General features: G+C 31.9%; 58 protein-coding genes and 13 tRNA genes (1 of these 71 running past the window's edge). 21 read left to right on the top strand and 50 right to left on the bottom strand.

What is annotated here, in order from left to right; translation table 11 throughout:
* Window positions 1–345: 345 nt before the first annotated feature.
* The 6 genes from ACH5TX_RS02775 to ACH5TX_RS02800 all read right to left on the bottom strand — a co-directional run bounded on the left by ACH5TX_RS02775 (window position 346) and on the right by ACH5TX_RS02800 (window position 3,764).
* Window positions 346–1,551: a primase-helicase family protein gene (locus tag ACH5TX_RS02775; RefSeq protein WP_439338032.1), complete on the bottom strand. Its 1,206-nt coding sequence runs from the start codon at window positions 1,549–1,551 to the stop codon at window positions 346–348.
* A 76-nt stretch (window positions 1,552–1,627) separates the two neighbouring features.
* Window positions 1,628–1,894 (bottom strand): helix-turn-helix transcriptional regulator, encoded by a 267-nt coding sequence (locus tag ACH5TX_RS02780; RefSeq protein WP_439338033.1) that lies wholly within the window; start codon window positions 1,892–1,894, stop codon window positions 1,628–1,630.
* A 321-nt stretch (window positions 1,895–2,215) separates the two neighbouring features.
* Window positions 2,216–2,533, bottom strand: a complete 318-nt coding sequence (locus ACH5TX_RS02785; RefSeq protein ID WP_101449508.1) for a hypothetical protein — start codon at window positions 2,531–2,533, stop codon at window positions 2,216–2,218.
* A 16-nt stretch (window positions 2,534–2,549) separates the two neighbouring features.
* Complete coding sequence (locus tag ACH5TX_RS02790) at window positions 2,550–2,870, bottom strand: hypothetical protein (RefSeq protein WP_439338034.1); 321 nt, start codon at window positions 2,868–2,870, stop codon at window positions 2,550–2,552.
* 19 nt (window positions 2,871–2,889) lie between these two features.
* The gene (locus tag ACH5TX_RS02795) at window positions 2,890–3,543 is read right to left on the bottom strand and encodes a hypothetical protein (protein WP_439338035.1); all 654 of its coding nucleotides are present in this window, start codon (window positions 3,541–3,543) and stop codon (window positions 2,890–2,892) included.
* A gap of 8 nt (window positions 3,544–3,551) precedes the next feature.
* Window positions 3,552–3,764, bottom strand: coding sequence for a hypothetical protein (locus tag ACH5TX_RS02800; RefSeq protein ID WP_439338036.1), 213 nt, complete (start codon window positions 3,762–3,764; stop codon window positions 3,552–3,554).
* A gap of 118 nt (window positions 3,765–3,882) precedes the next feature.
* On the opposite strand from ACH5TX_RS02800, the gene ACH5TX_RS02805 reads away from it, so the two are divergent.
* Window positions 3,883–4,101 (top strand): helix-turn-helix domain-containing protein, encoded by a 219-nt coding sequence (locus ACH5TX_RS02805; RefSeq protein WP_439338037.1) that lies wholly within the window; start codon window positions 3,883–3,885, stop codon window positions 4,099–4,101.
* A gap of 65 nt (window positions 4,102–4,166) precedes the next feature.
* Here the strand turns inward: ACH5TX_RS02805 and ACH5TX_RS02810 are convergent.
* The 22 genes from ACH5TX_RS02810 to ACH5TX_RS02915 all read right to left on the bottom strand — a co-directional run bounded on the left by ACH5TX_RS02810 (window position 4,167) and on the right by ACH5TX_RS02915 (window position 16,430).
* Window positions 4,167–4,238: transfer RNA gene (locus ACH5TX_RS02810), tRNA-Arg, on the bottom strand.
* Window positions 4,239–4,244: 6 nt separating this feature from the next.
* Window positions 4,245–4,317: transfer RNA gene (locus ACH5TX_RS02815), tRNA-Phe, on the bottom strand.
* 86 nt (window positions 4,318–4,403) lie between these two features.
* Window positions 4,404–4,476: transfer RNA gene (locus ACH5TX_RS02820), tRNA-Gln, on the bottom strand.
* Window positions 4,477–4,479: 3 nt separating this feature from the next.
* A tRNA-Leu gene (locus tag ACH5TX_RS02825) sits at window positions 4,480–4,553 on the bottom strand.
* 4 nt (window positions 4,554–4,557) lie between these two features.
* A tRNA-Leu gene (locus tag ACH5TX_RS02830) sits at window positions 4,558–4,631 on the bottom strand.
* Window positions 4,632–4,643: 12 nt separating this feature from the next.
* Window positions 4,644–4,715: transfer RNA gene (locus tag ACH5TX_RS02835), tRNA-Glu, on the bottom strand.
* Window positions 4,716–4,721: 6 nt separating this feature from the next.
* Window positions 4,722–4,794 (bottom strand) — tRNA-Pro (locus ACH5TX_RS02840).
* Between the two features lie 5 nt (window positions 4,795–4,799).
* Window positions 4,800–4,872: transfer RNA gene (locus tag ACH5TX_RS02845), tRNA-Asp, on the bottom strand.
* 5 nt (window positions 4,873–4,877) lie between these two features.
* A tRNA-Tyr gene (locus ACH5TX_RS02850) sits at window positions 4,878–4,960 on the bottom strand.
* 8 nt (window positions 4,961–4,968) lie between these two features.
* Window positions 4,969–5,041, bottom strand: a tRNA-Cys gene (locus tag ACH5TX_RS02855).
* Window positions 5,042–5,050: 9 nt separating this feature from the next.
* Window positions 5,051–5,137, bottom strand: a tRNA-Ser gene (locus tag ACH5TX_RS02860).
* A gap of 790 nt (window positions 5,138–5,927) precedes the next feature.
* Window positions 5,928–6,479 (bottom strand): tetratricopeptide repeat protein, encoded by a 552-nt coding sequence (locus tag ACH5TX_RS02865; RefSeq protein ID WP_439338038.1) that lies wholly within the window; start codon window positions 6,477–6,479, stop codon window positions 5,928–5,930.
* A gap of 41 nt (window positions 6,480–6,520) precedes the next feature.
* Window positions 6,521–7,165, bottom strand: a complete 645-nt coding sequence (prfH, locus tag ACH5TX_RS02870; RefSeq protein ID WP_439338039.1) for a peptide chain release factor H — start codon at window positions 7,163–7,165, stop codon at window positions 6,521–6,523.
* Window positions 7,166–7,169: 4 nt separating this feature from the next.
* Window positions 7,170–8,111 carry a C45 family autoproteolytic acyltransferase/hydrolase gene (locus tag ACH5TX_RS02875; protein ID WP_439338040.1) on the bottom strand — a complete coding sequence of 314 codons (942 nt, stop codon included), beginning with the start codon at window positions 8,109–8,111 and terminating at the stop codon, window positions 7,170–7,172.
* 11 nt (window positions 8,112–8,122) lie between these two features.
* Window positions 8,123–8,671, bottom strand: a complete 549-nt coding sequence (locus ACH5TX_RS02880; protein WP_439338041.1) for a hypothetical protein — start codon at window positions 8,669–8,671, stop codon at window positions 8,123–8,125.
* Window positions 8,672–8,678: 7 nt separating this feature from the next.
* Complete coding sequence (locus ACH5TX_RS02885; RefSeq protein ID WP_439338042.1) at window positions 8,679–10,070, bottom strand: RtcB family protein; 1,392 nt, start codon at window positions 10,068–10,070, stop codon at window positions 8,679–8,681.
* Window positions 10,055–10,744: a hypothetical protein gene (locus ACH5TX_RS02890; protein WP_439338043.1), complete on the bottom strand. Its 690-nt coding sequence runs from the start codon at window positions 10,742–10,744 to the stop codon at window positions 10,055–10,057. Before ACH5TX_RS02890 ends, ACH5TX_RS02885 begins: the two co-directional genes overlap by 16 nt.
* 637 nt (window positions 10,745–11,381) lie before the next feature.
* Window positions 11,382–11,678 (bottom strand): S24 family peptidase, encoded by a 297-nt coding sequence (locus ACH5TX_RS02895; RefSeq protein WP_439338044.1) that lies wholly within the window; start codon window positions 11,676–11,678, stop codon window positions 11,382–11,384.
* A gap of 97 nt (window positions 11,679–11,775) precedes the next feature.
* A complete protein-coding gene (locus ACH5TX_RS02900; protein WP_439338045.1) occupies window positions 11,776–12,849 on the bottom strand; it encodes a nucleotidyltransferase domain-containing protein in 1,074 nt (357 codons plus the stop codon).
* Window positions 12,846–13,592: a nucleotidyltransferase domain-containing protein gene (locus ACH5TX_RS02905; RefSeq protein WP_439338046.1), complete on the bottom strand. Its 747-nt coding sequence runs from the start codon at window positions 13,590–13,592 to the stop codon at window positions 12,846–12,848. Before ACH5TX_RS02905 ends, ACH5TX_RS02900 begins: the two co-directional genes overlap by 4 nt.
* A gap of 4 nt (window positions 13,593–13,596) precedes the next feature.
* Complete coding sequence (locus tag ACH5TX_RS02910; RefSeq protein WP_439338047.1) at window positions 13,597–14,976, bottom strand: CCA tRNA nucleotidyltransferase; 1,380 nt, start codon at window positions 14,974–14,976, stop codon at window positions 13,597–13,599.
* Between the two features lie 56 nt (window positions 14,977–15,032).
* Entirely contained in the window at window positions 15,033–16,430 is a 1,398-nt protein-coding gene (locus tag ACH5TX_RS02915; protein ID WP_439338048.1) for an RtcB family protein, read from the bottom strand.
* A gap of 163 nt (window positions 16,431–16,593) precedes the next feature.
* On the opposite strand from ACH5TX_RS02915, the gene ACH5TX_RS02920 reads away from it, so the two are divergent.
* Window positions 16,594–17,211, top strand: coding sequence for an HD domain-containing protein (locus ACH5TX_RS02920; RefSeq protein ID WP_439338049.1), 618 nt, complete (start codon window positions 16,594–16,596; stop codon window positions 17,209–17,211).
* Window positions 17,211–18,233 carry a helix-turn-helix transcriptional regulator gene (locus ACH5TX_RS02925; protein WP_439338050.1) on the top strand — a complete coding sequence of 341 codons (1,023 nt, stop codon included), beginning with the start codon at window positions 17,211–17,213 and terminating at the stop codon, window positions 18,231–18,233. Before ACH5TX_RS02920 ends, ACH5TX_RS02925 begins: the two co-directional genes overlap by 1 nt.
* A 22-nt stretch (window positions 18,234–18,255) precedes the next feature.
* On the opposite strand, the gene ACH5TX_RS02930 is transcribed toward ACH5TX_RS02925, so the two are convergent.
* The 12 genes from ACH5TX_RS02930 to ACH5TX_RS02985 all read right to left on the bottom strand — a co-directional run bounded on the left by ACH5TX_RS02930 (window position 18,256) and on the right by ACH5TX_RS02985 (window position 29,473).
* Window positions 18,256–18,897, bottom strand: a complete 642-nt coding sequence (locus tag ACH5TX_RS02930; protein WP_439338051.1) for a DUF4291 domain-containing protein — start codon at window positions 18,895–18,897, stop codon at window positions 18,256–18,258.
* On the bottom strand, window positions 18,872–19,840 hold the full coding sequence (locus tag ACH5TX_RS02935) for an ADP-ribosylglycohydrolase family protein (RefSeq protein ID WP_439338052.1): 969 nt from the start codon (window positions 19,838–19,840) through the stop codon (window positions 18,872–18,874). Before ACH5TX_RS02935 ends, ACH5TX_RS02930 begins: the two co-directional genes overlap by 26 nt.
* Complete coding sequence (locus ACH5TX_RS02940; protein WP_439338053.1) at window positions 19,837–20,259, bottom strand: ADP-ribosylation/crystallin J1; 423 nt, start codon at window positions 20,257–20,259, stop codon at window positions 19,837–19,839. The genes ACH5TX_RS02935 and ACH5TX_RS02940 overlap by 4 nt, the downstream gene beginning before the upstream one ends.
* A complete protein-coding gene (locus ACH5TX_RS02945) occupies window positions 20,256–20,768 on the bottom strand; it encodes an O-acetyl-ADP-ribose deacetylase (RefSeq protein WP_439338054.1) in 513 nt (170 codons plus the stop codon). Before ACH5TX_RS02945 ends, ACH5TX_RS02940 begins: the two co-directional genes overlap by 4 nt.
* Before the next feature lie 3 nt (window positions 20,769–20,771).
* Window positions 20,772–21,248 carry a macro domain-containing protein gene (locus tag ACH5TX_RS02950; protein ID WP_439338055.1) on the bottom strand — a complete coding sequence of 159 codons (477 nt, stop codon included), beginning with the start codon at window positions 21,246–21,248 and terminating at the stop codon, window positions 20,772–20,774.
* A gap of 1 nt (window position 21,249) precedes the next feature.
* A complete protein-coding gene (locus ACH5TX_RS02955) occupies window positions 21,250–22,173 on the bottom strand; it encodes a diacylglycerol kinase catalytic domain-containing protein (protein WP_439338056.1) in 924 nt (307 codons plus the stop codon).
* Window positions 22,174–22,178: 5 nt separating this feature from the next.
* Complete coding sequence (locus tag ACH5TX_RS02960) at window positions 22,179–23,159, bottom strand: SPFH domain-containing protein (protein WP_439338057.1); 981 nt, start codon at window positions 23,157–23,159, stop codon at window positions 22,179–22,181.
* 157 nt (window positions 23,160–23,316) lie between these two features.
* Window positions 23,317–23,994, bottom strand: a complete 678-nt coding sequence (locus ACH5TX_RS02965) for an NUDIX hydrolase (RefSeq protein WP_439338058.1) — start codon at window positions 23,992–23,994, stop codon at window positions 23,317–23,319.
* A gap of 35 nt (window positions 23,995–24,029) precedes the next feature.
* The gene (locus ACH5TX_RS02970; protein ID WP_439338059.1) at window positions 24,030–26,972 is read right to left on the bottom strand and encodes a DUF6493 family protein; all 2,943 of its coding nucleotides are present in this window, start codon (window positions 26,970–26,972) and stop codon (window positions 24,030–24,032) included.
* A 1-nt stretch (window position 26,973) separates the two neighbouring features.
* Entirely contained in the window at window positions 26,974–28,320 is a 1,347-nt protein-coding gene (locus ACH5TX_RS02975) for an SWIM zinc finger family protein (RefSeq protein WP_439338060.1), read from the bottom strand.
* Between the two features lie 279 nt (window positions 28,321–28,599).
* Window positions 28,600–28,673 (bottom strand) — tRNA-Ala (locus ACH5TX_RS02980).
* Window positions 28,674–28,678: 5 nt separating this feature from the next.
* Window positions 28,679–29,473, bottom strand: a complete 795-nt coding sequence (locus tag ACH5TX_RS02985; RefSeq protein WP_439338061.1) for a universal stress protein — start codon at window positions 29,471–29,473, stop codon at window positions 28,679–28,681.
* 59 nt (window positions 29,474–29,532) lie between these two features.
* Between ACH5TX_RS02985 and ACH5TX_RS02990 the strand changes: the two genes are divergently transcribed.
* Genes ACH5TX_RS02990 through ACH5TX_RS03000 form a run of 3 tightly spaced genes read left to right on the top strand, consistent with a single transcriptional unit; the run spans window position 29,533 to window position 31,578 of the window.
* On the top strand, window positions 29,533–30,033 hold the full coding sequence (locus ACH5TX_RS02990) for a GNAT family N-acetyltransferase (protein WP_439338062.1): 501 nt from the start codon (window positions 29,533–29,535) through the stop codon (window positions 30,031–30,033).
* Window positions 30,030–31,364 (top strand): MATE family efflux transporter, encoded by a 1,335-nt coding sequence (locus ACH5TX_RS02995; RefSeq protein WP_439338063.1) that lies wholly within the window; start codon window positions 30,030–30,032, stop codon window positions 31,362–31,364. The genes ACH5TX_RS02990 and ACH5TX_RS02995 overlap by 4 nt, the downstream gene beginning before the upstream one ends.
* Window positions 31,365–31,401: 37 nt before the next feature.
* Window positions 31,402–31,578 carry a hypothetical protein gene (locus ACH5TX_RS03000; RefSeq protein ID WP_439338064.1) on the top strand — a complete coding sequence of 59 codons (177 nt, stop codon included), beginning with the start codon at window positions 31,402–31,404 and terminating at the stop codon, window positions 31,576–31,578.
* 101 nt (window positions 31,579–31,679) lie between these two features.
* Here the strand turns inward: ACH5TX_RS03000 and ACH5TX_RS03005 are convergent, their stop codons facing one another.
* Window positions 31,680–32,321 carry a 2OG-Fe(II) oxygenase gene (locus ACH5TX_RS03005; RefSeq protein ID WP_439338104.1) on the bottom strand — a complete coding sequence of 214 codons (642 nt, stop codon included), beginning with the start codon at window positions 32,319–32,321 and terminating at the stop codon, window positions 31,680–31,682.
* Between the two features lie 115 nt (window positions 32,322–32,436).
* Here ACH5TX_RS03005 and ACH5TX_RS03010 point away from each other — a divergent pair, with 115 nt between their 5' ends.
* Window positions 32,437–32,889 (top strand): 6-pyruvoyl trahydropterin synthase family protein, encoded by a 453-nt coding sequence (locus ACH5TX_RS03010; RefSeq protein WP_439338065.1) that lies wholly within the window; start codon window positions 32,437–32,439, stop codon window positions 32,887–32,889.
* A 148-nt stretch (window positions 32,890–33,037) separates the two neighbouring features.
* A complete protein-coding gene (locus ACH5TX_RS03015; protein ID WP_439338066.1) occupies window positions 33,038–33,790 on the top strand; it encodes a UDP-2,3-diacylglucosamine diphosphatase in 753 nt (250 codons plus the stop codon).
* On the opposite strand, the gene ACH5TX_RS03020 is transcribed toward ACH5TX_RS03015, so the two are convergent.
* Genes ACH5TX_RS03020 through ACH5TX_RS03030 form a run of 3 tightly spaced genes read right to left on the bottom strand, consistent with a single transcriptional unit; the run spans window position 33,787 to window position 37,227 of the window.
* Window positions 33,787–35,058, bottom strand: a complete 1,272-nt coding sequence (locus ACH5TX_RS03020) for an MFS transporter (protein WP_439338067.1) — start codon at window positions 35,056–35,058, stop codon at window positions 33,787–33,789. The two genes, ACH5TX_RS03015 and ACH5TX_RS03020, sit on opposite strands and share 4 nt — an antisense overlap.
* Window positions 35,059–35,061: 3 nt before the next feature.
* Complete coding sequence (gene recJ / locus ACH5TX_RS03025; protein WP_439338068.1) at window positions 35,062–36,756, bottom strand: single-stranded-DNA-specific exonuclease RecJ; 1,695 nt, start codon at window positions 36,754–36,756, stop codon at window positions 35,062–35,064.
* A gap of 48 nt (window positions 36,757–36,804) precedes the next feature.
* Entirely contained in the window at window positions 36,805–37,227 is a 423-nt protein-coding gene (locus ACH5TX_RS03030) for an OsmC family protein (RefSeq protein WP_439338069.1), read from the bottom strand.
* A gap of 55 nt (window positions 37,228–37,282) precedes the next feature.
* On the opposite strand from ACH5TX_RS03030, the gene ACH5TX_RS03035 reads away from it, so the two are divergent.
* A complete protein-coding gene (locus ACH5TX_RS03035) occupies window positions 37,283–37,873 on the top strand; it encodes a carboxymuconolactone decarboxylase family protein (RefSeq protein ID WP_439338070.1) in 591 nt (196 codons plus the stop codon).
* 50 nt (window positions 37,874–37,923) lie between these two features.
* On the opposite strand, the gene ACH5TX_RS03040 is transcribed toward ACH5TX_RS03035, so the two are convergent.
* The 4 genes from ACH5TX_RS03040 to ACH5TX_RS03055 all read right to left on the bottom strand — a co-directional run bounded on the left by ACH5TX_RS03040 (window position 37,924) and on the right by ACH5TX_RS03055 (window position 41,734).
* Window positions 37,924–39,813, bottom strand: a complete 1,890-nt coding sequence (locus tag ACH5TX_RS03040; protein ID WP_439338071.1) for an AAA family ATPase — start codon at window positions 39,811–39,813, stop codon at window positions 37,924–37,926.
* Window positions 39,814–39,951: 138 nt separating this feature from the next.
* Window positions 39,952–40,296: a HopJ type III effector protein gene (locus ACH5TX_RS03045; RefSeq protein WP_439338072.1), complete on the bottom strand. Its 345-nt coding sequence runs from the start codon at window positions 40,294–40,296 to the stop codon at window positions 39,952–39,954.
* Entirely contained in the window at window positions 40,293–40,991 is a 699-nt protein-coding gene (gene rsmI, locus ACH5TX_RS03050) for a 16S rRNA (cytidine(1402)-2'-O)-methyltransferase (RefSeq protein WP_439338073.1), read from the bottom strand. The genes ACH5TX_RS03045 and rsmI overlap by 4 nt, the downstream gene beginning before the upstream one ends.
* The gene (locus ACH5TX_RS03055; protein WP_439338074.1) at window positions 40,991–41,734 is read right to left on the bottom strand and encodes a DUF8457 domain-containing protein; all 744 of its coding nucleotides are present in this window, start codon (window positions 41,732–41,734) and stop codon (window positions 40,991–40,993) included. The genes rsmI and ACH5TX_RS03055 overlap by 1 nt, the downstream gene beginning before the upstream one ends.
* Before the next feature lie 108 nt (window positions 41,735–41,842).
* Here ACH5TX_RS03055 and ACH5TX_RS03060 point away from each other — a divergent pair, with 108 nt between their 5' ends.
* From ACH5TX_RS03060 to ACH5TX_RS03075, 4 genes are all read left to right on the top strand, one after another.
* Complete coding sequence (locus ACH5TX_RS03060) at window positions 41,843–42,490, top strand: thymidine kinase (protein ID WP_439338075.1); 648 nt, start codon at window positions 41,843–41,845, stop codon at window positions 42,488–42,490.
* Window positions 42,483–43,589 carry an alanine racemase gene (gene alr / locus ACH5TX_RS03065; RefSeq protein ID WP_439338076.1) on the top strand — a complete coding sequence of 369 codons (1,107 nt, stop codon included), beginning with the start codon at window positions 42,483–42,485 and terminating at the stop codon, window positions 43,587–43,589. The genes ACH5TX_RS03060 and alr overlap by 8 nt, the downstream gene beginning before the upstream one ends.
* A 73-nt stretch (window positions 43,590–43,662) precedes the next feature.
* Window positions 43,663–44,064: a large conductance mechanosensitive channel protein MscL gene (gene mscL / locus ACH5TX_RS03070; protein WP_439338077.1), complete on the top strand. Its 402-nt coding sequence runs from the start codon at window positions 43,663–43,665 to the stop codon at window positions 44,062–44,064.
* A 132-nt stretch (window positions 44,065–44,196) separates the two neighbouring features.
* Window positions 44,197–45,186 (top strand): aspartate-semialdehyde dehydrogenase, encoded by a 990-nt coding sequence (locus tag ACH5TX_RS03075; RefSeq protein ID WP_439338078.1) that lies wholly within the window; start codon window positions 44,197–44,199, stop codon window positions 45,184–45,186.
* A gap of 65 nt (window positions 45,187–45,251) precedes the next feature.
* Here ACH5TX_RS03075 and ACH5TX_RS03080 read toward each other — a convergent pair whose 3' ends face one another.
* Window positions 45,252–46,208, bottom strand: coding sequence for a M28 family metallopeptidase (locus tag ACH5TX_RS03080; RefSeq protein ID WP_439338079.1), 957 nt, complete (start codon window positions 46,206–46,208; stop codon window positions 45,252–45,254).
* 139 nt (window positions 46,209–46,347) lie between these two features.
* Between ACH5TX_RS03080 and ACH5TX_RS03085 the strand changes: the two genes are divergently transcribed.
* Window positions 46,348–48,399, top strand: a complete 2,052-nt coding sequence (locus ACH5TX_RS03085) for a prolyl oligopeptidase family serine peptidase (RefSeq protein ID WP_439338080.1) — start codon at window positions 46,348–46,350, stop codon at window positions 48,397–48,399.
* A gap of 39 nt (window positions 48,400–48,438) precedes the next feature.
* Entirely contained in the window at window positions 48,439–49,350 is a 912-nt protein-coding gene (locus ACH5TX_RS03090) for an ABC transporter ATP-binding protein (RefSeq protein ID WP_439338081.1), read from the top strand.
* Here the strand turns inward: ACH5TX_RS03090 and ACH5TX_RS03095 are convergent.
* On the bottom strand, window positions 49,345–51,066 hold the full coding sequence (locus ACH5TX_RS03095; RefSeq protein ID WP_439338082.1) for a WYL domain-containing protein: 1,722 nt from the start codon (window positions 51,064–51,066) through the stop codon (window positions 49,345–49,347). The two genes, ACH5TX_RS03090 and ACH5TX_RS03095, sit on opposite strands and share 6 nt — an antisense overlap.
* A gap of 93 nt (window positions 51,067–51,159) precedes the next feature.
* Between ACH5TX_RS03095 and ACH5TX_RS03100 the strand changes: the two genes are divergently transcribed.
* From ACH5TX_RS03100 to ACH5TX_RS03125, 6 genes are all read left to right on the top strand, one after another.
* A complete protein-coding gene (locus ACH5TX_RS03100; protein ID WP_439338083.1) occupies window positions 51,160–51,738 on the top strand; it encodes a hypothetical protein in 579 nt (192 codons plus the stop codon).
* 379 nt (window positions 51,739–52,117) lie between these two features.
* The gene (prfH, locus tag ACH5TX_RS03105) at window positions 52,118–52,813 is read left to right on the top strand and encodes a peptide chain release factor H (RefSeq protein ID WP_439338084.1); all 696 of its coding nucleotides are present in this window, start codon (window positions 52,118–52,120) and stop codon (window positions 52,811–52,813) included.
* Window positions 52,814–52,817: 4 nt separating this feature from the next.
* Window positions 52,818–53,351 (top strand): tetratricopeptide repeat protein, encoded by a 534-nt coding sequence (locus ACH5TX_RS03110; RefSeq protein ID WP_439338085.1) that lies wholly within the window; start codon window positions 52,818–52,820, stop codon window positions 53,349–53,351.
* 156 nt (window positions 53,352–53,507) lie between these two features.
* Window positions 53,508–53,590: transfer RNA gene (locus ACH5TX_RS03115), tRNA-Tyr, on the top strand.
* Window positions 53,591–54,294: 704 nt separating this feature from the next.
* Window positions 54,295–55,395 (top strand): slipin family protein, encoded by a 1,101-nt coding sequence (locus ACH5TX_RS03120; protein WP_439338086.1) that lies wholly within the window; start codon window positions 54,295–54,297, stop codon window positions 55,393–55,395.
* Window positions 55,396–55,634: 239 nt separating this feature from the next.
* Window positions 55,635–56,429, top strand: the 5' portion of a protein-coding gene (locus ACH5TX_RS03125) for an RtcB family protein (RefSeq protein ID WP_439338087.1). The gene runs 615 nt beyond the window's last position; only the first 795 of its 1,410 coding nucleotides appear in the window; the start codon lies at window positions 55,635–55,637; its stop codon lies beyond the right edge, outside the window.

Genomic DNA, 56,429 nt, shown 5'->3' on the forward strand with positions numbered 1-56,429 from the left:
GGCTTGGGTTTCTGACCTGAAAGGACTCAGAAACCAAGCTTCTTTTTCCGTTGTCTTTTTGGGAAAGTGTCCTAATTTTTCCAGTGCTTTTTCCACTGGAAAATTACGGGCTGTTTCACAATTTATTTTTCTTTTCATAAGGCAATGTGTTTTTAGGTGTTTTTTTAATGATTTGATGATTTCACTTGTTAAGCCTTGTAAACACTATGATTTAAGAGTCATCAAAATGTCATCATTTCATCATTATCGGTTTTTTATGACACCATCCTGTCATCATTATTTTTTTTGATGACAAAATGATGATACTATGATGACGGCTTTAGCCCAATAAATACAACAGGTTTTCTATGCTGTCATCAAATCATCAAAATTTTCGATTAAAAATGATCTCTCTACGGTAAAATAGCGTCCTTTGGCATCTATCAACGTCATGTCTCCATCTGTCCAAATCACAAATTTTTGATAGCTATTAGAGTTGTCCTTGTTGCTTAATTTCCAATCTTTTTTCAGCAATCTTCTTAGTTGAGTCAAATCCGTTTTTATTCGCGTTTTATTAAGTGCTAAAAGGGCATCCATTGGACAAAGGTCAACGGCTTCCAAATCAAATTTTTCAATGACCCCCATTAGAATACTTGCCAGTTCTTTCTCAACCCGATTACGATTGTTCTGTACTAACTTTATTAAGGCCTTTGTCTTGATTTGTTGGGCAGTAAACCACATGCGAGTTAAGTGTTTTGAATGTAGTTTACGATTAGCTAGGTAATGAAGGAAAGCAGGAATCTCCTTAGTGAGATTTTCTAAAAAGGTAGTATCCTCTTTTTCTAATGTTGGGATTTTTATCACCCAGAAGCGAGTTTCATTAGCATCTATCTTAATAAAACTCTCTTCGTTATTACTACATAGAATAAACTTCCCAAAAAATTCAACTTCTCGCTTATCCTTGCCTTTGGCTTCTAACTTATTAATGTTGGTAGTGCTCAAATACTTGATGCGCTCCGTAAGTTCTTCTTTATTAAATAGTACTTCATCAATGCATATCAAAAGCTTGTTAGCCCAATCGGCATTAAACTGACTGCTAAAACTATCATTAGTTAAATAAGTTAGATTGTTTTCAAAGATTTCCTTGAGCCATTTTAAAAAAGTGCTTTTTCCCGTGGAGCGTTCTTTAGAGACTAAGCAGAGGATGGGGAGTACCTGGATGGGTTTTAAATATAATAGTTGTAGATAGTCCAAACCCAGTTCAAAATGTTTTCCAAAAATATGCTTTACGAATTTTAATGATAATGTAATAGCACCCTTTTTTGGTGTTTTACCCAAAGGGGAGTAGATATTATAAAACCCTAGATATTCTTGTTTAAAGTTTAGATGATTTGGAATACAGGTGAAGCCATCATATTTTGAAATTTTGCTTAAATGATCTTTACCATGGTCTTGTTTAATGGTTTCCATGTTCCAATGCACCAAGATTTCATTAAAATGGCCAGCAATGGTTGGAGCTTTGACGCGTTTATAATAGGATGTACCTACACGTATATAAGGTATCTGTTTCATAAGAAGTGTTTTTACAGCATAGCAAATAATTAAACTGTTTGCTATCGAATAATGAATATTTGAAATTCTTATGTCCCTAAAGACCTTTATGAGTGTTGCTATTGGTCAGTTTTGATTCTCGCTTATTTTGAAGTAACCAATCCACAAGTTTCTTTTTATCGAAAAAAACCATTTTTCCATTAGGTTTGGAGTGTGGAATTTTTCTAGAAGCGGTGAGTTTGTATAAATAACTTCTTGAGATTCCAGTATAGTCACAGGCTTCGTCAAAGGTTAAAACTTCTTTGCTTCCTATGAGTAGTTTTTCTAAACGATCTAATCGCTCCAGTATTAAAATAGTGTCCATTTTTTATTGTTTTAGATTTATAAAATGAACAAAAGCGCTTTTGTTATCCCTTATAGGATTATGGTAATAAAAGTATAAAACAAGGTTGTTGAAAGAAGATGTAATACGAAATAGTTATTCACAAATATTTGTAAAACAACGATTTAAATAAAATCACATCAAATTTTATGAAGTATTTCAGATTGCATATTATCTGTATTTATATGGTATCAAATAACGCTATTTAAAATTTTGGTCAAATAGGTCTTTTGGGCCATATTGTAGGTTATTAACAATAAAAAGGAGGGTGGACGGCCAAAAAGGAATTTAAAAACGTCAGTTTTAAGATTTCTGTATAAAAAGTTTATGTGCTTCATCTAAAAATTCACCTTCTTCAAAAGGTAAAAGCTGATTTGCTAATTCTAAAGTTTTGCGAATATCAGATCCATGGTCTTTAACGCGGGGAGGACAATAGCTGTCTCCTTGGCTGGCCAATATGCACACGTTTATTAAGGATTCAATGGTAGTAAACAAATCCAAATAGCCGTCAAATTGCAAGAATGATGGTTTGAATTTTCCTTTTCGTGCATTAGAGTGATGTAACACCACTAATTTGCTCTTTGCCAAAGCTTCTAATGCTTTAATTTTATTCTTTTTCATAACTACTTTTTTGTCTTTAGTTTTCTGTTTTCTTCATTATTTCCTTCACTTCATCCAAAAATATCATTTCTTCATAAGGCATGAGTTGGGTGATGAATTCCAGTACTGCCTGTATATTTATATTGGGGTCTCCAATGTATGTGTTGGATATATAGTCTGCTTGCAATGCCATTATACAGGTTTTTTGAAGATTCAAAATAAGTTCTATAACCTCTTTATAACTCCCTATAAGCAGTATAATATTACTTTTATCTGTATTGTGAGGATTAGGTTCTAAAAGTGTAAGATGTCGTTTAATAAGTTCTTGGATATCTTGTTTTGTGTCTTCTTGCTTCATGACATTCCGATTTTAAAGATTAGTACTGATTAGATGGATTGCAATGTAGTTCCTTGAGGTGTTCTAATTGTGTATCACCCAATTTCTTGGCTTCGTCATAAAACCATTCACAGCGGTTATAGGCCTTGTCTGTATCCTCATTTGAAAATTCATTTTGGACTTTGAATCGGATGATGTGGTGTGCATTACAGAGCATATAATATATACGATGTAAACCATAAGTCACCTTGGGAAAAATAGTCTGTGGTAATTGTGAAAATTGACTGCATAAATGCAACAGATAAGATAGTGAATAATGTTGTGGTTTAAATTCCCAAAACACAAATAAGAGTGCCATGCATACCTGTTCCAAAGCATGGTGCATAATAGACAATTTGGAAATGGAATCCTCCTTGGGTTCAATGTTGTCTATAACGGACAGTAGATATTCTGCACGATCCATACGGTTCTTCCAGGTTTCTTGAATGCGGTCATAAACATTTTGATGAAAAAGTAAAGCGTAGTTGCTGAATTTAGACAGGCAATCATCTTTTTTATAGATACAAGGTGTTTGGAAAATAATCTTAGACAAAAAATTGTCGCCATAATTTAATCGCTTCTTGACTTTTGATAAAGTATATGTAACAACATAAACCTTACAACGTTGTTGCATCTTATTGTACAGATCGTCCATAAAGTCCCCTAGTCTTTTGGAAATGGGCTTATATGTGATGATAGCAGTGTATAAGTTACCGCCTTTTGAGAGCTTGCACTTTGTGGTGATAGATAGACATTCTGCCGCTTCTTTTCTTTATTGTAACCAATCGCATATACAGAATGTAATGGCAATAGTTCTTTTAAAAGGTTTAAAAGTTCCATTTGAAATGGGAATTTTGTTGGTGTTTTTGCTTCCATACTTTTACTATTATGATGATTGAACTTATTTTTAAAGCATTGATGTATTCAAAGTTAACCAAAGGTTATGATACATCATAACCTTTGGTGATGTTTTTTTATAGAAATTGTAATTTCTATGAATAAAGAAGAGAAAGATTTCCTTAAAAAAGTTGGCGGAAATATAGCCAAACAAAGAAGAGAAAAAGGTTTTAGTCAACTAGATATTTGTTCCGTTATTAAAATGGAAAAACCTAACTTATCAAGTATTGAAAATGGAAGACAAAATGTAACTTCCCTAACCTTACTAAAAATTTCAAAAGCGATTGGAGTGGAAGTGAAATTATTCTTCGAATAATAAAATCTGATTTAGAAATACTAAGATCATTTATTTTGTGTACTAAATATCATTTCCAAATTTAGTAGGAATAGCAAGATTCGAACTCGCATCTTCGGGGTCGTAACCCAATGTTTTATCCATTAAACTATACTCCTAAATTGTGGAACAAACAGGAATCGAACCTGTATCTTCGGATTTTCAGTCCGTTGCATTGACCAACTTTGCTATTGTTCCATTTTGGGTGGCTTCGGGATTCGAACCCTGTTCTTCTCTTTCACAATGAGATGTTTTACCAAATAAACTAAAGACACCATATTTTGAAAACCCGATAGGACTCGAACCTATACCTCAGGAGTCAAATTCCTGTATGCTCACCATTTACATCACGGGTCTATATACTCCACCTTGGATTCGAACCAAGACTACACGGGGCTTAAACCCGATGCCTCTTCCAGTTGGGCTAGTGGAGCATAGTATGGGGAGAGAGATTCGAACTCTCAGATTCCTGATTCTAAGTCAGGTGCGTTTGCCATTTTCGCCATCCCCACATTTAATATTTGTATTCCGTAGGGGAATCGAACCCCTAATTCTACATAGAAAGTGTAGCGTCTTAACCATTTGACCAACGGAACCTTTTGTCTGAGAAGCAGGATTCGAACCTGCAACCTCCCGCATCCAAAGTGGGTAAACATCCAATCGTTATCTTCCCAGATATGCAGTACTGACGGGATTCGAACCCGCAACTTCCCGAGAGACAGTCGGATGCACTAGCCATTGTGCTACAGTACTATTTGTGGAAGTGGTAGGACTCGAACCTACAAGCTCCGAAGAGACCAGATTTACAGTCTGGAGAGCCAACCAATTGCTCAACACTTCCATAATTTGAGACAAGGATGAGATTCGAACTCATAGATAACGGGTTTGCAGTCCGTCGCCTTAACCATTCAGCCACCTTGTCATTTTTTTGCGGAGAGCAAAGGAATCGAACCTTCACCACTTTTACATGGACTTGATTAGCAGTCAAGCGTAACAAACCAGTATTTACCTACTCTCCAATGCGGAAGCAGTGGGAGTCGAACCCACACGAGTCGTTATCTCCGAACGGTTTTCAAGACTGTGGCCACCACCTATTGGCTTGTCCTTCCTAATTTTTATTCATAAAAAAAGCACCTCTTTTCGGGAGGTGCTTTACTTGTTATTGTTTTTAAATTATATCAATTCATAACATAAGTATTCTCCCTAATTTTAAATTTGTGTTGCCCATAACTATAAAACAGCTCTAAGCTCTTCGGCGAGCGAAGACAGAAATCTGATGATAAAATATGTTGTAAATGAAATTTCATTATTATATTATTTGTTATTAATTTTTGATGTTGCAAAGATGAAATCAATTTTTGATTCACACAAGAAAAAAATGATTTAATTTATTGATAATCAATTAGTTATTCTTGATTTTAAACAATACTTTTCCTGTCCGTATAACTACGGATAATGAACATTTTATACAACAGTCTGTCTCCCAATTGTTTTCAGTTTCAATTCTCTATTTTACTTTTTTCTAACTCTTAAACATTATTTTAAAAATTTCCATAAAAAAAGCGTCCAGTTTAATTGGACGCTTATAATTTATAATGATTTATGGTCAATAATATCTTCAATTACTTCTAAAAATCACATAGCGTCCTAATCGCTCACTATATTCCGAGCGAAAATCATAGAGACAAAACTCTATTTGTTGACTAATATGTAATCTTTGCGGTATCATTTGTTTTACAAATATGCTGTTTTATTTTTATTGTACAAATATTTAATACAACTACGCATTCTTTTTACGTAGCAAGTGATTATTTCTTTTTAGTTTTTTTACGCTTCTTCAATTTCTTAGATGGTTTTTGTTTTTTATCTAATTTCATCTTCTTTTCTATACGCTTTTGTTCATCTACCATAAAATCAAAATAATAATCATTATAGCAATGCTTTTTGGCTTCTTTTAAATGTTTCAAACAAATTTTATAACTTCCTAATGTTTCTTCTATATAAGAGGATAACCAATATATTTCCGCTTTACTTATAGTTTCTATAGTTTGTGAAAAGCTTACTAGTTTTTTTGCTCTATCTATCTTGTTATTCCAAATAAGGTACTTAATATACATTGGGTAGACATCTTCATAATTAGTATCAATAGCAATAACTCTATCAAAACATTCAAATGCTTTGTCTGGCATTGATAAATGTTTTGCATAGACTTCTCCCAATAAGCAAAGTGAAGCACAATGGTTTTCGTCATACGAAAGAGCATAGTTCAAAGCTTCACAAACTTCTTCCCAATCACTACAAAACCCACCTGTCGCTGCTTTTGCTTTTAAGTAGTAACTGTCTGCTAATGTTAATCCCATTTTTGCTGTCTTAAATTATTTTTTGATTCTTGTCGTTTAGACTAATAGCCTTTATTTGCTTTCTGTGTTTTAAAATCGCTTCCTGTAAATACACGTATAGGATTCCCTCTTTCTAAATTGAGATGGTTTCCCCATTGATTTTGAATCGACACTTTTAGCTGTTCATTATTATATCTACCTACCTTTTCTTGCAATCTTTTTATAGCTATTTTTTTATTTTGATGCTGTGACCTACTATCCATAACCAAAACTTGCATACCTGTTTTTGTATGAGTTGCCCTTATAGCTGAACTTACTTTATTCACGTGTTGACCTCCTGCTCCTGAGCTTCTTATTGCTTGAAATCTTATGTCGCTTTCTTTTAAGAGTGTTTCTTCTGTTGCTTCAATTTCATAGATTCCTATAAACCAGTTTTTACGCTTATGAAATTTGCGAAATGACGATTCCCCTATCCATTGAATTGTACCTATCCAGTCTTTTATAAAAGATTCTATTGCTTTTCCTTGTAATTGAATAGTTGCAGATTGTAGCGTTCCGTTTTCGACACCAAGTTCTCTTTGTAAAAGCGTATATTTAATTTTTGCTTCTTTTATTTCTTCAATGATATGTTTTAAAACTTGGGCTACAACCCAGCAACATTCAACAGGTCCTCTACCTGATGTTATTTGTATTGTTTTTGTTTTCAAAATCTTATGTTTTTAAATGAATTTCTCCTGTTTTAGGATTTAATATCATCTGTTGAACTGTGATGTCCATTTTTACTTTCTTATCTGACAAAATGTTGAAATAATCAGTTTCTCTCACTGGGGTTTCATCATCCAATAAATCTTTTACACGATTATGCCTTCCCGATGCAGTTAATTGTAATGTGTCTTTTGTTAACTTATTTTCTGTAAGTGTCAAATACTCATTGGTAACAATTAAACTATTATCAATAGGTTTTCTAATTGTATATTTAGTTGGTGTTCTTTCTATAACAACATTTTCATTTTTATTACACCCAACAATCATAAGTAGGCAATCTGAAGCAATAGGTGTCTCAGACAATATTTTAACTGCTTCATCAAAACTAGATGCGTTTTCAAGAACATCACGTATTAAAAAAGTAATTGGAATTGCAAATTGAGGAGATTCATTACTCAACACTGCATTCAACGTAATAGAAAACGCTCCTTTTTTTACTCCAGATAGTGCACCAACAAACCCAGGCCAACTAACTAGTGAGTAAATGACTTTACCATTCATTTCAAAATCAAAAACTTTCGAGTATTGTCCCAAAATATTATTCTCTGTCCACCAATCTAAATTTCTAGCATGTAATTTTTCCGCTTTATTGGTAACACAAAAAGCGGTGCAACCAAACACAAATTTTAAGGCATCGTAATACAGGTTTGTAATCAAGATCTCATTTTCTGAGAAATTACAATATTCACTTATTGCCTTTATTTCTTGTTTATATGATTCAGAAATAAATAATGCTTTGTAAGTTTCAATATATGTTTCAAAAATTCCTGCGTCACTTAGATCAGTTAAATAATATTTTAAAAGATTATTGACTTCTTCTTTGTATTCTTTTAAAAAACTCCAACGTTCAGATGGGGTTAAATTTAAATTTATTATTATTCTTTCCATTTTCGTTTATGTTATTTTAAAGGGTTTTTCGATAACAACGTATTTCCTATTGGATCCTTCCCTTGTTCTAATAATTTTAATGCCGCTTTTACTGCCCAACATTTATCACTTGAATGGATATTTGAATAATAACCTAATAAAGTTTTAGGTTCTACTATCCTCCATCCATTAACAGTAATAGTTTCTACAGATGCAGATTCGAAAAAATCAATAGTGATTCGAATCTGTTTACCACTTTCTAACCAATCTGTTTTTTCATAGCGTCTAAAATTTTCTTGACTCTGTAAATAATCATATCGTGTCCATACTTTTTGAAACCCATGTTCTAAAAGAACTCTCATAACTTGTGGCACTCTTTTAGGGTTAACAAATATGTCAATATCCTTATGGTCATGTGCATGCTTATATTCTGTATGATTTGGCTCAGACATAAAATGCCAAGCCCAACCACCAGATATTATAATCCATTGTTTTAATTGTTCTAATATTTCTAAGCCATGCTCTATTCTATAATCTGGCCATAGCTCTCCGTATCTTTTTATATTATGATTTGCTCCCATAATTTTGTTATTTATCCATTCTCACAATTTTTGGTGTAAATGTTCCCAATACTTCTACCAATTCTTGTTGATTATTCATTACTTTTTTGATATCCTTATAAGCCATCGGTGCTTCATCTACACCTCCTCCAATAAGTGTAACATCATGTATTTTTAATTGCTGCTTTACATCACTTTTAGTGAATTTCTCTTTACACTTTCTGCGTGAATGTAAGCGTCCTGCACCATGAGAAGCAGAGTTTAAACTCTCATCATTCCCCAAGCCTCTAACAATAAACCCCGGTGCAGTCATAGAACCAGGAATGATTCCTAACTCACCACTTGAAGCAGGTGTTGCTCCTTTGCGATGTACAATACATTCTTTTCCGTTTACCGTTTCTTTCCAAGCGAAGTTGTGATGATTCTCAATCTTTACAACGGCTTTAGATCCTAACAGCTTCTCTATGCGGTAATGAATATCATCATGACATGCCTTTGCGTAATCACCTGCTAAATTCATTGCCAACCAATATTCTTGTCCGTCATGCGTGTTTAAATCTAACCACGCTAAGTGCTGAACATTTTTGGGTAACGGACATTGCTTTGCTGCTAAATAGGTATAATGCTTTGCTATATTTGCTCCTAAGCCTCTGGATCCACTATGTGATAATACGCCTATATATTCTCCTGGGTTTAAATTCCATTGATTGTCTGCATCGGTTATAGAAACTACGCCAAATTCTACAAAATGATTCCCTCCTCCTGAGGTTCCCAATTGTTTAAAGGCTTTTACTTTCAGCCTCTTTAGTAAAGGAATTTCATTAAACTCTTCTCTTTCAAAAATCTCATGATCATGTTTTTTATCATGTGTTTCATACATTCCAAATTTGGTATGATTAGACAAGATGTTTTCCAGTTGATGCTGTCTTCCTTTTAGGTAGGATGCTTTCACAGGGTAGATGGTTAAGCACATTCTACAGCCAATATCTACACCAACTCCATAAGGAATCACGGCGTTTTCTGTTGCTAATACACCTCCTATTGGCAAACCGTAACCTGTATGGGCATCTGGCATTAAAGCACCTGCAACGGCTATTGGTAATTTTAAAGCATCGTACAACTGGTATTTTGCTTGTTCATCTATTTCATTCTCGCCATAAATGGTAAAAGGTGCTCTGGTATTTTTGAGTTGGTGAAACTTAACCTCAACGGGTTTCACTAAACCTTCGGCTACTTTTCCCCAAATGGCATTACCTTGAAATTTTTCTGGACTTTGCAGTACTTCTTTTGCTTCTTCCAATATGCGTTCTTTTTTTTCTCTTTTTCTATATCTATTAATTTGCCCTAAAGCAATATTGATACTGTTATTTTTAGGGAAGCCTAATTTTATTAAGTCTTTCCCTTTTAGTTTATTTCCCATAATATGTTTTCGTTTAGAATATCCTCAATAGCATATTTTTTAAGACTCTTGAGGGCTCTTTGTATTTTTAATTTTTCTTTTTTATGCTCGGACACGTTCCAATAATGTCTCCACCTATCTAGTTTTTGATCTGCTTCGTAATAACCATTCTTTAAAAGCTGTTGTTCTAACAAAGTGGACTCACTTTCTAATATTGGATCAATACGTTTTGAATGTGTTATATAAGCTCTTGTATATTTAATTCTATAGGTTCCTTTAGGAATCCGTATATAGAACCTAAGTTTTATTTTTTTACATTCATTCTTATAATAGAATGGTGTACACATACATTGTGCTTTAAAACTAAGCTTGTTAAATTGCCTCTTGCTTATGGTTGGGAAATCTTTATAAATAAGATGTTTTGAGGTTTGATGTAGCCACTTTTTTTGTGCTTCTTCTTTTGTTCTACCCCAAAAGAATTTTTCAATCTTATCATATACTTCTAAAATAGCTGCTTTGTTCTTGTAGCGTTCTACTTTATGTGTAATTATAATTTCTTTAAACCAACCATGACGAACAGGTTTCTTCAACTCTATATACCCCAATCCTTGCATTTCCTTCCAGACTTCAGAACGCCTTTTCCAAATATGACGCACTTCTTTCTCTCTCTTTTCTTTGATATGCTTTGGTTTCAATTATCATATTTTAATCTTTACTATTGGTCTCGTGAACATTTAAGTATGACCAAAATATGGCGTACAAAAAAGTCCGAAACTTTTTGGCTTCGGACTTTTTTCAATATGATAGATATCATCTATTTAATAAGGAAAGTGGTCTCGAAGCGTATGCACAATAGAACCTGGTTCTTTTTGCATGGTAGTATGTAATTTGATAAATAACATGATTACTTCGTTTTTAAATTGTTTGTACTTTATTGCGGTGCAAACCTATAGAGACTTTTTTAATTACGCAAGAAAAAATTTAACTTATTTTATTGATTATCAAGTGGTTATGCTATTTTTAGACAATAAAGTTCCTGTCTAAATTTCTTCAGATAAGTAATATGCTGATGACGAGCTATGTGGTGTTATAAACTCATTTTTCAATAGCTTAAAATTTTACATAAAAAAACGCCCAAACTTTTTCAATTTGGACGCTTTATTATGATGTTATTGTGTTTTAACCTATTTAAAATACCACAAGAATCGCTTTTTAGCGTCCGATATGTTTTTTAATTGTATTAGCATAGGTGTCTTATTTTTTATTACTTTATTTATTATAAATATAAAGGAGCTGTTTAATTCTCCTACAATGTATTCTTTTTAGGAATGCTTATGACATTGCTAGTATTTCTACTACTTTTCCATAAACATTTTTAGTCCATCCGTTAATTCTACCGTGATTGTTACCAATTAACAATCCTCTTTTATTGTTTTTACCTTTTATTAGGTGCGTAAAGCAGTTTCCACGAACTTTACAATATACAATATCTCCGATTTCGCATGCTTCCCAATCAATAGGTTTTAACCTTACTGGTTGTTTAGATTTTAAAAGCGGTAGCATAGAATGACCTGGTTCTTTAGATATAATGGTTTCACCATTAGTTAATTTTTGAATTTTCCAATTCATATTTTATATTTTATAAGTTATGTAACGCATTATGGTGTTACATATCCCACAGAATAATAAAGAACCTTTTCAATGAACTGGTGCAAAGATGAGAGTATTAATGTATAAGTTCCAAATTTTCAGAATAAAATTTCATTCTAATAAAAATTAACAATTTATTTATCTTAGATAGATTTGGCTTTTCTAGCAAGTTTGACGTAGCATATAATGGTTCTAATTCTAGTTTTCGTTCTTCTGCCCAACTTACCATGTCATCGTACTCGAATTTCCCTTTCTTTATATCTAACAGAAAATCTCTATCTGAGCGTTTTACATAAATAGTGCTTTCTAAAGCTATTTCTTTAGCCATATGCAATAACCGGAACGTATGCATCATATTTTTAGAATCGTAATTTTTACCATGTGACACTGTTGTTTTGTAACGCTCTTCATTGCGTTTACCTACCCAGTCCCAATATTCTTTATACTTTTTACAATATGTTGAATAAGCATCTTTATTAAAAAAGAGCATTCCTATAGATTCTTCCCCTTTAGGAATGGAACTTAAGGCAATATCATTTGCTTTATCACTTCTAATAATGCCTTTATAGGGAATCTCTAAACTGTGATATAAATTGTTACAATCTTTTAGGTGTGCAATATTTGCGACACCACAGTTTTCTTGTTTTATATTATGATTACCTAAAAACACCTTTAAAGGTATCGATAACCCTTTTTCATACACAAAGCAAAAATCTAAAACCAATTTACGGTCTTTTTCTACTGGGTTCACAATTTTCTTTTCTAAACCTCTTGCTTTTTTTATTTGGGCATAGGCATAGTTTGCAAATGACTTTTCACATTGTTTAGATAAAAAATAGTCTAGTTTTATTTCATCAAAAATAGGATGTTTATACAGCACACATTCCTCAGGTACATTTAACAGTTCTAATATATTAGGATTATTTTTTGAACACAAATCTATAAACTTACGTAATTCATAATACACAATATCATTAGTTTCATTATTTACTTGGCCTATATAATCTAAAGAATAAAAGCTTTCTTTTGGAAGAATGAACACACCTCGTATATCTGTATCCGATTCTGGTGTGTCCAATCCGTAAGCTCTACTTCCGCTTATGCATTCAAAAATGATATGTCCAGATTTTTTTAGTTCTTCTATTGTCATACTATTGTTTTTAAAAAGAATTCATTAAACTCCTCTGGATTAGATTTTTTATTTACTAAATCATTTTTAACACGATTATTCTCTTTGGCAATTTGTTTTACCAATTTAATTAAACTAGCATCAACGGGTTCATTACTTTTCTCGATATGTTTGCTTTTTAAGAGTATCAACTCATCTAAAGTTGAATGATAGGTCGCATCAATTAATGGGTATAATTCTCGAAACAAAACTGGAGGTATTGTATTTTTTTCATAAACCCATTTGGCACATAGAGCTGTTCGAATAGCATAAAAGAAACTTTTTAATGTCATTTTATCTGAACCTAATGTTTCTTCAAACCCTTTATTCATACTATGATAGTGATAAAACCCAGAAACAGGATTAAAGTTGTTTGCTGCCAAGGTTTTTATTTCATTCAAAAAAACTGCATTCTCTCTATAAACTATTGGCGAAAACAACCATCCTAAAAAAGAGGCATTAGATTTTGCTAACAGTTTAAGTGCTTTTTGAACGTCCCATCCAGAACCATCTAGATCGTCATCGGTCATGAACTGAATGGAATCTTTTTGTTCCCAAAGGTTTAAATACCAATTCTTTTTATGTTTATAAACAAAACGTATGTCGTAATCAGAATCTGGAGAAGCAAAGCCCCAAGCTCTACTTCCAGATTCTACAGCGAATAAGATTTCTATATTTCTATCTTGTTCTATTTGTTTTAACTTATTCAATATTTCTGCTTTCATTGTTCTAATGTTTTTTTGTCTTAATACTTGTAATGATTTCTTCTCTACTAAGACCTTCTAATTGTTTTTCATAACATTCGTCCAAAATCTTTTTAAAGGCTTCGGAAGGTTTTAATCCTAAATCTATTAAATCTCTCCCCAAAACCAAAGGCTGTATTTTTTGTTCTCCAAATTTTTCAAATAATTCAAAACATTTTTCAGACACTTTATGCGTGTCTAAAAAAATATTCCTCCCTGTTCTTCCAGCAGAATCAGCCTTACTTTGCCAACCCAAAACATCTAATCTACATTTGTTATGTAAACGTTTCCAAGCTACCTCTTTAGCTTGAGAATTGTACAATTGCCCAGGTCTCATGTGTAATCCAACAATAGTAGTGACATTATTAATCAATTTCTTATCATTTGTTATTCGGTTTAAAAACCTTTCTGAAATTTCAATTCCAGCAATATCATGCCCATAAGATTTTAAATCTGGAGTTGTTGTCGATGGTTTTCCTACATCATGCAATAAAGCCCCAAACATATAGGCTAACCTCCACTCTTTAGGTATCAACTTCCTTAATTTTGCTGCATTATCCAACACCATACATGTGTGATTCCAAACATCTCCTTCAGGATGCCATTTGGGGTTTTGCAAACAACCAATAAGATCATTAAGTTCAGGGAAATGGATCAGCCAACCAGAGCTTTTTAAAAACTCTAATCCAATAGCTGGTTTGTCTGCCTTTAATAATAATTTTTCCCATTCTACAAAGATGCGTTCTTTTGGTAATTCTGAAAATGAATCAACCATAGACCTACATAACTCCATAGTTTCTTTAGCTACTTTTTTCCCTTTCCGAGGCAATAACTGCATAATACGCAATACACGTAATGGGTCTTCTATAAACGTCTTTTCATTTGTTGCTCTTATAATTCCTTTTTCCAGATCTTCTAATCCGTCATAAGGGTCTACAATAGTTCCATTATGCAAATCCTGATACATGCTATTAATCGTTAAATCCCTTCTTTTTCCGGCTTCTAAAGGTGTCATTTTTTCATTTAACACAATCTCGAACCCTTTGTGTCCTATCCCTATTTTATTTTCTCGCCTTGGTACAGATATATCTATTTCAAAATTATTTATTGTGGTTTTAATAACACCAAAAGATTTACCAACTAAATTACAAGGCATGTTTAATGTCTCAATTAAAACAACCAACTTATTATAAGACAAACCATAAACTTCAATATCTATGTCTTTTATAGGTAAACAATTTATACTGTCTATAACTGCACCTCCAATTAACATTGCATTTCCACCTTGTTCTTTTATTTCTAAAAGCAAAGTCTGAAATTCTTTTTCTTTAAAAACTATATGTTTTAGGTTTTCTATACTTTTCATTATTCCAATTCACAATAAAGCAAGCTTTTATTAGTTCTAATCCTCTTTTACTAAAATTACCTGTTACTTTTACGTTTCTCTCTTCTAATTTTCCAAGGCGCATTCTTTTGCCAATCACCAGCCATAATACACCCATAAGGCATGACCTCATCAATAACTTTACCCAAGCCAAACTCGTCCATTTGCTGTCTTACGGTTTCTGCATTTTTATAAGCTGTGGGTAATTCTGTTATATCAATCTCTTTAGAGAAAAATCTAACATCTAAACCTTTGGTTTCTTCGTTAAAGATGTCTTGAAACGTTCCTGTTTTACTTTTTCTATGTTGTGTTCTACTCATATTTCTTCCTGCCCCATGTGGCGCGAAACCTAAATTATTTGTTGTTGTATCTCCTTCTACAATTAAAACGGGTTCAGACATATTCAAAGGTATTAATCTTGGCCCTGTAATATCTGGCATAAACTTTTTATCTAATGGTGTCGCGCCTTTTGCATGGTAGAATAAATCGCCTTCTTTAAATACAAAGTTATGTTCATTCCAAAATCTGTTTTCTTTTTTTATTCCTAACTTTTCTAAAGTTGCATCATGTAGTACTTCATGGTTTTTCTTTGTCCATTTTCTAATAATTTGCAAAGCTTCCCAGTATTTCTCGCCTTCTTCTGTATCAAAAGGAATCCATGCATTTTGTTTTAGTGTTTCTGGCGACAGTTCTTTTCTATAACGTTCTGCTACTTTCATTCCTTTAGAATACAAGTTGGCTCCAAAGCCTCTACTACCGTGGTGTGTAACCATCATGGTGTTCCCTGTGTTTTTAGATCTACCTATGAACAAAAAATGGTTTCCGTCTCCTTGTGTTCCTAAGTGAGATCTTGCTGCCGAAATGCATTTTTGGTCATTTAAAAAATAGTTTGCTTCTATTTCTGCTAATAAATCCATAGGAAATCTAAATTGTGATTCTCTGTCTCTTCCTCCTGGTCCAAAATGTGTAATACTATGTGCGGCGTCTAAAACTGCTTTAGGATCTGTTTTTCCAAAATCTGTAAGCATTACTGAACAACAAATATCGGCACTATGCATGCCTGGGTGAATAGCATTTTTTGCTACCACAACACCTCCAACAGGAATGGTACCTGTGGAACCTGTAGGACATGCATCTGGCATAATAGCACCGTCAACTAAAGTTGGGGTTTTCATTAACACTTCCATTGTTTCTACAACCGAATTAACATTAGTTTCCTCTAACTCATTATCTGCTTTAATGTTTATTGAAAACGGTACAGCTTTTTTATGTAAATCTATTGGGTCTGGTGATTTAAACTGCTCTAAATAATTTTTTAAATCTGCGTCTCTTAATTGATTTTCATTAATATGTTCTATCGCTTCTTTAAACCATTTTCCTGATCTAAATCCCATTTCAATTAATGTGTGTCCTGTAATGTTTGTTCTGTTTTCCATTTCTGTTTTTTTTAAAACTCCGCCGACTCCTCGTTCGGCGGAACACTACTTTCAAGCCTTTTCTAAAGACTTATTCATGATTCCGATGCAAATATTTAACCAATCTGCGCAATTATTTTGCGTAGTTTAAAATAATCACTAAATTTCTCAAAAAATTATTTAGATGGGTTTAAAAGAGAGGTTTTATCAAGTGCTTAGTTGTTGGATTGACAATGAAACTTTTATTGGGCAACAATGGGAAGAATTATCTGAAAAATACACACAATCTTTTAGAAAATACCATAATCTAAATCATCTACAAGAACTCTTCAAGTATTTTGATGCGTATAAGAATGAATTAGAACACCCTAATGAGATGGCTTTCTCCATTTTCTATCATGATATTATTTATAGTATTTGGAGTAAGAAGAACGAATTGAATAGCGCTAAATTGGCTACTGAGTATTTGTTGAATTCTGCTTTAGATGATAGTGGTATCGAGCGTGTTTTTAACCTAATTATGGTAACCAAAAACCATACGCCCAATAAAAATAAGGATGAAAAATGGATGATAGATTTTGACATTGGCATTCTTGGTCAACCATACGAAACTTATTTACAATATACACAGCATATCAGAGATGAATATGCTGCTATTCCTAACTCCGTGTATAAAAAAGGCAGAAAAAAGGTATTGAGTCATTTTTTAAATAAAAGTAAAATATACCAAACGGATACCTTTTATAATTTATTTGAAATGAATGCTAGAAATAATATTAAAAAAGAACTTGACACCCTGTAATGGCATTAAATAAAAACGCATTAATACGTTATAAAACGATAGATAAATGTCTACAAAACCATTACAAACAATGGACTTTAGATGATTTAATTGAAGCTTGTTCTGATGTTCTATATGAATATGAGGGAAGGGAGATTAATGTTAGTAAACGCACTGTACAATTAGACATTCAAATGATGCGCAGCGATAAGCTTGGTTATAATGCTCCTATAATTGTTTATAATAAGAAGTTTTACAAATATGAAAATGAAGGTTATTCTATAACTGATATTCCTTTGAACGAAAATGACATGAATGTTCTTTCGGAAACTGTTGAGATGCTAAAACAGTTTAAAGATTTTTCTCTTTTTTCTGAATTAGGAGGCATTATACAGCGTTTGGAAGACAAGGTTTATACTGAAAAGACTCACCAGTCTGCCATCATTCATTTGGATAGGAATGAAAAACTAAAGGGCTTGGAACATTTAGATATTTTATACCAGGCTATTATTAAAAAGATGGTTCTTAGGATTAGATACCAATCTTATAAGGCTAGAGAAGCTTCTGAAATTATTTTTCACCCTTTCATTTTAAAAGAATTTAATAATCGTTGGTTTTTAATAGGGAGACCAGGAGTAGAGGCGAAAAAGTCAATCGTTACTTTTGCTTTAGATAGAATAGTTTCTATTGATTATGATACAACAATCACATACAAAAATGACAACTTCAATGGTGATAAATATTATAAAGATGTTATTGGGGTTACTGTTTCAAATATCCGCGCTGAACGCATCCAGTTTTGGGTTGACAAGAAAAATGCTCCGTATGTAATGACTAAGCCTTTTCACGATTCGCAAAGGGTCATAAAACAAACTGATGATGGTGTTATCTTCAATATTTTTGTGCAAATTAATTTTGAACTTGAGCGTATGATTTTAGGTTTTGGAGATTCTATTGAGGTTTTAAAGCCTAAAAAACTTAGGGGTAGGATGCAGCAAAAATTGGAAAAGGCTGCTGGTTTTTATCTGAAAGACCAGACTTAATTATCTCAAAAATTATTTATAATTAAAATACATTTATTTTCAATCGTTCACAAACACTTTTATCAATTGGAAGGTAAGGACGTTCTTGAGGAATCATCAATTTATCTAATTCATTATTAAGAACATGTTGATACTGTTCGTTTACAAATCCTGAAATATCTTCAATTTCTAATATATCTTCTTTAGCATATTTCTCGATATCTTGATTTCTAATTCCAAGTTGAATAGCTCTTCTATCCAATTTCGCACCATAAGGGTCATGATCTGGATCCCATTGTAATCGGATATTTGATTTTTTTACGGCATTTTGCCAATCTTCTCTATCCTTATATATACCATCTTGATAACTTGAATACACAGCATCATTTAAATAACGTTCAAATACTTCACGTTTTAAATGAATAGCCAATACAACTTCTTGACCTTCTTTTGTCCCCCACCCATTACGATACATCATCCATAGGAAATTTGGTTTTATCCAAGTCATTCTATTCAGGCTAAAAGCGCCTCCAAAAAACTGATTCTTTGCTGCAAATTGACCTATTTCTAGCCTATAAGATTGATATACGATTACTTTTTCCTCATCAAACTGCGCCATAATATGGCGTCCTGTTTCTGGCCATTCTTTTAATTGCTCTTTATATAATTTTGTTATTAGTTTCATTTTTTAATGATTTATTAAATTTTAAAATTAAACCTTCAATATCCTTTCGTCTTACTACCTTGTCTCTCCATTCCATTGGGATACTATCCAATCCATAATAAATCCCTGCTAATCCTCCAGTAATTGCAGCTGTAGTATCAGTATCCTCTCCAAGATTTACAGCACTAATAACAGCATCTTCATAAGTATTTGTGTTCATAAAACACCAAAGTGATGCCTTTAAAGAATTCACAACATACCCACTTCCAGAAATACGCTTTTCATCAATTTTATAAATATCTTCTTGAAGTACATCAAAATAGAACCCTAGTTCTTTTGGGTTTAAATCTTTGGTCTCCAAAAAAGCATTTACTTTATCTTTAATTACGTGATATGCTTTAATTTTATCACTACTGTTTAACAATTCTAAGCCATATTCCACATAGATAAAACAGGCTAATACTGATCGTAAATGAGCATGAGTTAAAGATGAAACGTCCTTAATTATTTGATAGCGTTCTTCAATATTATCAGTATTTTTAAGAAAAAAAACGAGTGGTAATATTCGCATTAAAGAACCATTGCCATTTGAATACTCGTCCATACCTCCACAAATCTCAGGTGTATGCCCTTCTTTCATATAAAATATAGACTGCCTTGTTGTTACACCAATATCAAAGACTACTCCATGCGGTGTCCAATAAGATTCATCATACCATGCGATAAATTTATCAGCAATATTTTTCGTGTTAAAACCATCTAATAAGCCTTCCATTAAACAGAATGTTAGAGAACTATCATCTGACCAAGTCCCTACAGGTTGTCTATGAGTTCCATACCCAACCATCGTTTCGGCTGGATTCCTTTTCATTTCATCTTTAGACAAAAATTCAAAAGGTACCCCTAATGCATCTCCAACTGCCACTCCCATAATTCCACTTCGTATTTTTTCTAACAAACTCATGCTTTCTTTACTTCAGCTTTTTCAATAATTTCATTTATAACCTTGTCATTTGATCTTTGAAATTGGTTTCCTAAAAAGGTCTTTGTTACCTCTATTTTTCCCTCTATCTGATTATTGAATAATTCCATTTCTTCTGAAGGCACCCATAATTCATTATGAATTTCACCACCTACATTTCTAACTTCAAACTTTTTAATGTACTCCGTATTCACTTTGAATGCAGTGACAAAACCAGAATATCCAGAAAACTCATCTCCTGTATTCCATTTTAAAGCAATTTCAGAAGCATAATCTTCATTCATCACAGGATAAAAGATAGGCTGCCAATTTAACCTTGGTGGAAATTTAGAAAAACCACTTTCAATTATAAGTTCTAATTCTTTCAACCCAATCGGCCTATATAATATTATTGTTTTCATTGTTTTAATAATTTATCATACAACTCATAATTCTCCAGATCAAAACAAACAAAAGAAACTTCTTCAACTGTCTTTTGATTTTTAAAATTTTTAATAGTATCAATCGCTATTTGAGCTGCTAAATCTTTTGGGAATTTGTAAATCCCCGTACTTATATTTGGAAATGCAATACTTCTAACATTGTTTTCAATTGCTAAGATCATTGTGTTTTTATAACAATCACTTAAAAGCTTTTCTTTTTCACCTCCTCCTTGATTCCAAACTGGGCCAACTGTGTGAATTACAGATCTAGCATCTAAGTTTCCCGCTGTTGTTATAACTGCTTCTCCAACATTACATTTTCCTTGCTTGGCTCTAATTTCTTGACAGGCTTTCAGGATTTCTACACCTCCTTTTCTATGAATAACACCATCAACTCCTGAACCACCTAACAATGAAGAGTTCGCTGCATTCACGATAGCATCAACTTTTATTGATGTTATATCTGATTGTATGACTCTTATTTCCATTTTTTATTCAAAATCGTAAACATAAACCTCTAGATCACCATTTGATAAGGTTTCAAGTATTATAGGTTCTATTTCTTCCCATTTCCCACCTGCTAAACCACAGCCAATTCTTGGCATATGAATACTTGCACTTAGTTTTTTTGCTTCAATTGCGATTTCACTTAAACAAGACTTAACCGCATCATATCTAATTGGTGCTATTTTATTTACTCGTTTTAATCCTTTCTGAGCAACCATATTTCCAACAAAAACATCTTCAGACACTTGAATTAACTGGGTAGCTCCTAAAGCAAAATTATTATCAGCTTTATTTTTATACCACTGTCTATATGCCTTTTCAGGCTCTGGCCATTTCTTTGAAATTGCTAATACAAATCCTTTACCCCAACCACCCAAATCATTACAGATATGGACAATTATTTTGTTTCCTTCAACTTGTGGAGCCGTAGCATCTCCTTTTAAATATGTTATAGTTTTCATTTTATATTATCAAATTTGCTTTCTCGTCTGCAATACCTATTTCAACATAGCTTCCAGAATTGAAATTTAAAAAATCAGATTCTATACCATCACTAAAAATAACACCTTTTGATGGCATATTAGATTCAACTTTTAATGTTTGTTTTTTTGTTATTATTCCAAAACCTATACTCGCTTGAGTAACCTTGCTTAAAAAAGGTTCCCTAACTACAAATACAAGTTTTTCATCTTCCCAACGGATTAATGATTGTTCACTTCTTTCTTTGTTAGATTGAATTTTATTAATATTATTCGCCATATTAAATATAGAACTTAACCAACCAGTAGCGCCTGCACCAGTAGAAATTATAATTCCACTAGACGAATGCTTTTCTCTTTTACCTTTAAATTCAATATCATATCTTGAAGAAACATGAGAGTCTGCCCCTATATAAAAATCATTAAAGGCTAATAAGGTTTGTCCATCATTTAATTGCGCTTTTGCCATGGTAACCTGCTTAGTTTTATAATCTCCTTTAAGAACATTTTTAATAACAACATCTAATTCATCTGAGGTATGCTTTAATAAAACACCATCATAACGTTCTTTATCTGGATTTACACCTATAATAGACAAACCTTTAACGTACTTAGCTGTATTTGCAACCAATCCATCTTGCCCAATAACCACTATTAAATCCTTCTCTGTAAAAATATATGTTGGTAAAAACGAACGATTAATAACTTTATACTTTAATTGCTTCGAAATAGTGTCTTGAATTTTAGACAATGATTTATAAAACGTATCATTTTCAAGCTCATAGTATCCAAAATCTCCTTCAGATTTTTCAATATAAAACTTGGCTTGAGCTTTTGAGTTAAACCTTTCTATTAGTAACTCTAGCCTTGTTTTGTCTCTTATTATGATGACTCTTTCAAACTCCATTTTATTTATGATTTACTTCTTACAATAGAATCTAATAATTCTGGAGAAATATTTAAATTACCTATTTTATCTGCATTTTCAGCTAGTTCTCTAAAAGCTAAAGCGATATTATTACTTGGGTCATTTCCATTATTACTTATAGCCATGAGCGTTTTCCAATCCAATTCTTTATATGGTTTTAAATTCGCATTTAGAACATATTCTTTCACATCTGCTTCTTTCTTCTCATTAGTTACTTGAATATCGATAAGCTCTTTTTTCTGTTCCTCAAGAGAAATACTAGAAGTCATTTCCATTTGTTTTAACTTCTGAACATTCTGCTGCTTAACAACATCTGTTTCCATTTTCTTTTCAACGATTTGTTTTTGCTTTTCCTCAACAGCAATCTCTGTATTCAATTCACTTTCCTTAATCATACGTTCTTGCTCTACAGCAAAATTTCTACGTTCATAAACAGCTTGATCGGCTTCCTTTTGAAGAGATTCTCGCATATGAGTTTCTAAAGCACGAGCCATTTCTGGATTAGGTGTAACCCCAAGCACATTAACGCTTAATATTTCTAACCCAAGCATTTGAACAGTCTTTGATTTTTGAACATTATTAAAAATCTCTGCCTCAATATCTTCTAACCTCCTCAAAGCTTCCTTCAAACTTAAACACTGAATAATAGATGCACTAGCAGTTTGAGCTTCATTGATTATTCGTTGCTGAATTTTTTCGTAATCATGTTTCAAATACTGTTTCTTATTATTTACAGTAAAATCTAAAGCTTCAGCAAGTTGCTTTGGGTTTTCAATCTTATAAGTGACTTGTCCTTGTAAAGTAACTTCTTGATAATCTTTTGTCGTTTCATTGAATACAAATTGAAAATCATTACTCTGAACTGGAATAGAAACAATTGATGAATTTGGAGAAAAATAAAAGAATGATAAACCTCTGCCTTCTTTCTTGATTTTCCCACCTTTATAATGAATAACGTAATTCATTGAGTCGAATTTGATATAATTTATTCCTAACATAACTTTGAGTTTTAAATTAGTATTTGCGTAATTATAACACAAATGTAAATAGGAATATTAAATTCACCAAATATGTTTTGTGTTTTTTTTACGCAAATATATTATTAATCTAATATTCAATAAGTTATATTTCAAAAATTATCCCTTCCTTTTTAAGTTGGAAGTAGCGTTTTTGGTTAAATTGGAATAAATTGGCTGGTCTTCCCGAACCTTTTGATACTTTTTCGTCGAGTTCATCAAGTACATTAAGGCCAATGATTTTCTTTCTAAAATTGCGCCTGTCAATTTCTCTGCCTAATAGGGTAGTGTATAATTTTTCTAAATCTGAAAAAGGGAATTTCTTATCGAGTAATTCAAAACCAATAGGTTCATAAGTGATTTTTCCTTGTAACCTCTTAATGGCTATTTCAAGGATCTCTTGATGATCAAAAGAGAGTTCTTGTAATTCATCAATATTAAACCATTGTACTTCAGCTGCATCAGTAGAAGCAAATATTTTAAATGTGTTCGGTCTTATTAGTCCAAAATAAGCTATAGAAACAACTCTTCCTCTTGGATCTCTATATGGATTTCCAAAGGTATATAATTGCTCAAGGTAATTAATCTTTACTCCTGTTTCTTCTTGTAATTCTCTCTGAACTGCTTCTTCTAAGGATTCATCATTTAATACAAATCCACCTGGGATAGCCCATTTATCTTTGAACGGTTCATACTTTCGTTTTATAAGTAATACTGATATTTTGCCCTCTTCGTAACCAAACACGACGGCATCAACGGATAGTTTAATGGATTGATTATTCATATGCGTAATTTATACGCAAAAATACAAAATTTAACTTAAACCATTTTTGTAATAATAGATTTAAGTGTATTTGTTTCCTTCCATTTTAAGAGTTTTTCCTTAGTAAAAGGATTGATTTCTATTTCTGGGAAATTATACTTTAATTCCAAAAACACTTCTAACAACTTCTTTGTTCCCCTAATAGGCACATCATTCATATTATGAATCATAAGATCTAAAAGTTTGAATAAAAATTTATTGTGCATTTTAGAAACATTAAAAAGGTTTGCTGTCAGAAGATCAGTAAACCTTTTAAGCGGTGCATATTCTCCCCATTCTAATCTACCTATAATTTCACCCAATAGTGAATTATTCACTTTCTCTTCAGAGTTAGCTTTAATCCATATTTCTGCTGCAAGCTCTCTAGCCACTTTATCACTACATAAAAGTCCAGTAGCCAAAAACATATAAGTTGTTTCTTTATAATCTGCACGATGCCATATTTCATAGAGGCCTTTGAGTAAATTGATCATGTTCTTTTTACTGCTTTCATCAAAAAAAGTAGATTCTTTTAAGTTGTTATAAATAACATTACTTAAAAACATACTCGGATTATTAGGCGATAGAAACAAGAATTTCACATCATCATGAGGCTGAATAGTAGTATAATATTTCTCCTTTTTGAAATACATATATTCATAAATACTAACAACATTTTCTTGCTTTTTCTTATTATTGAAAAGATTTTTAATATCAGAGATTAAAGAATCTGGTTCTTTTTTCTTTTCACCAAATTTTTTGAAACGCAATTCTTTACGGGTCATTGTTTTTAAAACATCTTTCTTAAGAGCATAATCGTATTGTTTATATTTTTCTTCTCTTAATTTGCAATCCCATGAATAAACCCCTCTTTCTTTTTGTAATGTATTTGATAACTGTTCTTGAAAGTAAGTTATCTCCGAATTTTTATTTCTGCTAATAACACTCTGAATCCATAAGTCTGGTCTATCAGTATAAGTCTTTTCAAGTTCAATTAAACCATAATGATACTTTAGAATGTTTTTAATTTTTTTAGTATTTATTTCATCTATTTTTTGTGATACATCTTTGGGGAACTCATCTAACGGTAAACGTCCAAAAGCAATTTGCATATCATATAGATTTATTTCCTCATCACTTTTTTCATATGATATGATTCGATCAATTAAAACCACAGGATCAACCCAGCAAGGTGCGTGCGTTGGTGTAGATAATAAATCTAAAGTCAAACCTCTTTTGATGAAGGATTTAGATTTTATAAATAAGAAATGATGTATTTGATATATATAATCTGGAATAGTTTGATGCTCTATTTCTTTTAGATTTTCCTTATACCGTGATTTATAAAATCGGTCTTCTTTAAGTTTCTTGATTTTTTGATCCTTAGTTTTTCTGAAGCTTTGAAGTTCAGCAGGGTATTTCTTCATTAATATCTCTGCGAAGTCATTAATATAATAAGCAGCTTCAGACTCAAGACTTCCAATTTGACTATTCCAGCCATCAAAATTCATCGAAAGATCTAGAGAACGCTTAAAAATAGGCTCTAGCTTTGAAACATTATCTTTATTTAAAAGCAGGTTCAGCTTTGGCAAATAACTCAAAAGCAAATCTATATGATAAACTTCATTGTTATCAATAACCTGACTTACAAAAAAGATTAGATCATCTAGTGTTTCATAGGTAGGTAGTTTGTTTTCTTCAGTCAATAACTTTGACTCTTCAACGTCAAAAACATGATCTTCAGCTTCTTCTTCTGAAGTTATATAACTCTTTAAGGTTTCTTTCGAAGAGTGAAACAAACTATCAGTGTATAAACTAATTTCATCCAACAGTTCTTGCTTCTTTGGGTCTCCATGCTTTTCAATAATTTTTGCAGCCCTTAATTGTATTTTCTCATCAACTGTAATTAATGCTTCTGAAGCTTTTTTACAAACCGAGATTCTAGAAGCTTTATGAGCTTTAACAATCTTATCCAAAATCATAAGTGTGGAGTTAACTACAGACTTTGTTTCAGAATTCAATTGAATCGAGCTATTTTCAATAAAGACTTTGTATTTAAACTTTTTATGATCTGCTACAGTTTTAAAATATTTTAATACCGTATTCACAACTTTTGAGTGAGGCGAATTTAGGGCAGCAAAAAACTCATTCTGTAAACTTAAAATCTCTTCTATAGTAGGAGTTAGTTTAATTAACAGGTCAAAAAACCATCCGCTCAATGTTTTATTAAATCCCTTAGTGGCTGAACATATAGTCGCTATTAAAACCTTTTTTCTGTTTAGTTTATCATCATTGGTTAAATTAGAAATCGTATCAATCCAAATATCATTACCTCCCTTATAATTTTCTAGATGTAAATAGTTATAATAATTGTTGATACCTGATTCTTCTTCAAACAAAAACCAAATATGCTCATCTAAAGTTTCTTTGTGCTTAAATAAAACTTCAGGTTTGTAAAAACTTCTATTTTTATTATTCTCCCATTTACTTTCAACTATTGCGTTTGGTAGTCTCGCTAGTATTAATTCATGAGATGGCTGCAACAAACCTTTTTTGAATAATGTCATCGTCTTTTCGTAATCCAACTCCCAAGGCATGTCTTCATTAATTAAATCACCAAACCATTTAGGAGTATACCAAGGGATTATGTTTTCTAAATAATCATCAGTAACGGAAAGTTGGCTGACGCTGAAAAAGGCTTTTTTTGCATCTGTTTTGTTAAAACACACATAGCACACTTTACTAATAATATTTCTTTTAGTTTCAGAATGTATAGGTTTTGAAGTATCATAGGTTCCCCAATCTGATTTCTCTCTAACCATTCGGTGCTCAAAAATCTTTTCTTTATACTTTTTTAAAAAGGGAACAAGTTCTCTTTTTTCCTTTAGAGTGAGTTTTTTTAAAAAAGGGATTACATCTTTTTCTTTGAAGACAATGTCTTCTAATTCTTTTTCAAGCATATTAATTGGCTTTTGCTTTTTTCTTTACGGCTAAAATATGTTTGCATGCGCCTCGTTCACCTTGATTTTTACTAAACCAAGTACAAGTACATTTTTGCAAGTCACCTTTTATAACCACATAATGTTGTACTCCACTTCCTTCTACTTTTGCTTCTATTTCATTATCATTCTTTAGAGTGATATTTACCTTATTATCTTCTAATAGTTTTTCAGCACCTTTTAATCTTGGATTTAATGACATTATCCTATCTAGTTTGAAAGGCAACCTTCTATAAAAGAATCCGTTCTTAGCTAAATCATAACCCAATAGTCCCATCGCTGATAATTTGGTTGATAGTTTTTCTATTTTAGAAATATCTATTCCTTCTTCAAATGACATTAGAGCGGGGTTGAATTCTTGATTTGTAAAAGAGTAATTATCAAACGCTTGAATCAACGAATCTGGTAAGTCTTCTATCAAAGATTCTAGCGCTGCTCCCTCTCCTGAAAAGCCTCTCCAAAAATCTCTGGAAATCGAAAAGACAAAGTTCAATTCGTCAAAACATAAAATAAAAGTCACGGATTGCATGTCTTTTTGTGGATACACTTTTAATTCATTGATTAACGGAATTAACGGCTGAAGTAATTTTAATCTATGAATTCCACCAATACAAACAGCATTATTAGCTTTTAGAGGGCTAAACAAATACTTGCTACCTCTTTTAATTAAAAAATAATCCGTTTTAACTTTTCCATTTGGAATAGTCTTAAATAGCTGAATTGCTTGAATACGATTTAAGGTTTGTGCATAATCTGATTCTGAAAAGAAATGTTGTACTGTTGTGAGTCCTTTTATCCATTTGCTTGGTAAAGGCACTTTTCTTTCAATGAAACTCTCTCCTCCTTTATGAAAACCTACTTCTTTCTGCCCCACAGACAAAATGAGATCATCATTTTTTTTGATTTTGCCTAATTCAGAAATTAAAGGGGTATTAAAATCTACATTGGTTGTACCATTTTCTATAAACTCTCCATCCTGTCCGTTGTCTAAAACATCAACTCTAGCGTATACACCTGCACAATGTGAAAAGCCTTCAAATCTTATTTGATTATTACCAGCAGTAACTATAGGATCTTTTAATAAGGCTAATTGAAAAGGTGATAAATTAAAACTAGATTGAACTGTATTAGAAAGCGTAATCAAACATCTTGAAAGTTCATATGGGTTATTTAGTTTCCCCCAGAAAAAGCAAGGAGAGCTCCCTTTGTCAACTTCATTAAACTTTGATAATAATAAATTCTCTTTTCCTTGTTCTTTTTTAATACTCGAAAGGGAGTTGTATTTATAATTTAAAGTTTCTGCTGACATACTTTTTGTTTTTAAAAATAGTAAAAAAAATCTGCCAACTAAATTATAGATAGAAAGTTTTAAAATAAATTATTGATGTTTAAGTATAACAGAAAAGATCCATGTCCGTAATTGGGGTTTTTGACACTTAAACGTTAAAAATTAATAAGTTTAACAACTAAATGGATTCAATTCATATAAAATGAAAATAAATTTAATTAAGTTGGTTTTTGCGTGCAAATCGCGTGCAAATTAAAAAAGCTTTAAAAGATAAAATCTTCTAAAGCCTTACTATTACTGTGGAGAAGATCGGATTCGAACCGACGACCTCTTGACTGCCAGTCAAGCACTCTAGCCAACTGAGCTACATCCCCAAATATTACTTTAACCCTCTTAAAACTAAAACAGGTCTTTTACTATGGAAATCTTTTTTAAGAATCGTGTTTTTTTCCCACTTCTTAGTAAAGAAACCTCGCTTACGTCTTACCACGCATAACAAGTCTGGATTATGGGTTTGAAAATGTTCTAAAGCACCTTGAAAAGTGGTTGCATTTTCACTTTGTGTTCTAGTTGAAACAATATTATTCAAAGTCTCAGCAACCTCAAAATCACCATCATTATAATACATTGTTTTAACTAACAATAAATTAACAACAGCATCAAAATTATTCTTTATATCGATTAATTGATCTAAAGCATTTTCCTTTTTTATAATAGCCGATTTTAATGCCAATAAAACACTTTTTATAGGTCTAAAAACATAACCTTCTGGAACTATTAGTGCCGGTATTTGTGTTTGTTTTATAATTTTGCCCGATGTTTTTCCTAAAAAGACTTCATCTTTAATAGAGTTTGTTCTCGGTTCTACCAAAATCAAATCAATATTCGCAGTTTTACAGGCTAACTCTAAGGTAGGAATTAATTTTCCTTTTAAAACCCGAACCGCAACATCAACACTTTTAGTATCAATTTTAGAAACCAAATTATTTAAAAACTCTTTGCTTTCACGTTCAATAATATGGTCAACCTTAATCATGGTTCCTGCTTTCGTATACACATTATATACTTGCACAATAAAAAGTTTTGCCCCAAAAGCTTCAGCAAAGTCTACGGCATACTGTAAATGACTTAATGCATTTTTTGACGATCCTACAGGAACTAAAATATTCTTCATATCTATAAAGTTTGATAGCTAAATTTACAATAAATTTGGCGTAAAAGTAAAACTTTTAAATGATTCGGAAAGCAACCGCTTTAGATATTGAAAATCTAATCTTAATTACAAAAGCTTGCGCTAGTAATTTAATTGATAAAAATATTTATCAATGGAATGCCGTATATCCTAATAAAGAAGCCTTTATTAAAGATCTTAACCGAAATGAATTATATGTTTTAGACATAGAAAACACTGTTATTGGATGCATAACTATATCAACTTTTATGGATGATGTTTACAAGCCTGTGTCGTGGCTTGTTAAAAACAACAATAATATTTACATACATCGATTAGCTATTCACCCAAAACACCAAGGACAAGGTTATGCACAACAACTCATGCAATACGCAGAAGATTATGCTGTAAAAAACAATGCCGCTTCTATAAGATTAGATACCTTTTCGCAAAATACACGGAATTTGAAATTTTATGAACGTCGTGGTTACAAACAATTAGCTCCCATTTATTTTCCTAATCAAAGTAAACATCCGTTTTACTGTTACGAACTTGTTTTATGAGTACAAACATCAGTTTAAAACACATTAATAAATTAGCTATTCCCGCTTTAATTGCAGGAATATCAGAACCCATCTTATCTATTACAGATACCGCTATTGTTGGAAATATTAACGGCAACGCCACCGAATCGTTAGCAGCCGTAGGTATTGTAGGCGCCTTCATTTCTATGTTGGTTTGGGTATTAGGACAAACACGAAGTGCCATTTCGTCTATAGTATCTCAATATGTAGGTGCTAATAATCTAGAAAAAATAAAAAATTTACCGGCTCAAGCCATTTTTATAATTACATCATTAAGTGTTTTAATTATTATATTAACCTATCCTTTTGCTGAAAATATTTTTAAACTATATAACGCATCAGACCTCATTTTAGAATACAGTATAGATTATTATAAAATTCGTGTTTTCGGTTTTCCTTTTTCCTTATTTACTATTGCTGTTTTCGGAACTTTTAGAGGCTTACAAAACACCTATTACCCCATGATTATTGCCATTATTGGCGCCTTTATAAATATTGTTTTAGACTATATTCTTGTATTTGGCATTCAAAATTACATCCCTGCAATGCATATAAAAGGTGCTGCTTACGCTAGTCTTGTAGCTCAATGTATAATGGCATTATTATCGGCATATTATTTACTTAAAAAAACAAGTATTCCTTTAAAATTAAGCTTTCCTTTAAACAAGGAAATTATCAGATTCATCATCATGATTCTAAATTTAATTGTTAGAACCATAGCACTAAATACAACGCTTTATTTTGCTACACGTTTTGCCACAGGTTACGGAGCAGCATATATTGCCGCTTACACTATAGCCATAAACTTATGGTTTTTCGGCGCTTTTGTTATAGATGGTTATGCTAGTGCTGGTAATATTTTATCTGGAAAATTATTAGGAGCTAAAGACTATAGTTCCCTTTTAAAACTAAGCAATAAATTAATTAAATATGGTATTGTTATTGGCATTGCTATGGCTATAACTGGAGCTATTTTCTATTACCCAATAGGGCGCCTTTTTTCTAAAGACCCTGAAGTTTTAAGCCTGTTTTACAATTCGTTTTGGCTTGTCCTTATTATGCAACCTATATGCGCATTAGCTTTTATTTTTGACGGTATTTTTAAAGGCTTAGGTAAAATGATGCATTTAAGAAATGTACTGCTATTTTCTACATTCATAGTTTTTATACCCATTCTTTTTTGGCTAGACAGTATCGGTTACAAACTACACGGTATTTTTATAGCACTTTCCTTCTGGATGATTGCAAGAGGTATCCCGCTAATTATAAAATTCAGAAAAACATTTACACAGCTTTCACAAAACAATTAACTTTGTAATAAACGAGTTCAATAACTAAACTAATAATATGCAGCTATTTATTGCTTTGCTACAAGACATTAACATTGAAGAAAAAATTCAAAACGCACCTGATAAAGAATATGAAATAGGTGTTTTTATTGGCTCGATGTTGCCTTTTGTGGTTCTAGTATTATTAGCTTATGCTATTTACAGATATAATAAAAACAGAATTAATAAAGACTAATTATGGATATCATGTCATTTTTAAGCGGAAACGGATTGTTTCTAGTACTAGCCCTAGTTTTAATCATTATTTATGTTGTAAACAGACGAAAACGAAGATAATTATCTGGTTTTTAACCAACCCGTAATACTCATTCTTTTAGTATTTACTGGCTTTACTTCATGTTCAATTATTTGGCTTTCAAAAATCACCATTCTTCCAGGAAACGGATAAATAACTTTTTCTGTTTCCTGTCCGTTTTTATTTAAATACAACACTAATTCACCACCATTTTCTGGTAGCCAACCTTCTTCATTTAAATAACATACAAACGATAATTTACGTCTATCATCATTTTGAAAGGTGTCAATATGTTTTTTGTAATAAGTACCTTTTGGGTATAAAGCATAATGAAACTCCTTATATAAAATTCCTAAAAAACAGGTTTTATTTAAATAAGCAACCAAGTCATTCATCTTATTAAAAAATAAAGATTCTTTATGGCATGCCTTTGTTTCATCCATCCATAAAATCAAATCACCTCGTATCGATCTTTCAATAGTTGCATTCAACTTACTACCAATAGCCGCTTTTTTAAAAGCATCTTCCTCATACTTTTCTAAAAGAGAGTGTCTTAATATAGCCACTTCTTCTAAAGAAAAAAAGGATTCAACAATACTATATTGCTGCCTAGCAAGCTCAGAAATTATTTGTTCGTAAAGAGGGTTTTCAACAAAATCAATAGATTCAAATAGATGACTCATAAGCGTAGCGTAAATCATCTATCCTTAAATTTTGGACAAAGGTGAGCAAATGTAATATAAAAACCGTTTGCTTTTACAAAATGAATATCTTTGTATTTTTAAACTATACTTTATAATGAGTGGTATTCGCATAACAAAACAATTCTCTTTCGAAACTGGTCATGCCCTTTATGGCTACGACGGTAAATGTAAAAACGTCCATGGCCATAGCTACAAACTTTCGGTAACTGTGTTTGGCAAGCCTATTTCAGATAAAAACCATGTAAAATATGGGATGGTAATCGATTTTGGAGACCTTAAAAAAATTGTAAAAGAAGAAATTGTAGATGTTTTCGACCACGCCACCGTTTTCAATAAAAACACACCGCATGTAGAACTTGCAAAAGAACTTCAAGACCGCGGACACAATGTATTACTGGTAGATTACCAACCAACAAGCGAAATGATGGTTATCGATTTTTCAAAAAAAATAAAGAAACGCCTGCCATCACATATTGCTTTACACTCTTTAAAACTACAGGAAACCGAAAGCTCTTTTGCCGAATGGTTTGCTTTCGATAACGTTTAGGGCGTTACCCTAAAGGGTCGGGCTTTCACAAGTCGCGCTCTGCGAGGCGCTCCAACAATTGCTCAATCCCTAACGCAAACCCATCTGCGAAGTATAGTTCTAATACAAATATTCGTGTATTCGTGGCTAATTTATTTATATTTACAACATGCAAATTCCAAAAGGAAAAAAAATATATTTCGCTTCAGATAACCATTTAGGAGCTCCTACACAAGAAGCTTCTCGTCCGCGCGAAAAAAAATTCGTAGCATGGTTAGACGAAATAAAGCATGATGCAGCTGCCATTTTCCTTCTAGGCGATTTATTCGATTTTTGGTTCGAATACAAAACAGTTGTTCCAAAAGGATTCACCAGAACCTTAGGTAAACTTGCCGAAATATCAGATTCTGGAATTCCAATTCACTATTTTGTTGGCAACCACGATTTATGGATGAACGGCTATTTTGAAGAAGAACTAAACATTCCTGTTTACCACAAACCCAAAGAGTTTACTTTTAACGATAAAACATTTTTCATAGGTCATGGCGACGGTTTAGGTCCTGGCGACAAAGGCTATAAACGCATGAAAAAGGTATTTATTAGTCCGTTTTTTAAATGGCTTTTTAAATGGGGACACCCAGATATTGGTATGCGTATCGCACAATATTTATCAGTTAAAAACAAATTGATTTCTGGTGACGATGATGCTAAATTTCTTGGTGAAGAAAACGAATGGTTAGCCATTTACTGTAAACGAAAACTTGAAGAAAAACATCGTGATTATTTTGTGTTTGGTCACCGTCATTTACCACTAGAAATGAATCTAAACGACAATTCAAAATACATCAATCTAGGCGATTGGATTCAATATTACACCTATGGCACTTTTGATGGTGAACATTTTGAGTTAAAAAAACATTAAGCCTCTTCATTCTCATGCGCCTCAATATCCTTAGTTAAGTCTAAGTTTCTAAGCGTTTTGTTCTTGGCACCAATAGTTAAAACCGTAATTAAAGTCATAGTGCCTCCAAAAACTACAGCAGCTACAGGTCCTAATAATTTAGCAGCTAAACCACTTTCAAAAGCACCTAATTCGTTAGAAGATCCAACAAACATAGAATTAACAGAAGATACGCGTCCACGCATGTCATCTGGTGTTTTTATTTGTAAAATAGTTTGACGAATTATCATAGAAATACCATCAACAGCACCACTTATAAATAACATCAATACACTTACCCAAAACACTTTAGATAAGCCAAAACCAATCATACTTAAACCAAATATAAAAATAGAAATAAGCAGTTTTTTACCTGTATTTTTACTTATAGGAATGTAAGTAGTCACAAACATAGTAATAATACTTCCCAAAGATATTGATGCATTTAAAATACCTAAACCTTGACTTCCTACTTCTAAAATATCTTGAGCAAAAATAACTAGAATAGCAACCGTTCCTCCAAATAAAACAGCAATCATATCCAACGTTAAAGCACCCAATATAGCCTTGTTTTGAAACACAAACCGAATACCAACCTTTAAACTCTCTTTTACCGATTCGCCAATTTTTTTATTTAAAATAGGCTTCTTTTTAATTAGAAAAACCAAAGCAAACGATATCAATACTAAAATAAAAACCAGACATAAAGTATAATCTGCACCAATCCAATGAATAAAAAACCCTCCAAAAAGAGCGCCTAATACAGCTGCTGTTTTCCAAATGCTTGTACTCCATGTAGCGGCATTTGGATATATTTTTTTAGGAACAATTAAGGCTATTAAAGAAAAAATAGTGGGTCCGAAAAAGGCACGTAAAAAACCACCAAAAAAAACAAGCGCATAAACAGAATATAAAATAGCATTTGTTGACCAATTATCAACAACGCCATCAGTGGTTAATAAAAACAAGCCTAAACTAATAAAAGAAAAGGCGGCTATACAAATTGCTAATAGATTTCGTTTTTCTTTTTGATCTACAATATGACCTGCAAATGGCGCCATAAAAAATGCTGGAATAAATTCACAGGCTCCTATTAAAGCCAAATTCCATGGGTTTTTTGTTAAACTATAAACCTCCCATTCAATAACAATAAATTGCATAGACCATCCAAAAACTAAAAATAATCGCAACAATAAAAAAATGTTGAATTCTTTAATTCGTAATGCTGCGTAGGGATCTGTTTTTGCCATAATTTATTCCTTAATATCTCGCAATTTCAATTGAAGCGATACATTTCCTTGCCATTCATTTTTATCAATAGAATACACAGCACTAAATGGTTTTTTTTCAGAAATAATGTCAAACTTATCTCCCATACTAAAACCAATACATACTATCTTAGTAGAAGCTTCTGCTTGGGTAACCGTTAATCTTAAATGAGTTTTATCTTCGCCAACACATTTTCCATAACCCGTATCAATTAAATTTTCAGTCATAAAAACAGGCGTCATATTACTAGGACCAAAAGGAGCAAATTGTTTTAAAATTCTATAAAACTTGGGCGTAATATCATCCAATTCAATTAGAGTGTCTATCTTAATTTCTGGAGTTAATAAATTTCTATCAATAGTTTTAGAAACCTCATCTTCAAAAGCCTGTTTAAAAGCTTCATAATTTTCTTCTTTCAGCGTTAAACCCGCTGCATATTTATGCCCTCCAAATTGCTCAATGTGTTCGCTACAAGCTTCCAAAGCATTGTAAACATCAAAACCTTTTACCGAGCGTGCCGAGGCAGCTAACTTATCGCCACTTCTTGTAAAAACCAAAGTGGGTCTGTAATAGGTTTCGATTAATCTAGAAGCCACAATACCAATAACACCTTTATGCCAATCTTCATGGTAAACAACAGTAGTAAGGCGGTTCTGTTCTTTTTGCTCTTCAATTTGCTTAAGAGCTTCTTTTGTAATTTCTTTATCAATTTCACGTCTATCAAGATTATATTCATTAATCTCAGCAGCATACTTCGTTGCTAAATCTTCTTCTTCTTCAACTAATAAAGTCACTGCATAATTACCATGCTTCATACGTCCAGCCGCATTAATACGAGGTGCTACTATAAAAACAACATCAGTAATAGTCAGTTCTGTTTTTTCTACTTGAGTTAAAATAGCTTTAATTCCCGGTCTAGGCTTTGTGTTTATCACCATTAAACCAAAATAAGCCAAAACTCTATTTTCGCCATCAATAGGAACAATATCGGCGCCTATTGCAGTAGCTACTAAATCTAAATATTCGCTTAAATCTTCGGCTGTTTTTCCTTCTTTTGAAGCTAATGCTTGAATTAACTTAAAACCAACACCACAACCACATAACTCTTTATACGGGTAATTACAATCGTCTTGTTTAGGGTCTAAAACAGCAACGGCATCTGGAACTTCTATTCCTGGTCTATGATGATCGCAAATAATAAAATCGATCCCTAATGTTTTAGCATGCGCTACTTTTTCGACAGCTTTTATACCACAATCTAAAGTTATTATTAATGAAAAACCATTTTCTTCAGCAAAATTAATTCCCTTATATGAAACGCCATAACCCTCATCATATCTATTAGGAATATAGGTGTAAACTAAATTGTGTTTTGTTTTTAAATACGACGACATTAGGGCTACCGATGTGGTGCCATCAACATCATAATCGCCATAAACCAAAATATTTTCTTTATTGGCAATCGCTTTTTCAATACGAGCCACGGCCTTATCCATATCTTTCATTAAGAACGGATCGTGTAAATCTTCAAAACTAGGTCTAAAAAACCGTTTCGCATCTTCATAGCTTTCAATACCTCGCTGCAATAATAGGGTTGCAGTAACGTCATCTACCTGAAGTGCTTCTTTTAAAGCCTTAAGTTTTTTTAATTCTGGTTTTGGTTTTAGCGTCCAACGCATTGAGAGAGGAAAGGTTTTTAATAAAAATTCAACGGATTTTATTATCGTTTATTTCTTATGAAAATAAGTTTCTATGGTTAATTCTGAAAACTGACGAAACATTTCCATAACACCACAATATTTTTCTACAGATAAATCAACAGCTTTTTGAAGCTTTTTTTCATTTAAATCATTTCCGTAAAAGTGAAAACTCATCGTTACTTTATCGTAATGCTTTGGATGCTCTTCTGTTAAATTAGCATCAATATCAATTTTAAAATCTTCAACCTCTAGCTTCATTTTTTTTATTAACGAGGCTACATCTAAGCCCGAACAACCAGCTAATCCAGAAAGCATTAATGCTTTTGGACGATAGCCTTCGCCTTTACCTCCATTTTCTTCTCCAGCATCTATAAATAAATTATGCCCCGACGGATTTGTACTTTCAAACTTCATGGCTCCTAACCACTTAGTACTAATTTGAACTGCCATTTTTAAAAATATTTTGTTACTTGTAATTTCAAAAATACTACTAAAAATATAAAATATGCCTTTAGTAACACCTTTATCTGCCAATCATGATTTGGAAACCAAAAACCTTGCCGAATTTTTTAACGAAACCCTAGGGTTTTGTCCGAACTCGGTTTTAACCATGCAACACAGACCAGCAATTAGTAAAGCCTTTATTAATTTAAATAAAGCGGTGATGACCAACGAAGGCAAAGTAACCTCAGCATTAAAACGTATGATTGCTTGGGTATCTAGTAATGCAACAGGTTGTAGATATTGTCAAGCACATGCTATTCGTGCTGCAGAACGCTATGGCGCAGAACAAGAACAGCTAGATAACATTTGGGAATACAGAACACATCCTGCATTTAACGAAGCCGAACGTGTTGCTTTAGATTTTAGTTTAGCAGCATCTCAAATACCAAATAGGGTTGATGAAAACATAAAAAAGCGTTTGTATGAACATTGGGATGAAGGTGAGATTGTAGAAATGCTAGGTGTTATTTCTTTATTTGGATATTTAAATAGATGGAATGATAGCATGGGAACTTCTATTGAAGATGGAGCTATTGAAAGTGGTGAACAGTATTTAGATAAACATGGTTGGGAGAAGGGGAAACATATTTAATTCCTGCTCAAGCAGGAATCTCATGATTTATAATTAATCCACGAATACTATTATAGTTTTATAAATGAATATAGAGATTCTATTAGCTCTTTTAGTTCAATATTTTCTTCTATAAAATCTTCATATTTATAATCACAGTTAATCACAAAATTTGAAAGCTTCATTTTATAATCATTCATTAAAGTTCCTGACGGCGCTTTAAATGATTTTAAATTTTCCGAAGTTAAACCATTATCAATTAATAATTTCTCATAAAAATTTCCTAATCCAATATTTTTGTAATCTTCTCTTGTAAAATCTATTAACTTAATTTTTTCAAGATTGTAATCTCCTTTAACCAATTCTAAAACAAATTCTTTAATTATCCTTTTAGGTAATAAGTTTTCTATTTCTCTAGAAACAGTATTCTTATAACAGAAATTAGCCTTTTCATCAGATAAGTTTTCTAAAGTTTTTCTTCTTTTACCTTTTGCTGACTCATCATCCGCACCATCATTATCTGCTAAAAGAAATATTTTATTTGATAATGCAAAAGAGTTGATTTTACTTCTTACTTGATCTTCATTAAAATCAATTGTATCACCAAAAAGATAATGCTCAATTAAATTACCTCCATATTCAAAAAAAGCAAAATCTATATCTTCTTTAAAAGGCTGTTCTTCTTTTGAATCAAGATACAATTTCAACAATTTAGAAATATATTTTCTATCTGTTGGTCCCTCTACCCAAATTGAAGTATTTGCTAAAAAAACAGAAGAAGTATTAACTCCAAGCACATCTAACGTCTCCTTATCTGGCTTAACATTTGTTTTGATACTAAACTTATTTGCGTCTGATTTCTTAAATTGGAATATGGAGATTTGATCGCTATTGAGTGTTATGTCTAAAAAATGATTAGAATGAGTTGTGAAAAAATACTTTAAGTTTTTGGTTTTTAAATATTCATCATTTAATAAAGTTTCAATAAATATTCTTTGTAGACCAGGATGTAAATTCATTTCAGGTTCTTCTATAAAAAACCAATCATTATTATTTGCCGTAAAAATGGGAAATAATAAAATTATTAATGCTTGAATACCATCCCCTATATCAAATATAGGATGTTCTACTTCATCAATTGAACATAATAACTGTTTAGTTTCTGAATTTGACGTTATAACTACTCTTTTTTTATTAAAAAAATGATTTGATAAAAACTCTTCAAATTTTTCGACTTTATCTCTATTTTTCGAAACAGATGTTTTCAACTTCATTACCTCTTTGTATAGTTCAAGCCCAGTAAAAACATTTTTATCAATCCCATAATTTTTTTTTATGGTTTCTTTTATATTTCCATTTTGTAAATGATCATTCTCTTGTATTGTTCTTAAAATTGGAATATAGTTTTTAGTGTTACTCCTACTTTTTCTAATGAAGTCTAGATTTCTTATAAGTTCTTGAACTTTAGTCAAATGTTCAATTTGAAATCTCAAAGACTCTTTTTTTGTACCAACAGCATTAATATATTTACTCTTTGCAAGAATCATATTTTTTTTAAACTCTTCAAAATATATTTGATAATTTTGATAGTTTTCTATTAAATTAAAATATGGATTATCATTTTGAATAGAATTAAACGTTTTACTTATAAATCCTCTTTCTGAATTAACCACTTTGTTAATTGCTAAAGGATAATCTTCCTGATAATCTTTAAATTGTTCTTGCAAGCTAATATTTGAGTTTGAAAGAAATATAAAATTAAATTCAGACTTAATTAAGCCTCTTAAAAACCTACTCTTTCCACTATTGTTAGCTCCTACAAAAAGATTAACCTTCTTAAACTCACCTATATTTCTACTCCTCGTTTTATGAGTTCCCCAATCATAAAGCCAATTAGAATTGTTTTCAATCAATTCGCTTGGGGAATTTTCTAGATTATTCTCTAAGAAATGAAAATACATTTATTTGTTTTTAGTTAATGCTAATTTATAGTTTTTGGAAAGAAAAATCCTCTAAAAAATAATTTTATTATCTTCCTTAATTATCGAAAGACCTATTTCTAGAAAAAAGATATAGTAGTAGTAAAAATTTAAACAAGACTAATTAATACTTAATGGCTCTCCCTCAAAAATCACTCCGTCAAACCCTGTATTCATAAAGTTTCTAATGTTTTGATGTCCATTTCCGTTTGGATCTTGTAAAACCTCATCAAAATAGTATTGCCCAAAACACGCTAAAGTTTCTTCTTTAGTAAAACCTTGCAATTTTGCAAAAGCAAACAACTTACAAGAACCTGAGTTTTGTCCAGCTTCGTTTTGTAACTCACCATTTTTAAACGCTGTTGGCGTAAAATTGTAATTAGCTTCAATAACAGCCATAGTTTCTGAAAACTCAATAGCTTTTGGTGTGTTTTTTAATTTATTTATATATGCTTCTAACTTCATTTTTGTTTTTTTAAATGCCCATTATTGGCTTTTCCTCCTACTACAATTACTATTTCTCCTTTTGGTAGTTTATTTGTATAATACTCTAAAACTTCTTTGGCTGTGCCTCTAATAGTTTCTTCGTATAATTTTGTTAATTCTCTCGATACAGATACTTGCCTATCTTCTCCAAAATACTCGCAAAAGTGTCCGAGTGTTTTTATGAGTTTATGCGGGCTTTCATAAAAAATAATAGTTCTAGTTTCTTCGGCAAGTAATAATAATCGGGTTTGTCGCCCTTTTTTAACAGGTAAAAAACCTTCGAACACAAACTTATCGTTTGGTAAACCCGAGTTTACTAACGCAGGTACAAAGGCTGTTGCTCCAGGAAGACAATCAACTTCTATATTGTGTTCTATACATGCTCTAGTTAATAAAAACCCAGGGTCTGAAATTGCTGGTGTTCCTGCATCACTAATAAGTGCAACGGTTGTTCCTGCTTTTATTTTCTGTATCACATTTTCAACCGTTTTATGCTCGTTATGCATATGGTGCGATTGCATGTGTGTAGAAATCTCGTAATATTTTAACAACTTCCCCGAAGTACGTGTGTCTTCAGCTAAAATTAAATCGACATCTTTTAAAACTTCAATAGCTCTAAAGGTGATATCTTTTAAATTTCCTATGGGTGTGGGTACAATATAAAGTTTACTCATTATTCAAACTTGGCTTCTATAATACTCATAAAACGTGCTTCAAACTCTTCTTTAGTAGCCCAATTATTATAATCTAATTTCACAATATTTTGTATAAAATGCGTAGCTTCATCTAACGAACTAAGAGTATTTAATTGCGATAAAACACGCTCATAATCTTCACTTTTACCATCAAATAAATGCTTTATAAAAGCAATTTTATCGTTGAGTCCAATATGCAATCCACCTCTATTTAGTTTATCGTTAAGAGATTTTTTTTCTTTTGAAACCCCATTTAAAGATTTTGAAACAGGCTCAAAAACAGGCATATCCTTAAAACCTTCTGTAATATCTTCTAGATCGGTTTTTTTAATTTCTGGTTTTGGTATGGCTTCTTCAAAAACAGTATCAATGCCTTCTACTTCTTCTGGCATATGCGCTACCATATCTTTAATGGTTTTTATACCATGCTCCATAATATCGTCATGTTCAGCATCATCTAAATTAATATAAACTTTATCATCAACTTCAATATTATCACTTATTTTATTATTAAAAGCCTGATCTAACATACCAAAAAATGAAGAATCACTACCAATAGTTGGTATATCGCCTTCAAAATTTTCATGCGCAAACTTTAAAACCGATAACTTTTCAAAAAGTTCAGCAACCTCAGTATGCATTTTTATAACATCTTCTTTTCCTTTTAACTTAAGAATTCTGTGGGCTATACTAACTAATTCAGACTCTAGCTTCTTCTTCATTATTTATAAAATTTAAAATTAATGCTAATTAGGCTTTTGATTTTTAATAAATTTGCGTCACCTTTATACAAACGAATAATCGCTTTGTTTTAGTGCTAAAATTACAAAATGTTTCTTGAAAATACAGTAAATCATAAAGAACAATTTGGATGGATTGAAGTTATCTGTGGCTCCATGTTTTCTGGAAAAACAGAAGAATTAATCCGCAGGCTTAAACGCGCCCAATTTGCAAGACAAAAAGTAGAAATTTTTAAGCCTACTATTGATGTGCGTTATAACGAAGAGATGGTGGTTTCTCATGATGAGAACGAAATTAGATCTACCCCCGTGCCTGCGGCTGCCAATATTCCTATTTTAGCTGATGGTTGTGATGTAATTGGTATTGATGAAGCTCAGTTTTTTGATGACGAGATTGTACGAGTTTGTAATGATTTAGCCAACAAAGGCATTCGTGTTATTGTTGCTGGGTTAGATATGGACTTTAAAGGCAATCCGTTTGGCCCTATGCCAAATCTTATGGCAACGGCCGATTATGTTACTAAAGTACATGCTGTTTGTACACGTACCGGAAATTTAGCCCAATACAGTTACCGAAAATCTAAAAGCGACAATTTGGTACTTTTAGGTGAAGTTGACGAGTATGAGCCATTAAGTAGAGCTGCTTACTATAAAGCAACTATGCGAGATAAAGTGCGCAACATGAATGTAGAAGATGCCGAAGAAATACCGTCTAAAAACAAAGACAAAAATGAGTAAAGCACAAGAAACTGTGCTTGAAATTGACTTAAAAGCACTTCGGCATAATTTTGAATATCTTAAATCTACACTACAAAAAGACACCAAATTTTTAGCTGTAGTTAAAGCCTTTGCTTACGGCAGTGATGCTAACGAAATAGCAAAATATTTACAAGATTTAGGTGCCGACTATTTTGCAGTAGCTTATACAAACGAAGGCGTTGCATTACGTAATGCTGGCATAACCAAACCTATTTTAGTTTTACATCCGCAAGCTATAAATTTTAAAACTTTAATTGATAATTGTTTAGAACCTAGTATTTTTAATGCTAAAATATTAAAAGAATTTATTAGCGTTGCTTCTAATAAAAAACAAACAGGATATCCTATTCACATCAAGTTTAATACGGGTTTAAACCGATTAGGGTTTTGTCACAGCGACATCAATTTTATTCAAAATACACTAGACGAAACCAAAACAGTAAAAGTTAAATCGATATTTTCTCATTTAGCAGCAAGTGAAGATTTGAATGAAAAAGAATTTACCTTAAATCAAATTGAAAGCTTTAAAACGATTGCTGAAAAATTCACAAAAGCAATTGGCTACATACCGCTGCTTCATATTTGCAACACATCTGGAATTTTAAACTTTCCAGAAGCTCATTTAAACATGGTAAGAAGTGGTATTGGTTTGTATGGTTTTGGAAATTCTGAAAAAGAAAACAAGCACCTAAAACCCATAGCCTCTTTAAAAACGGTTATTTCTCAAATTCATACTATTGAAAAAGGGGAATCTGTTGGTTATAATAGAGCTTATAAAAGTGATATTATTCAAAAAACGGCAACACTACCTATTGGTCATGCCGATGGTATTGGTAGAATTTACGGAAATGGAAATGGGTTTGTTACCATAAACGGACAGCATGCTCCTATTATTGGAAATGTTTGTATGGATATGATTATGGTTAACATTACAAACATTGATTGTAATGAAGGTGATGAAGTCATTATTTTTGATGCAAACTCTACTGCTGAAACTTTAGCCGAATCTGCAAATACCATTTCTTACGAGCTTATTACCTCTATTTCTCAGCGTGTAAAACGTTCATTTTTAAAATAAGCATTTTAACAAATGTTAATTGTTTTATCTTTTTTAACTATTTTAGTGCCTCACTAACCAATAATTTATAATTATGCTTAAAGAATTTAAAGAATTTGCAATGAAGGGCAACCTTGTAGATATTGCAGTAGGTTTTGTAATGGGTGCAGCTTTTAAAGAAGTTGTAACTGCTTTTACAGGAGGTATTGTTTCTCCATTAATTGGATTAATATTCAATGCAGATTTCAAAGATTTAAAATATGTAGTTAAAGAAGGTGTGGCTAATGCCGAAGGTGTATTAGAAGGAGAAGTTTCTGTACTTTGGGGAGCTTTCTTAACGAATGTTATCGACTTTATTATTGTTGCCTTTGTTATGTTCTTAATTGTAAAAGGTGTTAATAATATGAAGAAAAAAGAAGAACCAGTACCAGCTGCTCCTGCAGGACCATCACAAGAAGATTTACTTGCAGAAATAAGAGATTTACTTAAAAAGTAACAAGTTGTTAAATAAATAACACTGTGTTATTTGTTGTTAAAAAGCCCTCTGTTTCAGAAAATAGAGGGCTTTTTGTTCGTTTAAAAATGTAATTAATGCCTAATTTTGCCAAAAATTTAAATTATTCTTGATATGAAAGTAGCTGTAGTTGGCGCCACTGGAATGGTGGGTGAAGTAATGCTAAAAGTTCTTGCAGAACGTAATTTTCCAGTAACTGAATTGTTATTGGTAGCATCTGAACGCTCTGTTGGAAAAAAATTAACATATAAAAACGAAGAATATACCGTAATTGGTTTAGCTGATGCTGTTGCTGCAAAACCACAAATTGCTATATTTTCTGCAGGTGGAGACACCTCTTTAGAATGGGCTCCTAAATTTGCTGAAGCTGGTACTACAGTGGTTGATAATTCTTCTGCTTGGAGAATGGATCCTACTAAAAAATTAGTTGTTCCAGAAATTAATGCACACGAATTAACTAAAGACGATAAAATTATAGCAAACCCAAACTGTTCAACTATACAAATGGTTTTAGCTTTATCTGAACTTCATAAAAAATACCAAATGAAACGTATTGTCGTTTCTACTTACCAATCGGTTTCTGGTACAGGTGTTAAAGCTGTAAAACAATTAGAAAACGAAATTGCAGGTATAGAAGGAGAAATGGCATACCCTTATCCAATTGGTAGAAATGCATTACCACATTGTGATGTGTTTTTAGAAAACGGATACACTAAAGAAGAAATGAAATTGGCTAGAGAGCCACAAAAAATATTTAACGATAAAACATTTTCTGTAACTGCTACAGCTGTTCGTATTCCTACAGCTGGTGGACATTCAGAATCTGTAAATGTTCAATTTGAAAATGATTTTGACTTAGCTGAAGTTAAGCAAATTATTAGCGATACTCCAGGTGTTATTTTACAAGATAATACAGCTACAAACACGTATCCAATGCCAATTTTTGCACATGATAAAGATGAAGTTTTTGTAGGACGTTTGCGTAGAGATGAAACTCAACCAAATACATTAAACATGTGGATTGTTGCCGATAATTTACGTAAAGGCGCAGCAACTAACACCATTCAAATTGCTGAATATTTAATTGAAAACAACTTAGTATAAAACATTAATACTTTATCAACTAAACTAAACGCTAAAGCTTCTGTATTTTTTACAGGAGCTTTTTTTTAATCCTGTTTGATAAAATATATAGTATCCTTTGATGATGCTTTTTTTAAGATAGTCTGAAAGATATACTCGCACACCCACTTTTCACCTTCTAAATTTATTAAATCTAAAGTATCTTCTGGAGTGTGATATTGAGGATGTCCACCCGTATGCATTCCTAAAACTGAAATTCCTTTTTTATAAAAAGATACATGATCTGAACCTCCAACAGAACCAGCATGTACCACTGGATTTAAATCTAAAGATTTGCCTAAATAGTTCATAAAATCTACACCATCAGGAAATGTACCAGCGCCTCCCATATAAACTTGTTTCTCTGCATTTAATCTTCCAACCATATCCATATTTATCATAAGTTTAATTTGAGAAAGTGGAATTATTGGGTGCTCAACAAAATACTTGCTTCCTAACAATCCTTGTTCTTCAGCTCCAAAAGCAATAAACAAAACACTACGTTTTAATTGTTCTTTTTGAGATGCTAATTTCTCAGCAATTTCTAATAAAGCAGAAGTTCCACTAGCATTATCATCTGCACCATGATAAACAACACCTCGTTTATCAGATTTTGCAGAAGGTCCGCCCAATCCTAAATGATCATAATGAGCTCCTAAAACAATATATTCATTTTTTAAATCAGGATCATTCCCTTCAATAAAACCAATAACATTACATGTTTTTACAACAGGCTTTTTCTCAACACCTTTTTCAACACGCAATGCTGCTTTAAAAAACTGTTTATAGCCTTTTTTTAAAGCCTTTATTTCTGTTTTTTTAAACTCCTTTTTTATATAATTAGCAATTCTTTTATTTTGTTTTCCACCAGATGGTCTTCCTCCATTCTCATCAGATGTTAAAAATTGAATATGACTCTTTATTTCATTTTCTGTTATTTCTGCTTGCGCAATCATTTTAACACAAAAAACATTAAATATTAAAAACAAAAAAAGGTGTTTCATTACTTAGGTGAATTTAAAAACCCAAATATATACATTTCAAGACTCTATTCTTTATAGAAATATTAAAGATAAAATAACAATAGTTTTATGTATTTTTGAAAATACTTGTTTTAAAACTACATCTTAAACATTTTCCCTTTTGAATTACCCCAAAACAAAAACTGTAAACACAATCGACACCTACTTTAATCAAAAAGTAAAAGATCCTTTTAGGTGGTTAGAAGATGATAGAAGTATTGAAACAGAAGCATGGGTAAAAGCTCAAAACGCAACTACGTATAACTATTTAGAAAATATTCCATACAGAAATAAACTAAAAAAACGCTTAACTAGTTTATGGAACTACGAAAAAATTGGAGCCCCTTTTACAGAAGGTGATTATACTTATTTTTCAAAAAATGACGGCTTACAAAATCAAGATATCATTTATAGAAAAAAAGAAGATGACAAAGAAACCATGTTTTTAGACCCCAATACGTTTTCAAAAGATGGCACTATTTCTTTAGATACTTTAAGCTTTTCTGAAGATGGCAAGATATTAGCTTACTCCATTTCTGAAGGCGGAAGCGATTGGAGAAAAATTATCATTATAAATACAGATACCAAAGAAAAGATTGAAGACGCTTTAATCAACGTAAAATTTAGCGCTATATCTTGGTACAAAAACGAAGGCTTTTATTATTCAAGCTATGATAAACCTGAGGGGAGTGAATTATCTGCAAAAACAGATCAGCATAAAATATACTACCACAAACTAGGAACAACTCAAAAAGAAGACACCCTAATTTTTGGAGGCATACCAAAAGAAAAACATCGCTATATCTATGCAACTGTTACCGAAGACAACAAGTATTTAGTTTTAACTCCGAGAACATCAACATCGGGTAACAAATTATATATTAAAGATTTATCGGTTCCTAATAGTAAACTCATTACTGTATTAAATCATACTGATAGCGACAGTTATATTATAGATAATAAAGGCAGTAAATTATATATTGTTACGAACCTTAATGCACCTAACAAGAAAATTATTTCGGTTGATGCATCAAACCCTACACCTGAAAACTGGATAGATCTTATTCCTGAAGCAGAACATGTTTTAAACGCAACAAAAGGCAGTGGGTTCTTCTTTGCAAATTACATGGTTGATGCCATTTCTAAAATAAAACAATATGATTACAATGGTAACTTAATAAGAGATATTGAATTACCAGGGTTAGGAACAGTTTCTGGTTTTTCAGGTAAAAAAGACACTAAAACATTATACTATAGCTTTACAAATTACAATACACCATCAAGTATTTATGCCTTAAACCCTAAAACAGAAGAAACCACTTTACATTGGAAGCCTGAAATAGATTTTAATAGCGATCTTTATGAAAGTCATCAAGTTTTTTACAAGTCTAAAGATGGCACAAAAATCCCGATGATTATAACTCACAAAAAAGGAATAAAATTAAACGGAGAAAACCCAACCATTCTATATGGTTATGGCGGATTCAACATTAGCTTAACACCCGCTTTTAGCATTACCAATACTATTTGGATGGAGCAAGGAGGCGTTTTGGCTATTCCCAACTTACGAGGTGGTGGCGAGTATGGCAAGGCATGGCATGAAGCAGGTATTCAACTAAAAAAACAAAATGTTTTTGATGATTTTATCGCTGCAGCGGAATACTTAATAGCTAACAATTATACATCTTCTAAATATTTAGCATTACGAGGTGGATCTAACGGAGGTTTATTAGTAGGTGCTGTAATGACACAACGCCCAGAATTAGCAAAAGTAGCATTGCCTGCAGTTGGTGTTTTAGATATGCTACGCTATCACACCTTTACAGCTGGTGCAGGTTGGGCTTACGATTACGGAACAGCAGAACAGAGTGAAGCCATGTTTGAATATATAAAAGGATATTCGCCTGTTCATAATGTAAAAGAAGGTGTTGAATATCCAGCAACACTAATTACTACAGGCGATCATGACGATAGAGTTGTACCAGCCCATAGTTTTAAATTTGCTGCCCAATTACAAAGTAAACAAATAGGTAAAAACCCTACTTTAATACGTATTGAAACCGATGCTGGTCACGGAGCAGGAACTCCGGTTAGTAAAATTATAGACCAATATGCCGATATTTTTGGGTTTACACTTTACAATATGGGTTTTCAAGAATTACCAAATGAATAGTAATTTCTTTTGTGCTATTTTTGCTTTTAGAATTTCCGTATGTTACAAGTAAAAAATCTATCCTTTAGTTATAAAAACCAACCTGTTTTAAGTAACATTAATTTTTCTGTTAAAACAGGAGAACATTTTTCTATTATAGGAGAAAGCGGCTCCGGAAAAAGCACGCTTTTAAAACTTCTCTATGGTACTTACGATTTAAATGAAGGCAACATTTACTGGAAAAACCATGAAGTTTTAGGTCCAAAACATAATTTAATTATTGGTCCAGAATACATGAAGTATGTAGCGCAAGAATTCGATTTGATGCCATTTATTACGGTTGCGGAAAATATTGGCGCCTTTCTTTCTAACTTTTACCCTGAAGAAAAACAAGCACGCATCAAAGAACTTCTTAAAGTAGTTGAACTTAATGATGTTGCCAATACTAAAGTTAAATATTTAAGTGGCGGACAAAAACAACGTGTTGCCATTGCGAGAGCCATTGCTAAACAGCCAGAAATCCTTTTACTAGACGAACCTTTTAGTCATATTGATAATTTTAAAAAACAATCGTTACGCAGAAGCTTGTTTAAATTTTTAAAAGAAGAAAACATTACATGTATTGTTGCTACACACGATAAAGATGATGTCTTATCTTTTTCAGATAACATGATTGTTTTACACGAGGCTAAAATTATGGCAAAAGGCACTCCTGAAAATTTATACAACAATCCAAAAGACAAATTAATCGCTTCCTTTTTTGGAGAATTTAATGAGATTAACAACCGTATTGTGTACGCACATCAAATAAGAATAGTTGAAAAATCGAACTTAAAAGCTGTAGTTAAACAATCTTATTTTAAAGGAAATTATTATTTAATTGAAGCTGAAATAGGTCATGATATTGTGTTTTTTGAGCATGATGAAAAATTAAAAAACAATCAAATTGTTAATCTGAAAATAGATTTATAAAATTTCTCGCTCAGCATACTCCAACCCATTTGGTAATGGAATGGAAGAAAATTCTAAATGCAATACGCGTCTTCTCCTTTGCACTTCTGCCTTTGATGAAGCATGTAGCAATAATGGTTTTATTAACTGAACACCACCAGAAGCCACCTCACTTACAAAAGGAATAGAATTCGTGGTTATAAGCTTAATTTCTTCATCAATTAAGCGTTTGTTATGCGAACCAGGAATTACTTTTAAAGCACCATTTTTCACAGTCGTATCATCCAAATGAATGCGCATAGAAAACGTGTTTTTTGAAATTTCTTCAGGTGGACACACACTTATCACACCTTTTTTATTTGTCCACGAACTAAAACCTTCCGTTTCTATTTTTTCAGAAACATTTATTGGCACATCTTGATGCCAAGTCACATACCAATTATCTTTTGGAGATTTATCAAAATAAATAGCTTTTGTTAAAAAAACATCTCTATCAATAGATTTTATGAGCTTTTTAAAATTTTTGTTAAACAAAATATCCTTAAGTTCAGGCATTTTATTCAATACTTCTCGCATACCAAAAGCCTGCTCGTTATTGTTTTTAATATAATTATCTAATCTAGCTTTTAGCTTCCTAATATCACGCTTCGTGTATACATGGTTTAAAATCCCAAAACCTTTATACTCTAATCGTTTTGCAATGGTTCGTAAATTTTTGTCGTTAATTTCTGTTTCATAAGCGTCAACAGCATCATATAAACGCTCTTTTATATTTCGTTTCAAACGCTCTGGTGCAATTACTTTAACACCTTCACCTAGCCCTAAAATTTCTTTTTCTAATTCAAAATTAAGCTGAACATTTAAAGAAATTGTCACACCATAATTATCACGACTTACCTCTTTTTGTGAATGATGAAAAGGCTTTGTTAATATATAAGGTGCTTGTTTGTGGTTTACATAAAGTAAAACCGTTTCAGGTTCCAAATTCGGACTTACTGAAACACCTATAGCGTGCTTATAAAAGTCTTCTGAATTAAAATTTAAATCGGTTACAAATGCTTTCGAACTTTTTTTAATTGAAATAATTCGGTCTAAAGCCAAATTCATAATGCCTTCATTTTTTCGACGCCTTCCTACTATAAACCATCTATTTCTAAACTCTTTTAGTAAATAAGGATAAAAGACAAAAGAACTTTCTTGCCGCGCTTTAAAAGATTGATATGTAATTTCAATAGCTTGTTTTTTAAGTATAAATTGATAAAGCCTATCTAAAAACCTCAACCCTTTTAAGTTCTCATTTTTTTCAAAATCTATAAGTGATTTTTCTTGTGTTTTTTGAGTATAAACATGGTCTTCAAGTTTTTGAACCATACTCCCTAATTCTTCAAAATGAGAAAAGCCTTGAAACTGTTTTAAAAATGATACAGCTTCCGATAATTTACTTAAATCCTGATTAGAAATTGGACTGTTGGTAATGCTGTAACTTTCATCTTCATATTTATAATATTTTCTATCATAAACAACAATGGGCGCATTATAACCTAATTTATCACTTCGCATCATTTGTAAATCTAATTGTACGGTGCGTTTACTAACATCTATATTCTTCCCTTCATATTCATAAAGTGCATCAGATACTGCTTCAATTAAGTCATTTAAAGTCCATTGTCTAAAATTATTTTGAAGACATTTATCTATCGTTTTGTATCTAATTAATGCGTTTTTATTGACTGCCATTTTCTGAAATATTTCTTCTAAATTAGAAGAAAATATTTACTACGCAAAAACATTGCGTATACAAACTAATACTTTGTATCAAATATTAAAACAATGGAAGCTTTAAAATTAAAAATATTTGATGTCTTGACTGAAAAAATAGCTGTTTCAGAATTTGAAAACTGGCTGTATAATTCAGAGGAATTTATGAATCAATTAAATTCAAATTCGTTTTATTTTGATGTCATTTCAATTAACTACAAAACTACATGTTGGTCTAAAAACTTAAATAAGTTAGCAATAGAAAACTATGATGAAGATTTTATCATTTTATATGAAATTGAAAAGAGTTGTTTAGAAATAATAGATTCTAAAAGAGCAAATGAAGTATATGAAATTTTATCAAAATTAATTTACAACTTCGACTACGATACTGATTATAATATTTTATGGAAATTTTATGGTATTTATGAGTATTTCGAGTCATTTGAAGGAAGTATGTTCAATAAAAATAAATTACTAAATGAAGCGAAATTTTACACAAAACAAGTCATTGAATTAACTCAAAATTGCATAAACTTTGAAGAAACAAATAAGGCATTAATTAAAGACTTAAAACCCTATAAAATTATCCAAAAAATGAAAAATCAAGCATTTAAAAACAAATTTCTTGCTTTTTTCAAAAAAATATAATACTTCGTATTATGGGTGCAATTTTTCAGAAAAAGAAAAAATAAATTTTGAAAAGTCAAAAATAAAGTTAAATCTTTGCAACGCATTTCAACCAAAACAGATGTTGAATTAAAAATTAGAAACTATGAGTTTATTTATAACATATCTAAATGATCCAAAAGGAATACCGCCTTTTGTGATGCTTCGTGATTATCGTTAGATAAACTTTTCAAATTTATAAATGAAAAATCCGAAGCAATTTAAAACTGTTTCGGATTTTTTGTTTTCTACCGTTAACCATTCTGGTTAAAACATTCCCGAAATAGTAAAAATTTCAAGCTGAATTACATTTAGCACGCGAATAACGTGTACCTAAATGTGCTTCAAAATAACATTAAAAATGAAAACTAAAATAATACAAATAACCTCTGGTCGAGGGCCAGCAGAATGTTGTTGGGTTGTTGCTCAAGTTCTAAAACATTTTTTAGAAGCTACAAAACACCATGGTATTGCTTATAAAATATTGCAAAGAGAAAAAGGCATTGAAAACATGACATTACAATCTGTTACTATTCAATTACAAGCAAAAACTCTGGATCAATTTTTAAGTCAATGGATTGGAACAATACAGTGGATAGGCATTTCAACCTTTAGACCACAACACAAGCGAAAAAACTGGTTTGTAGCTTTAAATGAAATTGAACAAAAACAACAATTTCAAATTCATGAAAAAGACATTGCATATCAAGCCACACGAAGTTCTGGACCTGGTGGCCAACATGTAAACAAAGTGAGTTCTGCTATTAGAGCTATTCATCTACCAACAAAAACACAAGTTTTGGTTATGGATAGTCGCTCGCAACATCAAAACAAAAAAATAGCTAAAATACGTTTACAAGAAAAAGTAAGCGAAATGCAATTGAAACTACTAAAATCGAACATTAAAAACCAATGGGCAAACCACTTAAACATAGAACGCGGCAACCCTATACAAATTTTTAAAGGTTCAAATTTTAAAAAAAGCACCATTGTAAAAACGTATAAAAAACAACGCAAAGCATTGAAAAATGATTTGCAAAACGAATTAAATTATTAAACCAATGGATACAAATTTGTCAAATAATTATGTACTTAAAGCTATAGACGCCTATCCGTATGAATTAGAAGAAACCGTAGAAAATTTAAACTACGCCTTGTCTTACGAAGCTAATAACGCTTACGCATTGTATTTAATGGGTCGTATACAAGCTGAACAATTTGGCGATTACGAAACGGCAAAACAATTTTATGCCGAATCACTAGCTAATAAAATGGATTTTCAAAAAGTATATCCTAAATACATTTTGGTATTAATATGGAATGAAGACTATATAGAAGCTCAAAAATTAATAGACTTTGCTTTTACCGTAAAAGGTTTAAACAAAGGTGAAGTTTGGTTAAAACAAGGGCAATTATTTGAAAATCGTCAAGATTATAAAAAAGCTATTAAAGCAATAAAACAAGCTAAACTATTTAGCTGTAATGATGATTTTACAAACTTTATTGATTGTGAAATGTCTAGAATTAAAAACAAAATAAAATCTAAAAAGACTAAAAAAGCCAAATGTAAAACGAAGAAAAAAAAAGAAAAATAAAAAATAATTATTACTACGCAAAAACATTGCGCAATAGAGTTAAATATTTGTAGAGTAATTAATAAGAAGTCTTTTGGAATCAGACTTTAAAAGGTAGTGCTCCGCCAGACACAGGAAGCTGGTGGAGCTTAATAAAAGTTCTTTAAATTATTAAACGGAAGCATTGAGCAATTGGTTGGCTCGCCTGACTGTAAATCAGGTCTTTATTAAGCATGTAGGTTCGAGTCCTACTGCTTCCACATCAAGCAAGTCTTGTTAAGTGTTTCAGTATAGCACTATTGTATACATCCTTGCCAATTGGCATAAGGATTTTATATCCAACTTGACTTGAAGGTTTTAAGATTATTTAACCAAAAAAATAGTCATCATCTATCGGTCGTGGGTTCGAATCCCACTTCTGCAAATGCAGAATAGTTCAGTTTGGTTAGAACAATAGATTCAATTTGTAGGTTCGAGTCCTACCAAGATCAAAGGATCTTGTGGCGAAACGGTAAACGCACTGTATTTAGGTTACAGCAATTGAAATGGACTTAAAATCCATCTTTAATCAAAGAAGGTTAACTTTTAAAATAGACCACCAAGTGCGTCACACTTTAAATGGCAAAAACAAAGTGAACTAAAACTAGCAAAGGCAATTTATTGCTTAAGCAGTCCAGAAAACACCTTGACATACACAGGTATTAAAAGTTGTTTTAGGTTTTCTTTTTAAAGATTCATTATTCAGTAAGTGATTCTGCAAATAAGCAGTTTTAAAATTGATTAATCATCTACAAAACAAGACTTAAAAACACTTAAAATCAGTTGTATGTCCGTCGTTAGAAAGATGGTTTTCTTTTGCTTTGTTTTAATAACAAATAGCCATTCTCAAAAAGAGGATTCTATTATAAATGTTTAACAGTTCTGAAGTAAGAAGTAAAAACAAAAGAACAAAAAATTAGAAATCATGAAAAGAGTAAGAATTCATGCAGGTATTGTAGGTTTAGTGTTTAAAAACGGTAATTATGCACGCGTAATTACAGAAGGAAAGCACTGGATAAACTTTAGAGAGCAAGTTATAAAATACGATTTAACTCAAACTTTCAACGCACCAAAAGCATTAGAAATCTTACTTAAAGATCAAGCTTTGGCAGACATGTTAACGGTTATAGAAGTAAAGGATAATGAGATTGTTTTAGTTTACGAAAACAAAAATTTCAAACGTGTATTAACCGCAGGTCGTTATACCTTTTGGAATAACTTGATCGATTATAAATTTGTAACTGCAGATTTGAGTAAAATCAAAATCTCGGAAGATATAAACAAAACCTTGTTTAGCAATGCACAATTACGCCCATACATTCGTGCATTTGAAGTTGCAGCTTACGAAAAAGCAGTTTTAATTATTGACGATGTGTTTGTTAAAACCCTTGAACATGGCACATACCATTTCTGGAGAAACGAGCAAACCATTAAAATCGCAAAAGCAGATATGCGTCAGTTGCAATTAGAAATCGCTGGTCAAGAATTATTAACTAAAGACAAAGCAACCGTTCGTATTAACTTTTATGCACAATATAAAGTCACAGCAATCGAAACTGCTTTAATGCGTAACAAAGAATACGAAAAGCAATTGTACATTACATTACAATTGGCATTACGCGCATTTATTGGAGCTTACTCTTTAGATGAATTGTTAGAGCAAAAGGAAACAATTGCCGAAGCCGTTTTAAAAGATGTAAAAACACAAGCCAATAAATTAGGTGTCGATGTGTTACATGCAGGCATTAGAGATGTCATTTTGCCAGGCGATATGAAAGATATCATGAACCAGGTTTTAATTGCATACAAAAAAGCGCAAGCCAATGTAGTAACAAGACGTGAAGAAACAGCCTCCACTAGAAGCTTGTTAAATACCGCGAAATTAATGGAAGACAACACCATGTTGTTCAAATTAAAAGAAATGGAATATGTTGAGAAAATAGCCGATAAAATTGGCGAGATTACAGTTGCAGGAAACGGCAACGTCATCGAACAATTAAAAGATATATTCTCTGTAAATAAGTAAGGCTATGGCGTACCCCAAACCAGAAAAAGGTTTGGGTCGCGCTTTCCGCTATATCTTTTGCAAAAAAAGCAAAAGGATGCCGCATCAATCGCTTACGCAGGCATACTTGCTTTCTATTTGCGTCATTCTAAACGTGTTTTAGAATCACATAAATATATTATTTTAAAAGAAAAAACAACTACGCAAAACTATTGCGCAATATACTATAATATTTGTAGTGTAATTAAAAAACAAGAACAATGTCAACAGAAACAAAAGTAACAGGATATACATTAAAAGCATTAGGCTTTAAACAAGGAAAATGGATGAAAGAAGCCATAAATTATATTAACGAAAACAAATTAGAAGGAGACACTATGGAAACATATTTAGAGCAATTTAAATTGCCAGATCCTATTGGTTTGCATGAAAAACCATTAGAGTTTTCTATAAATATTAAAGCAGAAAATGATGAGGAGAAGGACAATGTCTCTAAAGTAATAAACTCCATGGAAACCTTAATGAAAACGCCAACATTAGTTGCTGGAGCTATCATGCCAGATGCTTGTCCAGCAGGACCAGACGGAACCATTCCTGTTGGCGGTGTGGCAGTTGCAAAAAACGCCATTCATCCAGGTATGCATAGTGCAGATATTTGTTGCTCAGTCATGTTAACCGATTTTGGCAAAACAGACCCAAAAGACATTTTAGATGCTGCACATGCCAATACACATTTTGGTCCAGGAGGACGCGATAGAGATTCGCAATTTAGATTTCCTAAAGAATTATTAGAAGCATTTGAAGCGAACTACTTTTTAAACGATGGTAACATGCTACAAATAGCAAGATCTCATTTCGGAACACAAGGCGATGGCAATCATTTCCTGTTTGTCGGAACCTCTAAAAAAACAGGGAACACAATGATGGTTACCCATCACGGATCTAGAGGTCCTGGTGCTAAATTGTACACAAAAGGCATGAAAGTAGCAGAACGTTTTAGACGCGATTTATCGCCAGATACTAAAAAAGAAAATGCGTGGATTCCTTTTAAAACT

This window comes from Thalassobellus citreus (assembly GCF_044385915.1).
GTDB lineage: Bacteria > Bacteroidota > Bacteroidia > Flavobacteriales > Flavobacteriaceae > Thalassobellus > Thalassobellus citreus.

What these genes read in the sequence shown, in the direction of transcription:
- ACH5TX_RS02775 (WP_439338032.1), bottom strand. Translation starts at nt 1,551, where the DNA reads ATGAAACAGATACCTTATATACGTGTAGGTACATCCTATTATAAACGC.
- ACH5TX_RS02780 (WP_439338033.1), bottom strand. Translation starts at nt 1,894, where the DNA reads ATGGACACTATTTTAATACTGGAGCGATTAGATCGTTTAGAAAAACTA.
- ACH5TX_RS02785 (WP_101449508.1), bottom strand. Translation starts at nt 2,533, where the DNA reads ATGAAAAAGAATAAAATTAAAGCATTAGAAGCTTTGGCAAAGAGCAAA.
- ACH5TX_RS02790 (WP_439338034.1), bottom strand. Translation starts at nt 2,870, where the DNA reads ATGAAGCAAGAAGACACAAAACAAGATATCCAAGAACTTATTAAACGA.
- ACH5TX_RS02795 (WP_439338035.1), bottom strand. Translation starts at nt 3,543, where the DNA reads ATGGACGATCTGTACAATAAGATGCAACAACGTTGTAAGGTTTATGTT.
- ACH5TX_RS02800 (WP_439338036.1), bottom strand. Translation starts at nt 3,764, where the DNA reads ATGGAAGCAAAAACACCAACAAAATTCCCATTTCAAATGGAACTTTTA.
- ACH5TX_RS02805 (WP_439338037.1), top strand. Translation starts at nt 3,883, where the DNA reads ATGAATAAAGAAGAGAAAGATTTCCTTAAAAAAGTTGGCGGAAATATA.
- ACH5TX_RS02865 (WP_439338038.1), bottom strand. Translation starts at nt 6,479, where the DNA reads ATGGGATTAACATTAGCAGACAGTTACTACTTAAAAGCAAAAGCAGCG.
- ACH5TX_RS02875 (WP_439338040.1), bottom strand. Translation starts at nt 8,111, where the DNA reads ATGGAAAGAATAATAATAAATTTAAATTTAACCCCATCTGAACGTTGG.
- ACH5TX_RS02880 (WP_439338041.1), bottom strand. Translation starts at nt 8,671, where the DNA reads ATGGGAGCAAATCATAATATAAAAAGATACGGAGAGCTATGGCCAGAT.
- ACH5TX_RS02885 (WP_439338042.1), bottom strand. Translation starts at nt 10,070, where the DNA reads ATGGGAAATAAACTAAAAGGGAAAGACTTAATAAAATTAGGCTTCCCT.
- ACH5TX_RS02895 (WP_439338044.1), bottom strand. Translation starts at nt 11,678, where the DNA reads ATGAATTGGAAAATTCAAAAATTAACTAATGGTGAAACCATTATATCT.
- ACH5TX_RS02900 (WP_439338045.1), bottom strand. Translation starts at nt 12,849, where the DNA reads ATGACAATAGAAGAACTAAAAAAATCTGGACATATCATTTTTGAATGC.
- ACH5TX_RS02905 (WP_439338046.1), bottom strand. Translation starts at nt 13,592, where the DNA reads ATGAAAGCAGAAATATTGAATAAGTTAAAACAAATAGAACAAGATAGA.
- ACH5TX_RS02910 (WP_439338047.1), bottom strand. Translation starts at nt 14,976, where the DNA reads ATGAAAAGTATAGAAAACCTAAAACATATAGTTTTTAAAGAAAAAGAA.
- ACH5TX_RS02915 (WP_439338048.1), bottom strand. Translation starts at nt 16,430, where the DNA reads ATGGAAAACAGAACAAACATTACAGGACACACATTAATTGAAATGGGA.
- ACH5TX_RS02920 (WP_439338049.1), top strand. Translation starts at nt 16,594, where the DNA reads ATGGGTTTAAAAGAGAGGTTTTATCAAGTGCTTAGTTGTTGGATTGAC.
- ACH5TX_RS02925 (WP_439338050.1), top strand. Translation starts at nt 17,211, where the DNA reads ATGGCATTAAATAAAAACGCATTAATACGTTATAAAACGATAGATAAA.
- ACH5TX_RS02930 (WP_439338051.1), bottom strand. Translation starts at nt 18,897, where the DNA reads ATGAAACTAATAACAAAATTATATAAAGAGCAATTAAAAGAATGGCCA.
- ACH5TX_RS02935 (WP_439338052.1), bottom strand. Translation starts at nt 19,840, where the DNA reads ATGAGTTTGTTAGAAAAAATACGAAGTGGAATTATGGGAGTGGCAGTT.
- ACH5TX_RS02940 (WP_439338053.1), bottom strand. Translation starts at nt 20,259, where the DNA reads ATGAAAACAATAATATTATATAGGCCGATTGGGTTGAAAGAATTAGAA.
- ACH5TX_RS02945 (WP_439338054.1), bottom strand. Translation starts at nt 20,768, where the DNA reads ATGGAAATAAGAGTCATACAATCAGATATAACATCAATAAAAGTTGAT.
- ACH5TX_RS02950 (WP_439338055.1), bottom strand. Translation starts at nt 21,248, where the DNA reads ATGAAAACTATAACATATTTAAAAGGAGATGCTACGGCTCCACAAGTT.
- ACH5TX_RS02955 (WP_439338056.1), bottom strand. Translation starts at nt 22,173, where the DNA reads ATGGAGTTTGAAAGAGTCATCATAATAAGAGACAAAACAAGGCTAGAG.
- ACH5TX_RS02960 (WP_439338057.1), bottom strand. Translation starts at nt 23,159, where the DNA reads ATGAATTACGTTATTCATTATAAAGGTGGGAAAATCAAGAAAGAAGGC.
- ACH5TX_RS02965 (WP_439338058.1), bottom strand. Translation starts at nt 23,994, where the DNA reads ATGAATAATCAATCCATTAAACTATCCGTTGATGCCGTCGTGTTTGGT.
- ACH5TX_RS02970 (WP_439338059.1), bottom strand. Translation starts at nt 26,972, where the DNA reads ATGCTTGAAAAAGAATTAGAAGACATTGTCTTCAAAGAAAAAGATGTA.
- ACH5TX_RS02975 (WP_439338060.1), bottom strand. Translation starts at nt 28,320, where the DNA reads ATGTCAGCAGAAACTTTAAATTATAAATACAACTCCCTTTCGAGTATT.
- ACH5TX_RS02985 (WP_439338061.1), bottom strand. Translation starts at nt 29,473, where the DNA reads ATGAAGAATATTTTAGTTCCTGTAGGATCGTCAAAAAATGCATTAAGT.
- ACH5TX_RS02990 (WP_439338062.1), top strand. Translation starts at nt 29,533, where the DNA reads ATGATTCGGAAAGCAACCGCTTTAGATATTGAAAATCTAATCTTAATT.
- ACH5TX_RS02995 (WP_439338063.1), top strand. Translation starts at nt 30,030, where the DNA reads ATGAGTACAAACATCAGTTTAAAACACATTAATAAATTAGCTATTCCC.
- ACH5TX_RS03000 (WP_439338064.1), top strand. Translation starts at nt 31,402, where the DNA reads ATGCAGCTATTTATTGCTTTGCTACAAGACATTAACATTGAAGAAAAA.
- ACH5TX_RS03005 (WP_439338104.1), bottom strand. Translation starts at nt 32,321, where the DNA reads ATGAGTCATCTATTTGAATCTATTGATTTTGTTGAAAACCCTCTTTAC.
- ACH5TX_RS03010 (WP_439338065.1), top strand. Translation starts at nt 32,437, where the DNA reads ATGAGTGGTATTCGCATAACAAAACAATTCTCTTTCGAAACTGGTCAT.
- ACH5TX_RS03015 (WP_439338066.1), top strand. Translation starts at nt 33,038, where the DNA reads ATGCAAATTCCAAAAGGAAAAAAAATATATTTCGCTTCAGATAACCAT.
- ACH5TX_RS03020 (WP_439338067.1), bottom strand. Translation starts at nt 35,058, where the DNA reads ATGGCAAAAACAGATCCCTACGCAGCATTACGAATTAAAGAATTCAAC.
- recJ (WP_439338068.1), bottom strand. Translation starts at nt 36,756, where the DNA reads ATGCGTTGGACGCTAAAACCAAAACCAGAATTAAAAAAACTTAAGGCT.
- ACH5TX_RS03030 (WP_439338069.1), bottom strand. Translation starts at nt 37,227, where the DNA reads ATGGCAGTTCAAATTAGTACTAAGTGGTTAGGAGCCATGAAGTTTGAA.
- ACH5TX_RS03035 (WP_439338070.1), top strand. Translation starts at nt 37,283, where the DNA reads ATGCCTTTAGTAACACCTTTATCTGCCAATCATGATTTGGAAACCAAA.
- ACH5TX_RS03040 (WP_439338071.1), bottom strand. Translation starts at nt 39,813, where the DNA reads ATGTATTTTCATTTCTTAGAGAATAATCTAGAAAATTCCCCAAGCGAA.
- ACH5TX_RS03045 (WP_439338072.1), bottom strand. Translation starts at nt 40,296, where the DNA reads ATGAAGTTAGAAGCATATATAAATAAATTAAAAAACACACCAAAAGCT.
- rsmI (WP_439338073.1), bottom strand. Translation starts at nt 40,991, where the DNA reads ATGAGTAAACTTTATATTGTACCCACACCCATAGGAAATTTAAAAGAT.
- ACH5TX_RS03055 (WP_439338074.1), bottom strand. Translation starts at nt 41,734, where the DNA reads ATGAAGAAGAAGCTAGAGTCTGAATTAGTTAGTATAGCCCACAGAATT.
- ACH5TX_RS03060 (WP_439338075.1), top strand. Translation starts at nt 41,843, where the DNA reads ATGTTTCTTGAAAATACAGTAAATCATAAAGAACAATTTGGATGGATT.
- alr (WP_439338076.1), top strand. Translation starts at nt 42,483, where the DNA reads ATGAGTAAAGCACAAGAAACTGTGCTTGAAATTGACTTAAAAGCACTT.
- mscL (WP_439338077.1), top strand. Translation starts at nt 43,663, where the DNA reads ATGCTTAAAGAATTTAAAGAATTTGCAATGAAGGGCAACCTTGTAGAT.
- ACH5TX_RS03075 (WP_439338078.1), top strand. Translation starts at nt 44,197, where the DNA reads ATGAAAGTAGCTGTAGTTGGCGCCACTGGAATGGTGGGTGAAGTAATG.
- ACH5TX_RS03080 (WP_439338079.1), bottom strand. Translation starts at nt 46,208, where the DNA reads ATGAAACACCTTTTTTTGTTTTTAATATTTAATGTTTTTTGTGTTAAA.
- ACH5TX_RS03090 (WP_439338081.1), top strand. Translation starts at nt 48,439, where the DNA reads ATGTTACAAGTAAAAAATCTATCCTTTAGTTATAAAAACCAACCTGTT.
- ACH5TX_RS03095 (WP_439338082.1), bottom strand. Translation starts at nt 51,066, where the DNA reads ATGGCAGTCAATAAAAACGCATTAATTAGATACAAAACGATAGATAAA.
- ACH5TX_RS03100 (WP_439338083.1), top strand. Translation starts at nt 51,160, where the DNA reads ATGGAAGCTTTAAAATTAAAAATATTTGATGTCTTGACTGAAAAAATA.
- prfH (WP_439338084.1), top strand. Translation starts at nt 52,118, where the DNA reads ATGAAAACTAAAATAATACAAATAACCTCTGGTCGAGGGCCAGCAGAA.
- ACH5TX_RS03110 (WP_439338085.1), top strand. Translation starts at nt 52,818, where the DNA reads ATGGATACAAATTTGTCAAATAATTATGTACTTAAAGCTATAGACGCC.
- ACH5TX_RS03120 (WP_439338086.1), top strand. Translation starts at nt 54,295, where the DNA reads ATGAAAAGAGTAAGAATTCATGCAGGTATTGTAGGTTTAGTGTTTAAA.